At 54.1% G+C, this 50,731-nt stretch carries 53 protein-coding genes; 29 read left to right on the plus strand and 24 right to left on the minus strand.

What is annotated here, in order from left to right; genetic code table 11:
- Positions 1–128: 128 nt before the first annotated feature.
- Both U869_RS0125340 and U869_RS0125345 read right to left on the minus strand, forming a co-directional pair.
- Entirely contained in the window at positions 129–815 is a 687-nt protein-coding gene (locus U869_RS0125340; protein WP_025119709.1) for a response regulator, read from the minus strand.
- 17 nt (positions 816–832) lie between these two features.
- Positions 833–2,425, minus strand: a complete 1,593-nt coding sequence (locus tag U869_RS0125345; protein ID WP_025119708.1) for a sensor histidine kinase — start codon at positions 2,423–2,425, stop codon at positions 833–835.
- A 343-nt stretch (positions 2,426–2,768) separates the two neighbouring features.
- Here U869_RS0125345 and U869_RS0125350 point away from each other — a divergent pair, with 343 nt between their 5' ends.
- Complete coding sequence (locus U869_RS0125350; RefSeq protein ID WP_025119707.1) at positions 2,769–4,121, plus strand: 2-hydroxycarboxylate transporter family protein; 1,353 nt, start codon at positions 2,769–2,771, stop codon at positions 4,119–4,121.
- Positions 4,122–4,163: 42 nt separating this feature from the next.
- Here the strand turns inward: U869_RS0125350 and U869_RS0125355 are convergent, their stop codons facing one another.
- Positions 4,164–5,060 (minus strand): LysR family transcriptional regulator, encoded by an 897-nt coding sequence (locus tag U869_RS0125355; RefSeq protein ID WP_025119706.1) that lies wholly within the window; start codon positions 5,058–5,060, stop codon positions 4,164–4,166.
- Between the two features lie 111 nt (positions 5,061–5,171).
- Between U869_RS0125355 and U869_RS0125360 the strand changes: the two genes are divergently transcribed.
- Positions 5,172–5,912, plus strand: coding sequence for an SDR family oxidoreductase (locus U869_RS0125360; protein ID WP_025119705.1), 741 nt, complete (start codon positions 5,172–5,174; stop codon positions 5,910–5,912).
- A gap of 45 nt (positions 5,913–5,957) precedes the next feature.
- Here the strand turns inward: U869_RS0125360 and nrdF are convergent, their stop codons facing one another.
- The 5 genes from nrdF to U869_RS0125385 form a co-directional block, all read right to left on the minus strand.
- On the minus strand, positions 5,958–6,917 hold the full coding sequence (gene nrdF / locus U869_RS0125365; RefSeq protein ID WP_025119704.1) for a class 1b ribonucleoside-diphosphate reductase subunit beta: 960 nt from the start codon (positions 6,915–6,917) through the stop codon (positions 5,958–5,960).
- A 7-nt stretch (positions 6,918–6,924) separates the two neighbouring features.
- On the minus strand, positions 6,925–9,069 hold the full coding sequence (gene nrdE / locus U869_RS0125370) for a class 1b ribonucleoside-diphosphate reductase subunit alpha (RefSeq protein WP_025119703.1): 2,145 nt from the start codon (positions 9,067–9,069) through the stop codon (positions 6,925–6,927).
- Complete coding sequence (gene nrdI / locus U869_RS0125375; RefSeq protein ID WP_025119702.1) at positions 9,051–9,452, minus strand: class Ib ribonucleoside-diphosphate reductase assembly flavoprotein NrdI; 402 nt, start codon at positions 9,450–9,452, stop codon at positions 9,051–9,053. Before nrdI ends, nrdE begins: the two co-directional genes overlap by 19 nt.
- A gap of 8 nt (positions 9,453–9,460) precedes the next feature.
- The gene (gene nrdH / locus U869_RS0125380; RefSeq protein WP_025119701.1) at positions 9,461–9,697 is read right to left on the minus strand and encodes a glutaredoxin-like protein NrdH; all 237 of its coding nucleotides are present in this window, start codon (positions 9,695–9,697) and stop codon (positions 9,461–9,463) included.
- A 268-nt stretch (positions 9,698–9,965) separates the two neighbouring features.
- A complete protein-coding gene (locus U869_RS0125385) occupies positions 9,966–10,397 on the minus strand; it encodes a carboxymuconolactone decarboxylase family protein (protein ID WP_025119700.1) in 432 nt (143 codons plus the stop codon).
- A gap of 280 nt (positions 10,398–10,677) precedes the next feature.
- Here U869_RS0125385 and U869_RS0125390 point away from each other — a divergent pair, with 280 nt between their 5' ends.
- Positions 10,678–12,120 carry a PLP-dependent aminotransferase family protein gene (locus tag U869_RS0125390; RefSeq protein ID WP_025119699.1) on the plus strand — a complete coding sequence of 481 codons (1,443 nt, stop codon included), beginning with the start codon at positions 10,678–10,680 and terminating at the stop codon, positions 12,118–12,120.
- Between the two features lie 64 nt (positions 12,121–12,184).
- Here the strand turns inward: U869_RS0125390 and U869_RS0125395 are convergent, their stop codons facing one another.
- Both U869_RS0125395 and U869_RS0125400 read right to left on the minus strand, forming a co-directional pair.
- A complete protein-coding gene (locus U869_RS0125395) occupies positions 12,185–12,493 on the minus strand; it encodes a YqjD family protein (protein ID WP_025119698.1) in 309 nt (102 codons plus the stop codon).
- Positions 12,494–12,575: 82 nt separating this feature from the next.
- Complete coding sequence (locus U869_RS0125400) at positions 12,576–13,565, minus strand: nickel/cobalt transporter (RefSeq protein WP_025119697.1); 990 nt, start codon at positions 13,563–13,565, stop codon at positions 12,576–12,578.
- A 191-nt stretch (positions 13,566–13,756) separates the two neighbouring features.
- On the opposite strand from U869_RS0125400, the gene asr reads away from it, so the two are divergent.
- Positions 13,757–14,278 carry an acid resistance repetitive basic protein Asr gene (gene asr, locus U869_RS0125405; protein ID WP_025119696.1) on the plus strand — a complete coding sequence of 174 codons (522 nt, stop codon included), beginning with the start codon at positions 13,757–13,759 and terminating at the stop codon, positions 14,276–14,278.
- A 191-nt stretch (positions 14,279–14,469) separates the two neighbouring features.
- On the opposite strand, the gene U869_RS0125415 is transcribed toward asr, so the two are convergent.
- Together U869_RS0125415 and U869_RS0125420 are read right to left on the minus strand one after the other, a co-directional pair.
- Positions 14,470–14,850, minus strand: coding sequence for a hypothetical protein (locus U869_RS0125415; RefSeq protein WP_025119695.1), 381 nt, complete (start codon positions 14,848–14,850; stop codon positions 14,470–14,472).
- Complete coding sequence (locus U869_RS0125420; protein ID WP_025119694.1) at positions 14,847–16,229, minus strand: MFS transporter; 1,383 nt, start codon at positions 16,227–16,229, stop codon at positions 14,847–14,849. The genes U869_RS0125415 and U869_RS0125420 overlap by 4 nt, the downstream gene beginning before the upstream one ends.
- A 106-nt stretch (positions 16,230–16,335) precedes the next feature.
- Between U869_RS0125420 and U869_RS0125425 the strand changes: the two genes are divergently transcribed.
- Entirely contained in the window at positions 16,336–17,232 is an 897-nt protein-coding gene (locus U869_RS0125425) for a LysR family transcriptional regulator (protein ID WP_025119693.1), read from the plus strand.
- Here U869_RS0125425 and U869_RS0125430 read toward each other — a convergent pair.
- Positions 17,192–18,220, minus strand: a complete 1,029-nt coding sequence (locus U869_RS0125430; protein ID WP_025119692.1) for a dienelactone hydrolase — start codon at positions 18,218–18,220, stop codon at positions 17,192–17,194. The two genes, U869_RS0125425 and U869_RS0125430, sit on opposite strands and share 41 nt — an antisense overlap.
- Positions 18,221–18,363: 143 nt before the next feature.
- On the opposite strand from U869_RS0125430, the gene U869_RS0125435 reads away from it, so the two are divergent.
- Together U869_RS0125435 and U869_RS0125440 are read left to right on the plus strand one after the other, a co-directional pair.
- The gene (locus U869_RS0125435; protein ID WP_025119691.1) at positions 18,364–19,368 is read left to right on the plus strand and encodes an AraC family transcriptional regulator; all 1,005 of its coding nucleotides are present in this window, start codon (positions 18,364–18,366) and stop codon (positions 19,366–19,368) included.
- A gap of 103 nt (positions 19,369–19,471) precedes the next feature.
- Positions 19,472–19,810 (plus strand): DUF2002 family protein, encoded by a 339-nt coding sequence (locus U869_RS0125440; protein ID WP_025119690.1) that lies wholly within the window; start codon positions 19,472–19,474, stop codon positions 19,808–19,810.
- Positions 19,811–19,837: 27 nt separating this feature from the next.
- Here U869_RS0125440 and U869_RS0125445 read toward each other — a convergent pair whose 3' ends face one another.
- A complete protein-coding gene (locus tag U869_RS0125445) occupies positions 19,838–20,284 on the minus strand; it encodes a DUF1198 family protein (protein ID WP_025119689.1) in 447 nt (148 codons plus the stop codon).
- 46 nt (positions 20,285–20,330) lie between these two features.
- Positions 20,331–20,669 (minus strand): MbeD/MobD family mobilization/exclusion protein, encoded by a 339-nt coding sequence (locus tag U869_RS0125450; protein WP_025119688.1) that lies wholly within the window; start codon positions 20,667–20,669, stop codon positions 20,331–20,333.
- Positions 20,670–20,844: 175 nt separating this feature from the next.
- Here U869_RS0125450 and smrA point away from each other — a divergent pair, with 175 nt between their 5' ends.
- The gene (smrA, locus tag U869_RS0125455) at positions 20,845–21,417 is read left to right on the plus strand and encodes a DNA endonuclease SmrA (RefSeq protein ID WP_025119687.1); all 573 of its coding nucleotides are present in this window, start codon (positions 20,845–20,847) and stop codon (positions 21,415–21,417) included.
- Here the strand turns inward: smrA and U869_RS0125460 are convergent.
- The gene (locus U869_RS0125460) at positions 21,414–22,337 is read right to left on the minus strand and encodes a LysR family transcriptional regulator (RefSeq protein ID WP_025119686.1); all 924 of its coding nucleotides are present in this window, start codon (positions 22,335–22,337) and stop codon (positions 21,414–21,416) included. The two genes, smrA and U869_RS0125460, sit on opposite strands and share 4 nt — an antisense overlap.
- 137 nt (positions 22,338–22,474) lie before the next feature.
- Here U869_RS0125460 and U869_RS0125465 point away from each other — a divergent pair, with 137 nt between their 5' ends.
- The 5 genes from U869_RS0125465 to U869_RS0125485 all read left to right on the plus strand — a co-directional run bounded on the left by U869_RS0125465 (position 22,475) and on the right by U869_RS0125485 (position 27,549).
- Positions 22,475–23,824, plus strand: coding sequence for an aromatic acid/H+ symport family MFS transporter (locus tag U869_RS0125465; RefSeq protein WP_025119685.1), 1,350 nt, complete (start codon positions 22,475–22,477; stop codon positions 23,822–23,824).
- 27 nt (positions 23,825–23,851) lie between these two features.
- The gene (gene gtdA, locus U869_RS0125470; protein WP_025119684.1) at positions 23,852–24,889 is read left to right on the plus strand and encodes a gentisate 1,2-dioxygenase; all 1,038 of its coding nucleotides are present in this window, start codon (positions 23,852–23,854) and stop codon (positions 24,887–24,889) included.
- Between the two features lie 30 nt (positions 24,890–24,919).
- The gene (locus tag U869_RS0125475; RefSeq protein WP_025119683.1) at positions 24,920–25,621 is read left to right on the plus strand and encodes a fumarylacetoacetate hydrolase family protein; all 702 of its coding nucleotides are present in this window, start codon (positions 24,920–24,922) and stop codon (positions 25,619–25,621) included.
- A gap of 12 nt (positions 25,622–25,633) precedes the next feature.
- Positions 25,634–26,278 (plus strand): maleylacetoacetate isomerase, encoded by a 645-nt coding sequence (gene maiA, locus U869_RS0125480; RefSeq protein ID WP_025119682.1) that lies wholly within the window; start codon positions 25,634–25,636, stop codon positions 26,276–26,278.
- Between the two features lie 77 nt (positions 26,279–26,355).
- Positions 26,356–27,549, plus strand: coding sequence for a 3-hydroxybenzoate 6-monooxygenase (locus tag U869_RS0125485; protein WP_025119681.1), 1,194 nt, complete (start codon positions 26,356–26,358; stop codon positions 27,547–27,549).
- A 46-nt stretch (positions 27,550–27,595) separates the two neighbouring features.
- On the opposite strand, the gene U869_RS0125490 is transcribed toward U869_RS0125485, so the two are convergent.
- The 3 genes from U869_RS0125490 to U869_RS0125500 all read right to left on the minus strand — a co-directional run bounded on the left by U869_RS0125490 (position 27,596) and on the right by U869_RS0125500 (position 29,309).
- A complete protein-coding gene (locus U869_RS0125490; RefSeq protein ID WP_025119680.1) occupies positions 27,596–28,009 on the minus strand; it encodes a DoxX family protein in 414 nt (137 codons plus the stop codon).
- A 163-nt stretch (positions 28,010–28,172) separates the two neighbouring features.
- Entirely contained in the window at positions 28,173–28,298 is a 126-nt protein-coding gene (locus U869_RS31125) for a DUF2158 domain-containing protein (RefSeq protein WP_071998290.1), read from the minus strand.
- A gap of 69 nt (positions 28,299–28,367) precedes the next feature.
- Complete coding sequence (locus tag U869_RS0125500; protein ID WP_081795967.1) at positions 28,368–29,309, minus strand: LysR family transcriptional regulator; 942 nt, start codon at positions 29,307–29,309, stop codon at positions 28,368–28,370.
- Positions 29,310–29,395: 86 nt separating this feature from the next.
- Here U869_RS0125500 and U869_RS0125505 point away from each other — a divergent pair, with 86 nt between their 5' ends.
- The 13 genes from U869_RS0125505 to U869_RS32445 all read left to right on the plus strand — a co-directional run bounded on the left by U869_RS0125505 (position 29,396) and on the right by U869_RS32445 (position 44,985).
- A complete protein-coding gene (locus U869_RS0125505; protein ID WP_025119678.1) occupies positions 29,396–29,875 on the plus strand; it encodes a GNAT family N-acetyltransferase in 480 nt (159 codons plus the stop codon).
- 226 nt (positions 29,876–30,101) lie between these two features.
- Positions 30,102–30,467, plus strand: a complete 366-nt coding sequence (locus tag U869_RS0125510; RefSeq protein ID WP_025119677.1) for an antiterminator Q family protein — start codon at positions 30,102–30,104, stop codon at positions 30,465–30,467.
- Between the two features lie 284 nt (positions 30,468–30,751).
- Positions 30,752–31,156: a phage tail terminator-like protein gene (locus U869_RS0125515; RefSeq protein WP_025119676.1), complete on the plus strand. Its 405-nt coding sequence runs from the start codon at positions 30,752–30,754 to the stop codon at positions 31,154–31,156.
- 101 nt (positions 31,157–31,257) lie between these two features.
- Positions 31,258–31,920 carry a phage tail protein gene (locus U869_RS0125520; protein WP_025119675.1) on the plus strand — a complete coding sequence of 221 codons (663 nt, stop codon included), beginning with the start codon at positions 31,258–31,260 and terminating at the stop codon, positions 31,918–31,920.
- Between the two features lie 78 nt (positions 31,921–31,998).
- Positions 31,999–32,349, plus strand: a complete 351-nt coding sequence (locus U869_RS0125525) for a phage tail assembly chaperone (protein ID WP_037408281.1) — start codon at positions 31,999–32,001, stop codon at positions 32,347–32,349.
- A 62-nt stretch (positions 32,350–32,411) separates the two neighbouring features.
- Positions 32,412–32,651, plus strand: a complete 240-nt coding sequence (locus tag U869_RS0125530) for a DUF1799 domain-containing protein (RefSeq protein WP_071998291.1) — start codon at positions 32,412–32,414, stop codon at positions 32,649–32,651.
- Between the two features lie 36 nt (positions 32,652–32,687).
- Positions 32,688–34,148 carry a phage tail tape measure protein gene (locus U869_RS32795; protein ID WP_081795968.1) on the plus strand — a complete coding sequence of 487 codons (1,461 nt, stop codon included), beginning with the start codon at positions 32,688–32,690 and terminating at the stop codon, positions 34,146–34,148.
- 223 nt (positions 34,149–34,371) lie between these two features.
- Positions 34,372–34,713 carry a phage tail protein gene (locus U869_RS0125540; RefSeq protein ID WP_025119671.1) on the plus strand — a complete coding sequence of 114 codons (342 nt, stop codon included), beginning with the start codon at positions 34,372–34,374 and terminating at the stop codon, positions 34,711–34,713.
- A gap of 8 nt (positions 34,714–34,721) precedes the next feature.
- On the plus strand, positions 34,722–35,474 hold the full coding sequence (locus tag U869_RS0125545; RefSeq protein WP_025119670.1) for a phage minor tail protein L: 753 nt from the start codon (positions 34,722–34,724) through the stop codon (positions 35,472–35,474).
- A gap of 2 nt (positions 35,475–35,476) precedes the next feature.
- On the plus strand, positions 35,477–36,187 hold the full coding sequence (locus tag U869_RS0125550) for a C40 family peptidase (RefSeq protein ID WP_025119669.1): 711 nt from the start codon (positions 35,477–35,479) through the stop codon (positions 36,185–36,187).
- Positions 36,184–36,807: a tail assembly protein gene (locus tag U869_RS0125555; RefSeq protein WP_025119668.1), complete on the plus strand. Its 624-nt coding sequence runs from the start codon at positions 36,184–36,186 to the stop codon at positions 36,805–36,807. The genes U869_RS0125550 and U869_RS0125555 overlap by 4 nt, the downstream gene beginning before the upstream one ends.
- Before the next feature lie 58 nt (positions 36,808–36,865).
- A complete protein-coding gene (locus U869_RS30215; RefSeq protein ID WP_025119667.1) occupies positions 36,866–42,685 on the plus strand; it encodes a DUF1983 domain-containing protein in 5,820 nt (1,939 codons plus the stop codon).
- Between the two features lie 80 nt (positions 42,686–42,765).
- The gene (locus tag U869_RS32445) at positions 42,766–44,985 is read left to right on the plus strand and encodes a hypothetical protein (RefSeq protein WP_025119666.1); all 2,220 of its coding nucleotides are present in this window, start codon (positions 42,766–42,768) and stop codon (positions 44,983–44,985) included.
- A 137-nt stretch (positions 44,986–45,122) separates the two neighbouring features.
- Here the strand turns inward: U869_RS32445 and U869_RS0125570 are convergent, their stop codons facing one another.
- Positions 45,123–45,860, minus strand: coding sequence for a bifunctional 2-polyprenyl-6-hydroxyphenol methylase/3-demethylubiquinol 3-O-methyltransferase UbiG (locus tag U869_RS0125570; protein WP_025119665.1), 738 nt, complete (start codon positions 45,858–45,860; stop codon positions 45,123–45,125).
- Between the two features lie 124 nt (positions 45,861–45,984).
- Here U869_RS0125570 and U869_RS0125575 point away from each other — a divergent pair, with 124 nt between their 5' ends.
- Entirely contained in the window at positions 45,985–46,440 is a 456-nt protein-coding gene (locus tag U869_RS0125575) for a GNAT family N-acetyltransferase (protein WP_025119664.1), read from the plus strand.
- A 37-nt stretch (positions 46,441–46,477) separates the two neighbouring features.
- Here the strand turns inward: U869_RS0125575 and U869_RS0125580 are convergent, their stop codons facing one another.
- The 3 genes from U869_RS0125580 to U869_RS0125590 all read right to left on the minus strand — a co-directional run bounded on the left by U869_RS0125580 (position 46,478) and on the right by U869_RS0125590 (position 48,071).
- The gene (locus U869_RS0125580; protein WP_025119663.1) at positions 46,478–47,005 is read right to left on the minus strand and encodes a rhodanese family protein; all 528 of its coding nucleotides are present in this window, start codon (positions 47,003–47,005) and stop codon (positions 46,478–46,480) included.
- 7 nt (positions 47,006–47,012) lie between these two features.
- A complete protein-coding gene (locus U869_RS0125585) occupies positions 47,013–47,315 on the minus strand; it encodes a helix-turn-helix transcriptional regulator (RefSeq protein WP_025119662.1) in 303 nt (100 codons plus the stop codon).
- 117 nt (positions 47,316–47,432) lie between these two features.
- Entirely contained in the window at positions 47,433–48,071 is a 639-nt protein-coding gene (locus tag U869_RS0125590; protein WP_025119661.1) for a LysE family transporter, read from the minus strand.
- 136 nt (positions 48,072–48,207) lie between these two features.
- Between U869_RS0125590 and U869_RS0125595 the strand changes: the two genes are divergently transcribed.
- Both U869_RS0125595 and U869_RS0125600 read left to right on the plus strand, forming a co-directional pair.
- Positions 48,208–49,176, plus strand: coding sequence for a TIGR04222 domain-containing membrane protein (locus tag U869_RS0125595; protein WP_025119660.1), 969 nt, complete (start codon positions 48,208–48,210; stop codon positions 49,174–49,176).
- Positions 49,169–50,239, plus strand: coding sequence for a radical SAM protein (locus U869_RS0125600; protein WP_198530671.1), 1,071 nt, complete (start codon positions 49,169–49,171; stop codon positions 50,237–50,239). Before U869_RS0125595 ends, U869_RS0125600 begins: the two co-directional genes overlap by 8 nt.
- A gap of 8 nt (positions 50,240–50,247) precedes the next feature.
- On the opposite strand, the gene U869_RS0125605 is transcribed toward U869_RS0125600, so the two are convergent.
- A partial coding sequence (locus tag U869_RS0125605) for a LuxR C-terminal-related transcriptional regulator (RefSeq protein WP_029987248.1) occupies positions 50,248–50,731 on the minus strand: 484 nt, incomplete at its 5' end.

The raw sequence follows: 50,731 nt of genomic DNA on the forward strand, positions 1-50,731 counted from the left end.
GGTGACCATCTCATTAACCCGGTCAATGATTGGCCGGGTAAAAAGAGCAGAATGTAACACTGATATGGATATCGAGGGGGATATCTCTGTTCCAGCCTATCCCGGCAATGTGTCAAAAAGATGACAACCTAAGCCTTACGATACAAACGGCGGGGATGGCCGATATTGCCATAGCGCATTTCGACGCGCACAAACTGGCTTGCCACGCAGTATTCCAGATATCGGCGGGCGGTGGTTTTACTGATGCCAGCCTGCGCCACCACGTCCTCTACCGCATGGGCCACATCCGGCTGATCGATAAATAACGATTGAACCAGCTCCAGGGTAATGGTTTCAATCCCCTTGGCGCTGGGTTCGTTAGAAAACTGCTTGGACTGTAAGTTATACAGCGCATCGACGCTGCTCTGGTCAATGACCTTGAAGGTGCGCTGGGTCTGTACAAACTGCATAAAGCGTTCCAGCGAGTTGCGTAGTCGCTTGTAGGATACCGGTTTGATGATGTAGTCGAAGGCCCCGTTACGGATGGCTTGACTACAGGTATTCATATCGCTGGCCGCAGTGATGAAAATCACCGAACAACCCGGCTTTTTCACCGCCGCTTCTTCCATCAGCGCGATCCCCTGGCCGTCTGGCAGAAAGTTATCGAGCAGGATCAGCCGGGGTTGGTGAGCATTAACTTTTGCTCTGGCCTCCGCCAGGGTCGCGGCATAGGCCACCACCCGCAGATTGAAGTTTTTCTCAATAAATTCGGCGTGCAGCGTAGCCAGTTGCGGCTCGTCTTCCACGATCAGAACGTCCAGCGTCTCAGGTTGCATAGGTGGGTTCCGGGTACTTAAGCTTTGGGAATAAACAGCGAGAAAATGGTGCCGTGCGGATCGTTGTCCGACACTTCGATGCTGCCATGTGCCTGTGCAACATGGCTGGCTACCAGGTGCAGGCCAATACCGTGGTCGCCCTTGTCTTTGGTCGTCACGCCTTGTTCAAATAGCGTATCACGAACCTGCGGCGCAATCCCGGTGCCGTGGTCGGCCACTTCGATCACCAGCTCGTTGCTGCTGTCATTGATATAGAGTTCGACCGCTTCGTGTGGTGCTGCGCAACGCAGCGTGGCATCGAATGCGTTATCCAACAGGTTGCCGATAATCGACATCAGTTCGGTTTCGTTCAGCGCGGCGGGAATTTGGCGCAGCTGACAGGCGGGATCAAAGCGGAGTTCGATCCCCTTTTCCCGTGCACTGGAGTATTTGCCCAACAGCAGACCACACAGCGCGGCGGAGCTGAAGCGTTGGGAAATAAAATCGAGGATCTCCTGTGCGCCTTCCGACTGGGCCTCTACATAGCGGATGGCTTCGTCATAACGTTGCATATGCAGCAACCCGGCGAGCGTGGCCGTCCAGTTGAGCTGTTCGTGGCGCATGATGCGTAGATTGTCGGCATAGCGTTTCACTTGGCTAAGCTGGCTGCTGAGCGTGTTGATGTCGTTCTTGTCGCGGAAGCTGATCACCCAGCCCTGGAGTTCATCCTCCTGCATAATCCGTACCCGGCTGGCGATCACCAGCACATGGTTGAAGCGGCACACCTCATCGTGGGTGTCGTGCCCCAACTGTTCAGCGGCAAAGAAATCAGGCTGTGACTGGATGATCTCAGCGATATGCTGTCCCATCAGATTATTGGCCGGTTGACGCAGATCCAGCAGGTCACGGGCGGCGTGGTTAATGGTGATGATGCGCAACTGTGGATCTATGGCTATCACCCCTTCATAAATGGCTTCAAGCAGGGCTTTTTGCTGGCGTACCAGCAGCGCGATCTCTTTGGGCTCCAATGAAAACATCTGGCGTTTCAGGTTCTTTGATAACAGCCAGGAAAAGATAAACAGCGCCATCAACAGCAACACGATCGAAGCGACGATCTGGGTCAGCGTACGGGCATTTAAACTGTCGATATGGGATTTCAGGTAGCCAACGGAAACAATACCGATCACCTGGTTATTGTCATCCACAATCGGTGCCTTGCTACGCAATGAAATACCGATACCGCCTTTACGGATGGAGATAATACTTTTGCCTGCCAGCACCTCTTTATTATCACCACCGACCATGGGTTTCCCCAGTTGCTCGGGATGCTCGGAGTGGTAAAGGTGCATGGTCCGGTTATCGCCGATCACAATATAGCTGGCATCGCTGCTGGCGCGGATTTTTTTCATCAGCGTGGCGATGTATTGCGTGTCGTTATTTTCAACGGCGGTCACCAGGGAGGGGATCAGTGCAATCTCACGTGCCTGCACCTGAGCACGGGCACCCAGATCCCGGTGCAACTGAGCATCCAGTTGGTAGTAGGTGTAAACACCGATCAACGTCAATAGCACACAGGAAAAGGCGACCAGGCACAGGAACAGTTTGATATGAAAAGAGAGCTTGATGCGCATGGTTTGCCGTGGGTCCAGGGTGTCTGTCGGGATGACTACCCTATCATGAGAAGGTATCAGAGTAATATTGCTCAGGATCAAGTTGTGAGCATCGCCACGGCTTTATGGTAGAGGGAATATTGCATCGCAGCGTGGTGAACGGCAAGCGTGCGAAAAAAGCAGTAAAACTTAAAATAAGCCTATTATTAACGCCATTAACTCCACGCACTATTTTACATAAGGCTTATTAACACCATAGAAACCATAACCCCCATTAAAAACCCTTTTTTATTTTGAACACAATCACAGCGGTGGCTCCAAGCGTTTCTCTATGATGGCCGGACAAACAATAAGAGGCCATATTATGAGCACAACCGATGATTCCTACCTGGTAGCCAAAGATAAAACCGCCGATATTCCGCTACGTGAAAAGTGGTGGCATATACTGGATAATTACAAGATAGGAATTATTCCACTGCCCTTATTTATGCTGGCCGGGGGGCTGATCCTGCTCGATTGCCTGGCGGGGAAATTGCCCAGCGACATCGTCGTGATGGTAGCGACGCTGGCGTTCTTTGGTTTTGCCTGCGGTGAGTTTGGCAAACGCCTGCCGCTGGTGGGCAAAATGGGGGCGGCTGCCATTTGTGCCACCTTTATTCCTTCCGCGCTGGTGCATTATGGCCTGCTGCCGGACGTGGTGGTTGATGCTACCACCAAATTCTACAAGTCGACCAATATTCTCTATCTCTACATCTGCTGCATCATCGTCGGCAGCATTATGAGCATGAACCGCCAGGTGCTGATCCAGGGCTTCCTGCGTATCTTTGTGCCAATGCTGTGTGGTGAAGTGGCCGGTATGCTGGTCGGAATGGCGGTGGGGATGGCGTTGGGGCTGGATCCGTTCCAGATCTTCTTCTTCCTGATCCTGCCGATCATGGCCGGTGGCGTGGGAGAAGGCGCGATCCCATTGTCGATGGGTTATGCCGCCATTTTGCATATGGAACAGGGTGTGGCGTTGGGGCGTATTCTGCCGATTGTGATGCTGGGTAGCCTGACGGCGATCGTCATTGCCGGCCTGTTGAATCAACTGGGGAAACGTTATCCGCATCTGACCGGTGAAGGCAGCCTGATGCCGAGCAAACAGGGCGACAGTGAGATGGCCGCGACGGAGAAATTGAGCGGTAATGTGGATGTCGCCACGATCGCCAGCGGTGCGCTGCTGGCCATCCTGCTGTATATGGTGGGTATGCTGTTACACCGAATGATCGGCTTACCAGCCCCGGTAGGTATGCTGTTTGCTGCGGTGGCGGTGAAGCTGGCACACGGTGTTTCACCACGTATTCAGCAAGGATCGCAGGTGGTATATAAATTCTTCCGCACCGCCGTGACCTACCCAATCCTGTTTGCCGTGGGCGTGGCTATCACGCCGTGGCAAGAGCTGGTGAATGCCTTTACCGTGCAAAACCTGATCGTCATCGTAGCCACGGTAAGTACGCTGGTGGCAACTGGTTTCCTGGTGGGCAAGAAGATCGGTATGCACCCGATCGATGTGGCCATCGTTTCCTGCTGCCAAAGTGGGCAGGGCGGAACCGGTGATGTGGCCATTCTGACGGCGGGCAACCGGATGTCGCTGATGCCTTTTGCCCAGATCGCTACGCGCATTGGCGGGGCTATCAACGTTTCGCTGTCGCTGCTGGTGTTAGCGCATTTCTTCTGATTAGTGTGTTGCCGACTTGCCCCGCCAGGATGCGGGGCTTTTTTATGCTTGATTGCGCCGCGTGAACTCCTGGCTAAACCAGTCAATAAACACCCGTACTCGAGGGGATAGCTGACGATTGCGCGGGTAAAGGAGCGATACCGGTAAAGGAGGGGAAGGGAACTGGGGCAAGATAGGAACCAGAGTGCCGTTAGCCAAATCGGTGCGCAGATGGTAGCGAGGCACCTGGATAATCCCTAGCCCACGACGTGCCGCTTCAACCAGGCTTTCTGCACCGCTGACCATCACGCTGGCGGGTAATGTCAGCTGCTGTACCTCGCCCTCCACCGCGAATTCCAATGGGAGCAGTGTGCCGGTTTGTGAGGAGCGAAAGCCGACCATACGATGGCCAGCTAGCTGCTGGATCGAATCAGGCGTACCTAAGCGTTGCAGGTAACCAGGAGCGGCACAGGTGACCTCAGCCAACTCTCCCAATCTGCGCGCGACCATATCGCTGTCCCTGAGTTTGCCCACCCGTACCACGCAGTCGATGCCTTCGCGCACCGGATCCACCAGCCGATCCCCTTCGCTCATATGGAATTCAATGTCGGGATACAGCGCCAAAAAATCGCTCAGCCCCGGCAGCAGAAAGTGGCGGGCTAATGTGCCGTGCGCGTCGACGCGTAACATCCCCTGTGGTTTTGCCCCGGCAAAGGCCATTTCGGCGTCTTCAATCTCCGCCAGAATGGTCAGGCAGCGCTGGTAATAAGCCTCTCCGTCCAGCGTTGGGCTGACGTGTCGCGTTGTGCGTTGTAATAGGCGCACATTGAGGCGGGATTCCAACTGCTTGATGGCATCGGTCACCGTGGAGCGGGGCAAACCCTGCGCCTGGGCTGCCTGAGTGAAGCTGCGCTGTTCCACCACGCGGGTGAACAGCCGCATCGCATCGATTCTGTCCATCTTATTGTTCGCATTTTTCGGATAGTGATGCTGAAGAATAGGGGATTATTCGCGTTGGCGACAGGTGCATGATGTCAGCACTGAGTTTAGCTGCCCGATAAGGATCGAAAAATGACTGACAACACACAACAAGTAGCCCTGGTAACTGGAGCATCGCGCGGTATTGGGGCTGCCATTGCCGAGCGCCTGGCCGCCGACGGCTTTACCGTGATTATCAACTACGCGGGCAACCAGCAATTGGCGGATGAACTGGTGCGTAACATCGAACAGCGCGGAGGGCGAGCGTTGAGTGCCAAAGCCGATGTCAGCGATCCGCAGGCGGTACGCCAACTGTTTGACCGCGTTGAACAGGCGTTTGGCGGTGTTGATGTGCTGGTGAACAACGCTGGCGTTATCGAGTTGGCTCCGGTGGCGGAGATGAGTGATGCCCAGGTCGATCACCTGATCGACATCAACCTGAAAGGTACCTTCAATACCCTGCGAGAGGCGGCCAAGCGGCTGCGTGATAATGGCCGCATCATCAACTTTTCCTCCAGTGTGGTAGGGCTGTTGCAGCCGGGCTACGGCATGTATGCCGCTAGCAAAGCGGCAGTAGAGGCCTTGACCAGCGTGTTGGCAAAGGAGCTGCGTGGCCGTGCCATTACTGTGAACGCCATCGCCCCGGGGCCAACGGCCACCGATCTGTTCCTCAATGGCAAATCTCCCGAACTGATCGAACGGCTGGCGAAAATGGCCCCGCTGGAACGCTTGGGGCAGCCGGTGGATATTGCCGCGACGGTGTCTTTCCTGGCTGGTGCCGACGGTGCCTGGATCAATGGCCAAACCCTGCGCGCCAATGGTGGAATTATTTAACAGACCCTCTTTGGTAAGGGCGCAGCATGCTGCGCCCGATTAGTTTTAAAATTCCCAGTCTTCATCCTCGGTATTTACCGCTTTGCCCATCACGTAGGAAGAGCCGGAGCCGGAGAAGAAGTCGTGGTTCTCATCGGCATTGGGCGACAGCGCCGACAGAATTGCCGGATCGACCTGTGCCATTGAAGGTGGGAACAGCGCCTCGTAGCCCAGATTCATCAGCGCCTTGTTGGCGTTATAGTGCAGGAAGGTTTTGACTTCTTCCGTCCAGCCCACGCCGTCGTAAAGCTCCTCGGTATAACGCACTTCGTTGTCATACAGATCCTGGAGCAAATCGAAGGCAAAATTCTTCACTTGCTGACGGCGGGCCGGACTGGCCTGTTCCAGGCCTTTCTGGAACTTGTAGCCGATGTAGTAGCCATGTACCGCTTCATCGCGAATGATCAGGCGGATCAGATCGGCGGTGTTGGTCAATTTGGCCCGGCTCGACCAATACATCGGCAGATAAAAACCGGAATAGAACAGGAACGACTCCAGAAACACGCTGGCGACCTTCTTCATCAGCGGATCGTCGCTGCGGTAATGCGCCAGAATGATGCTGGCCTTTTTCTGTAGCGTGCTGTTTTCCTCGCTCCAGCGGTAAGCCTCATCGACATCCCGCGTCTGACACAGGGTAGAAAATATCGAACTGTAGGAACGGGCGTGTACCGCTTCCATAAAGCTGATGTTGGAATACACCGCCTCTTCGTGTGGCGTGATGGCGTCTTCGATCAGCGCCGGAGCGCCGACGGTATTCTGGATGGTATCCAGCAGCGTCAGCCCGGTAAAAACGCGGATGGTAAGCTGTTGTTCCTTGTCGGTCAGCGTAGCCCAGGACGGAATATCATTCGACAGCGGCACCTTTTCCGGCAGCCAGAAGTTGCTGGTCAGGCGGTTCCACACCTCCAGATCCTTATCGTCATCAATCTTGTTCCAGTTGATGGCCTGCACTCGTTGCATTGTCATAATTTCCTCACAGCGCACAGGACACGCAGCCCTGCACCTCGGTACCTTCTAACGCCATCTGGCGCAGGCGGATGTAATAGATGGTCTTGATGCCTTTACGCCAGGCATAGATTTGCGCGCGGTTAATATCGCGGGTGGTGGCGGTATCGCGGAAGAACAGCGTCAACGACAGCCCTTGATCCACGTGCTGCGTGGCGGCGGCATAGGTATCGATAATCTTTTCCGGACCAATTTCGTACGCATCCTGGTAATACTCCAGGTTGTCGTTGGTCATGTAGGGAGCAGGGTAGTAAACCCGGCCAATCTTGCCCTCTTTGCGGATCTCGATGCGTGAGACGATCGGATGGATGCTGGAGGTAGAATTGTTGATATAGGAAATCGAACCGGTAGGCGGCACCGCCTGTAGGTTCTGGTTATACAGCCCGTGCATCATCACCGAAGCCCGCAGTGCCAGCCACTCCTCACGCCCTGGAAGGGGGATATTGGCGTTGGCAAACAGTTCACGCACTCGCTCGGTTTTAGGTTGCCACTCCTGCTCGATGTATTTAGCGAAATACTCCCCGCTGGCGTAGGTGGAGTTTTCAAAGCCACCGAAGCTGCTACCGCGGGCTATCGCCAACTGGTTAGAGGCGCGCAGCGCGTGGTAGGTCACGGTGTAGAAATAGATATTGGTGAAATCGATTCCTTCGTCCGAGCCGTAGAAGATACGTTCGCGTGCCAGATAGCCGTGCAGGTTCATCTGACCGAGGCCGATGGCGTGCGAAGCCTGATTACCGGCGGCGATAGACGGCACCGAGCCGATATCGCTCATCTCCGCTACCGCCGTCAGCCCGTAGATCGCGGTTTCCACCGCCTTGCCGAAATCGGGGGCATCCATGACTTTGGCAATGTTCAGCGAGCCGAGGTTGCAGGAGATATCTTTGCCGATCTCGGCATAGCTCAAATCCTGGTGGTAACGGCTGGGGCTGTTGACCTGCAGGATCTCCGAGCATAGGTTGCTCATATTGATGCGCCCGGCGATCGGGTTGCTGCGGTTGACCGTATCTTCAAACATCATGTACGGATAGCCGGACTCGAACTGGATCTCCGCCAACACCTGGAAAAACTCGCGCGCGTTGATACGGGATTTGCGGATGCGCTTGTCGTCGACCATCTCACGGTATTTTTCGCTGACGCTAATCTCTGAGAGCGGCACGCCGTACACCTGCTGCACATCGTAAGGCGAGAACAGGTACATCTCTTCGTTGTTCTTGGCCAGCTCGAAGGTGATATCCGGTATCACCACCCCCAGCGACAGGGTTTTGATGCGGATCTTTTCGTCGGCGTTTTCCCGCTTGGTATCCAGGAAGCGCAGAATATCGGGGTGATGGGCGTGCAGATACACCGCCCCGGCCCCTTGGCGTGCACCCAGTTGGTTGGCATAGGAGAAAGCATCTTCCAGCATTTTCATTATCGGGATCACGCCGGAAGACTGATTTTCAATGCGCTTGATTGGCGCACCCACCTCGCGGATATTGCTTAACAGAAAGGCCACGCCGCCGCCGCGTTTGGAGAGTTGCAGCGCTGAATTCACCGCGCGGCCAATCGACTCCATATTGTCTTCGATCCGCAGCAGGAAGCAGGAAACCAGCTCGCCACGCTGCTGTTTACCGCAGTTGAGGAAGGTGGGGGTAGCGGGTTGGAAGCGCCCGGAGATGATCTCCTCCACCAGATCCTGTGCCAAAGCGGTATCGCCAGCCGCCAGTCGCAGCGCCACCATGCAGACCCGATCTTCATAGCGTTCCAGATAGCGTTTGCCATCGAAGGTTTTCAGCGTGTAGCTGGTGTAATACTTGAAAGCGCCGAGGAAGGTTTCGAAGCGGAATTTCCTGGCATAGGCCTGCTGGAACAGTTGCTTGATAAAGGCGAACTCATACTGTGCCAGCACCGCGGCCTCGTAATACCCCTCATCCACCAGATAGCGTAATTTCTCCTCCAGGTTATGGAAGAACACGGTGTTCTGGTTCACGTGTTGCAAAAAGTATTGCCTGGCCGCCAGCCGATCTTTATCGAACTGGATACGTCCTTCAGCGTCGTAAAGGTTGAGCATCGCGTTGAGCGAATGGTAATCCAGCGTGCCGCTGGCGGGCCTGGTCAGTTCTGTCGTTGCCAAAATGCGGTGACTCCCTGTTGAACGGTGGCGACGTCTTGTGTGGTGCCGAGCAGCTCAAAACGATAAAGCACCGGTACCTGGCATTTTTTGGCGATGATGTCACCGGCGATGCCATACGCTGCGCCGAAATTGGTGTTACCTGCGGCAATCACTCCGCGCAGGTAAGCGCGATTCTGCGGAATGTTGAGAAAACGGATCACCTGGATCGGTACGGCACCAACGCTGCTGCCGCCGCCGTAGCTGGGGACGATCAGGATATACGGGTGCTCCATCAGCACTTTTTTACTGCCAGCGATCGGGATGCGTATCGCTGGCAGGGCCAATTTCTCAACGAATCTGTGGGTGTTCTCCGAACTGCTGGAGAAGTAAACCAGCGGATCCATGGCACACCTCAGGAGGTTAGGGCGTTGGCTAACGCGCCAATCTTGTCCGGACGGAAACCAGACCAGTGATCGTCACCCGTGATAATCACCGGAACCTGCTGATAACCCAGAGACTTAACGTGATCCAGCGCCTGCTGATCCTGGGTGAGATCGACCACGCGATAGTCGATCCCCTGTCTATCCAGTGCACGATAGGTGGCATTGCACTGGACACAATCTGGTTTAGTGTAAATAATAATACTCATGATTCGCATTTGCCTTTTGTCTGACAGGAAAGGCGGATAGGTCAGAGAACGGCGCATTACATGGGCGTTTCTGACGGTGTCACCAGCCCGGGCGTTTTCCCCTGCGGCGATGAATGAATACTATATGTGGATATTTATTTTATCAACATCACTATATGTGGTGTTTTTAGGTTTTTGATGCGCAGGCCGCGCCGAGGCTGGAAAAGCGGTGGGGAAATTTTTTTTTGCGGTGAGAGTTGAGCAGGCCGGGTTACCCCGGCCAGTAAAATTACTGCCGCATGCTGACGGCCAGGCGGTTAAAGGCGTTCATAATGCTGATGGCAAAGGTCAGATCGCTGATTTCGGCGTCGCTGAAATGGGCTTTCAGGGCGTCAAAGGCACTGTCCGGTGCGCCGGTCGCCGCAATCAGGGTGACCGCTTCGGCCCATTCCAACGCAGCGCGTTCCGCTTCGCTAAATTCGTGGCTGACACGCCAGCCCGCCAGCGTATCCAGCTTGGCGTGACTTGCTCCCCCTGCTCGCAGCGCTTTACCGTGCATATCCAGGCAGAAGGCGCAGCCGTTGATCTGTGAAACGCGCATAAACATCAGCTCGATGAGCGTCTTGCCCAGCGGGCCTTTTTCCAATCCGCCCAAAGCGCTCAGCATGGCTTTATAAGGGGCCGGTGACAGTTCGGCGTACTGCAAACGTTGCTTGATCATGTTCTACCTCGGTGTTGCGACATCGCAAATGTATGGCGCTACTTTAACGGCGATATGGTCTATGCTATAGAGCCATAAAATGATTATTTAACCAGGCCATGATGCGTAGTGCTTTGCCCAGATCCCCCTCACCCCAACCCTCTCCCAATGTAAGGATCGAGTTACTTCATGAACACTGGCTTGGGGAGAGGGAGTTAGCCCGGAGCCACCATTGGGTGCAGGTGCTCAGTTGTGGCACGGTCAGTCCCCTCGTCCTTTGGGAGAGGGGGGACATCAGGTCATGACACGTCATTTTCTTGCTTCCCTACGGCTGGATCCCCAACAGGCCGAGCCGCTATACCGGCAGATCTATCTGCGGATCAAAGACGCTATTGTGCAGGGCACCCTGGTGGCTAACAGCCGTTTACCTTCGGTGCGGGGCCTGGCAAGCGATCTCGGCGTCGCGCGTGCGACGGTTGAAAATGCCTACGGTGCCTTGATGGCCGAAGGTTTGCTGCAAAGCCGGGGTCAGGCGGGAACCTATGTTTCTGCCCAGTTGCTGAAAGTGTCTGAGCGCCGCGAGCCGTCGGCGGCCCCCACTTTGTCGACTCCGGCACCTTCCGCATTCCAGTCTCATCCCGCAGGGCCGACTCAGCCTTTCCAGCTTGGCCTGCCCGCGTTGGATGTCTTCCCACGGGCGGTATGGCAGCGCATCGTTGCCCGGCAACTGCGTGGTACTACGATGGCCGCACTGGCACATCCGCCACCCAACGGTCTGCTGGAACTGCGAGAGGCAATCGTACACTACCTGCACCTTTCCCGTGGCATCGTCTGCCAGCCGGGGCAGGTGTTTATCTGCGCGGGTTATCAGGCCCTGTTGGAACTGGTGATCAACGCATTGCTGCAACCAGGAGAGGCGGTTTGGCTGGAGGATCCTGGCTATCCTGTAACTCAGCCGATGTTTAACGCCGCCGGGATGAAAATTGTCCCGGTGCCGGTGGATGAAGAAGGGATGAACATCAACGCCGGAATTAGCGCCCGGCCGGATGCCCGCATGGCGGTGTTGACGCCAACTCACCAAAGCCCGTTAGGGGTTACCCTCAGCCTGACCCGGCGAATGGTGTTGCTGGATTGGGCTGCCCGTCACAGGGCATGGATCATCGAAGACGATTACGACAGCGAATGTCGCTACTACGGCAAACCCTTACCGCCGTTGAAAAGCCTCGATCGCCAGGGCCGTGTGCTATACGCCGGAACCTTCAGCAAAACTCTGTTCCCGGCGCTACGCATGGCCTATCTGGTGGTGCCCGCCGAGCAGGTGGCGGATTTTGAACGTTGTAGCCAGCTACGCGGCTGCGGTTGCCCCCCATTACTGCAAGCCGGGGTAGCCGATTTTATCAACGGCGGGCATTTCTACCGCCATCTGAAGCGGATGCGATTGTTGTATCGCCAGCGGCGCGCGTGGCTGGCGCAGGCCCTGACAGAGCGGCTTGCAGACTATTTGACGGTGGCACCACAGGCTGGCGGTATCCAGATGCTGGTTCATCTGAAAGCAGGGTTCAATGATAACGAGCTGGCGAAGAAAGCCTGGCAGCAGGGGTTGTCGATACAGGCGTTGTCGGATTGGCAGATGTCATCGTCTGGCGATAACGGCTTATTGCTGGGCTTTGCCAACTTCACCAGTTACAGCGAGGCAGAACGCGCAGTCGCCCGGCTGGCGAAGGTTATTGAGAATGGAAAATAAAGCGGCCCACGGAAAACCGTGGGCCAGACGCACATCTGTTGTTATGGGCACTGCGACTACATGGTTAACGCCGGGCCAGCAAGACGCCGATCACGATGCCCACTGCGGCACCGATGCCAACGCCTTGCCAAGGTTTGTCTCGCACATAGCTATCGGCATTGTCAGCTACGTCGCGCGCATGTTGTGTCAGGCTGCTGGAACCACTGAAACGTGCACGGGCATCGCGTAGTATGCCTTTTGCCTTGCTGTGCAGTTCATGCAGTTCTTCTTTGGTTTTGCTGCTGGAATCACGTAATACTTCATCCAGCGTATCGGCCAGCAGGTTCACGTCCTGATCGATGTCTCGTTCTACTTTATCGGTCTTCTTAAACATTCGACTCTCCGTTGTGACACATGTCTATTAAGTGTAGACCACATTTGGGAAGTGTGCAGACGATCACGTAAATATCAAGCGATCAACAACCTGCGGCAATAAAATCGCCGTTGGCACTCACTGGGATCACCGCGCTAAATAACACCAACGCAAACAGGATCAGTATGACTCCCCCCAGCATCATGGCAATGCGTGCCGCTTGTGGCAGATAAACGCCCATCAGCGGACCGCCGGTGTGAATAAATCGTTCACGTAAATGGTGCACCAGCGTTGCCAGGATCATGATTGACAGCGCCGTTCCCAGCGCCATGCTCAGCGCGGAGATCACTCCCCAGGTAAACATGCCGATGGCGTTGGCAAAGACCAGGATCAGGATCGCGCCACTGCAAGGGCGGATACCGATCGCGGCAATCACCCATAATGCATTACGCCAGCCACCGTTCAGATCGCTGGCGTCAGGCGAGTGCTTGTGGCCGCAGCCGCAATGTGGATCGTGTTGGGTTATCAAGGGAGTCGCCGGGATGGCCTTCATCATGGATGGCCGTAGGACGAGGGATTTACGCAAGCGCAGCCCACCAGCGCGCCAGATCAGCATCAGCCCAAAACAGGCAATAAACACGGCGCTGCCTTTTTCCACCCAATAGCGGCTGAGGCTAAGATCGCCCATCGAAAGATTGAGCGCCACCGCCAGGATCAGCACAAACAAAATAGCGACCACCCCCTGCATCAGGCTGCCGCACAGGGTAATCAAGCGGCTGATAGCCAACTGTTGGCGATTGGTCGCCAGGTAGGTGGTGATCACAAATTTGCCGTGCCCAGGCCCGACAGAGTGCAGGAAGCCATAAATAAAGCTACCGAACACCAACATCATACCGCCACGGTACTGATGATTTTGCTGTTGCAGCAGATACATCACCAAATAGCGGTGCATGTAAATCTGGAAGTTGATGCAGTACTGCACGAACTGCGCCCAATGGCGGGTAAACAGCGCCAGCAGTGCGATCAATAACAACGCGGCAATGCCCAGGCTGACCTGATTGAGCGGGGTGATCCTCTGCGATAGTGTTCTCATGGCAGCGCCTGCGGGGATGACGATCGGAAGCGATCTGCTTAAAGCATAACCTGATGTACGAGGTTCACAAGCTCTGTACATTTGGTTACTCAGCGAAACCAATCACTCACGGAAGCGGGTGATTGATTCCTCTATTATCTCCTCAACGGCCCAACCGGGCTTACCGAAAAACACAATCCGAGGATTTAAAGATGAAAAAAGTATTAGCGCTGATCGTTGCTGCCACCATGGGCCTGTCTTCTGTTGCTTTCGCTGCTGATACTGCGGCTGCACCGGCACCAACTGCGGCTCCTACTACTGCGGCTCCTGCGGCTGAGAAAGCGCCAGCTAAAGCGACTCACCACAAGAAAGAACATAAGAAAGCCACCAAAAAAGCTACCGAGCAGAAAGCTCAGGCCGCTAAAAAACACGCCAAAAAAGCGCCAGTAGCGCAAAAAGCTCAGGCAGCGAAAAAGCATCACAAAGCCGCCGCCAAACCAGCTCAAAAAGCCCAGGCAGCGAAAAAGCACCACAAAGCCGCAGCCAAACCAGCTCAAAAAGCTCAGGCCGCTAAAAAGCACCACAAAGCTGCCGCTACCAAAGCTCCAGTAGCTCAGAAAGCTCAGGCTGCTAAAAAGCATCACAAAGCCGCAGCCAAACCAGCTCAGAAAGCCCAGGCTGCTAAAAAACACCACAAATCAAGCAAAAAAGCCGCTGCTCCAGCTGCAAAATAAGTGAAGATTGCGGAGCCGTCAGGGTTCCGCATCATCCGCTGAATACTCTGACACCCGGTCTTCCGGGTGTCTTTTTTTTGGGGGGTTATATCATGATCAATCGCTACCTGTTTGAAGTGATCTTCAGTGCCGTTACGTTATGTGGTCTGGTTGTTGCTTGGGAATTGTTCCTTGCCAGCAGCTTCCTGTAATTATTGCGCGATAGGCGTTTCGTGCAGGTGTAGCCAGCGAGATCCTGCGGCAGTCTGGGTAAACACCACGGTAGAATAACGCAGGGTTGCCGGTTGGCCTGGCAGCGTTTGCTTCTCGCGATAGTTGACTACGGCACCCGTTGCCCATTCTGCGACCAGCGTCATTTCCTCGATCACAATCTCCAACCCCGGCTTTGCTGCCCGATGTGCCTGGAAAAATGCCCCCAGTTCTTTGCACCCCAACTTGCTGCCGTTTAGGGCAATCATGCAAAAATCATCCTGAAAGCGCGTTAACAGCGCCGGATGTTCGCCGGTTCCTTTTCCCAGCCAGTTGGCAATAGCGACATGGGCATCATGCACTTCGGTAAAATAACGATTCATCGGGCTTCCTGTTTGGCGTTGAGATGGCGCACGATGGCGCGGTTGGCAATACGCAGGCAGAGCAGCATCGGGATCAGCGTACTGGCTGCGGCGAGATAAAAACAGTAACGATAGGCCGAGAGGGGATCGTTATGGCTGAGCAGCAGGTTGAGCAATAGGCTGAGCAAGGTCACCCCAAAGCAAAAGCTCAGTTGGCGGTTGATATTCCATAAGGCGCTGGCATCGGCCAAGCTGGTGTCGGCAACGGTGAGAAAGGCACAGCTCTGTGCCGTGCTGCTACACAGACTGCCACCCAATCCCATCAGGGCAAAAGCGAAGATTTGCCAGCTATGCTGCCCAGCATCACCGATCTGCGATAACGCCAGCATCCCCAGTCCTTGCAAAGCGCAACCGACAATAAACAGCGGGCGCGGGCCACAGCGATTGAAAACCTTGCCGGTCAGGGTGATGGCGGCAAAAGAAGCCAATGACCAGGGAACCATCAATCCACCAACCTGAGTGGCCGACATACCCAGCTGGTTTTGCAGATACAGCATGGCGACCAGACTGACGCCGATGAACAAACCAGGGATGCATTGGTAGACGATCATGGCGATGCGTAATTGCGCATCCTGCACCAGCCGCAGATCCAGCAGCGGGTGCGGATGACGCAGGCTGTGACGCAGGTAGTAAGTAAACACCAACAATCCGCCGAGCAGCAAGGTTGCTCCCTGCAACAGTGAATGGGGTTCGCTCAAACGGGTCAGGCCCAGCAGGATCAGGGTGAGTGCCAGACAGGCGCTGAACAGCCCGACAACGTCCAGCGGTTTAATTTCGCTAGTTGAAGGTTCGTTACGTAACCAACAAATAGCCAGCAGCAGGGCCAGCGCCGCCAGCGGCAGATTACTGAAAAACACCCAGCGCCAGTTGAAGTGATCGACGATCAAGCCGCCCAGTGCCGGGGATAATGCCGGAGCCAGCAGCCCCACCAGCATGATAGCGGCAGACAACCCGGCGCGTTCATGGCTGCGAAACAACTGATAGGTGAGCGTTTGGCCGATGGGGATCAGTAACCCTCCACCCATGCCTTGCACTACTCGCCAGCCGATCAGTGCTTCGATGGATCCGGCGCTGCCTGCCGCCGTGGTTGCCAGCATAAACAGCACCAGCGACAGCAGAAACACTTGCCGCCCGCCAATGCGCTGTGCCAGCCAGGCACTGAGCGGGATCACCAGCGTCAGGCCAAGTAGATAACCATTGCTGACCCAGGCCAGTTGGCTGATGTTGGCCTGCAAGGCGTGGCCGATCGCCGGATAGGCCACGTTGGCGATAAACATGTTGATCAGGTCGACAAAGAAGCCGAGCAGATAGACGATTGCCACTTTAGTACGATAAGCCATGAAGCCTCCGGTTGAAGGCGTGCAGTGTAGCGGGCAGCAAAAGGCGGATAAATCGGCGCAGGGCGATTACACTGTCAAAAATATTTTGACAGTTGGCGAGTGGGTAATGCTGAATTTAGCTAGATTGACGATGTTTATCGCGGTGGTTGATAGCGGCAGCTTCACCGCCGCGGCAGAGGCGCTAGGGCACACCAAAGCGGTGGTCAGCTTTAACATCAAGCAGTTGGAAAATGAGTTAGGTGTTTCGCTGCTGGTGCGCAGTACGCGGCGGTTGTCACTCACCGATGCCGGAGAACGTTTTTACCCACGCTGCCAGCGTTTGTTGCAAGATGCGGAATACCTGCTCGACGACGTGCGCCGCGATCATCATGGCTTGAGCGGCGTTCTGCGTATCACCAGCACGCCGGAATATGGCACTCAGATGGTGGTGCCAGCCTTGGCTGCTTTTGCGCAGTTGCACCCGCGCTTACGCATTCAGCATGTTTCTTCCTCCTATCATGCAGATCTGATTTCCGAGCGATTTGACGTGGCTATCCGCCTGGGTCATCTGGCGGACTCCAACCATCATGCGGCGCTGATCGACAACTTCAATATTGTGCCAGTGGCGGCTCCTGCCTATCTGGCTGGCCAGCCGATCGCGTCATTACCTCAACTGGCTCAGGCCAGCTGGTTGGCTCATAGCCGTCTCGCTTCGCCGCTGAGTTGGCAAGTGCTTACCCCTGAACGGCAGGCAGTATTGTTCAAGGTAGAAGGAGACGCCAGGCTGATGGCCGATAGCGCTACAGCGCTGCTGACTTTCGCGTTACAGGGAGCCGGTGTGGCCCTGTTGCCGGAATGGCTGGTACGGCCCGTTATTGCTAACGGGCAATTGTGTCACCTACTGCCAGATCATCAGTTCCCGGCCCAGAGCATCTATGCGCTTTATCCCAATACACACCATGTGCCGGAGAAGGTACGGGGGTTTATTGATTTCCTGCGGGCGCGGGTAGCCAGGGCTGAATAAAGGCCAGCACGGCCACGATGGCCTGCTGGTGGGCGCGTTCACGCTCGGCGGGTGCAGATCCACAGATAAAGGCTTCCCCTTCCTCCGCTAATATCTCTGTGGCGGCGGGGGTACAAAGTTGTAAGAAATCGAAGTGATTACTGCCCGGCAAGACGATGGCCTTGATCGGCTGCTGCCCACTATAGGTTGCCAGCGATTCTGCCCCCAGGCTTGCGGGATCGTTGCCCGGCATAAAGCGCTGTGCGGCGATGATCAGCAACGGAGCACTGATTTTCCGCAGGCTGGCCGGTTGCAGATAAGGCACCATACCTGGGTCCAGGGCGATGGCAAAGCGGATGCGGGCATCGGTGTAATTGGCATCAAACGCCGAGGCAGAGAGAGTCTCTTTGTTCACACCGTTATAAAACAGGCAGTTAGGAGAGCGGGGTTGGCGTTGGCAACCGGCGATGAAATCCTTTAACGCTACCTGACCGCCAATCGCGGAGATGGCGCTGTAGCCACCTTTGGAATGACCCGCCACGCCAATGGCCTGTGGGTTGATGCGCGGCTGCCAGGTAGTGTCCTTGAGCATCGCATCGATCAGCGCCGAAATATCGCGCGTTTGTTGCCACAGTTCGAGCGATTTTGCCGGGATGGAATCACCGCTGGTACTGCCCGGATGGTTGGCTGCGATCACGATCATCCCTTGCTGCGCTAATGCGCTCGCCAGCCAGGCTTGGCTGCTGTTGTTGCCTCCGCTGCCGTGGCTGATAATCAGCAGTGGAAAATGCCCGTTGGCGGGAGGGGCGTCTGGCAGCGCTGAGATACCTGCAAACACCGGCCTGCCAACGACCTGTTGCGGCTGGCCTTGGGCGCTGGTCGGATAATAGATGCGGCTGACCAAGGGGCGATCGCCGTTATAAAACGTTTGCAGGCGGCTGGCAACCTGCCAGGGGGCCGCCGTGGCGACACTGCTAAACAACAGACACAGGATCCAAAACTTTTTCATCATTGCTCCTTAAAAGGGAAAACCAGACCATCGCATCGGTGCCCCTCCTGTGCGACCTCGATCGCGATCTAGGTCGTTAAGCAATTGTTTTAGTTGACAATGGTCTCTACACTGGGTCGTTGCCGAATAATCACAGAGGTATCATGCCGCTTATCCCGCTGTCTTTTCTGTTCAGTCTGTTGTGCCTGGCGTTGATTGTACGTCTTGGTTGGCCGCAGCCTCGCCGTTGGTTGTTACAGCTGTTGCTGTTGATCTGCGCCTGGCAAAGCCTGCTGGTAGGGATCCGCTTTGGCTATCAGCAACCTTGGGTTGCCCCGCTGCAACCTTTGGGCGCCGCCCTGATCCCACCATTGTGTTATCTGGTGTTGATGCTGCACGCACGTGGGCCGATGGGGTGGCGCGTCGTTGGGCATTTGGCGTTTCCGCTATTGGTGCTCTTGGCGCAGTGGCAAGCGTTGGTGGCATTGGATGGGCTGATCATTATCGGCTATTTAGGCTACGGCGCGGCTATCTTGCTGTACCTGCGGCGCGGAGAGAATGCCTTACAGCAGGTGCCGTTGGCGGAGAGTTGGTTGAGCTATCGCTTATGGTGTGGCTTAGGTGGCCTGTTGATCGTCTGCGGTTTTACCGAACTGGCGATTGATCTGGACTACGCGCTGTTTGCCGGGAGCCATGCGGGTGCACTGGCGGCCTTTGGCAATGTGATGGTAGTCGTGGGCGTCGGATTGGTACTTGGCCGTGAACGCCAGCAGCCCGAATCTGAGGAGGTGCCCCAGCCAGCCACGGATGCAGAAGCCGTAACAGAGGATGACGAACGCTGCTTTGAGCGGATTAACCAACGGCTGCGGCAAGACGATCTCTATCTGGAACCGGCGCTGAATCTGGCCCGGTTGGCGCGTAAGGTGGGCATACCCGCCCGCAAAGTTTCTCAGGCGATCAACCAACAGGCGGGGATGAACGTATCCCAATACGTCAATCAGTTACGCATTCAGCAAGCGGCCCTGATGCTGAGCAACAGCGATCGCCCGGTGACCGAAATTATGCTGGAGGCCGGTTTCAGCACCAAGTCCAACTTTAACCGTGAGTTTTTGCGAGTGCAGGGGATGAGCCCCAGTGAATGGCGTAAACGGCAGTTGGAGGACCTATAGCCACAGATTATTCCTAAACCAGAATACATACCGATAAATTAATTGTTTCATCTCCTGATTGCGGTAAGGTCGCTTGGCTATCCAGAACTGAGAGGAGAAATCGATGTATTTACGGCCGGATGAAGTGGCTAAGGTGTTAGAGAGTACCGGTTTTGAGCGTGATTATGTCACCGATCAGGCCTACGGCTTTCGCAAGGGCGAGCATTATGTCTATGTGAATCGCGAAGCGCGGATGGGCAGAATGGCGTTGGTGATCCACCCGGCGCTGAAAGAGAAGAGTATCCATTTTGCCACCCCCACCGCGGCGGTGCGTACCAGCGAACAATATCTTGAGTTCCCGCTGGATTTAAGCGGCGATATGCCCAACGCACGTTATGGCATTCCCCACGGTTTCAGCTCCCGCGATGCGCTCTCGCGCTATCTCTACAGCATGTTCCTGTAAACTCTCCCCCGTTGCCGGGGGAAAGCTTCACCAGTTGGGCAGTGCTTCCCGGTTATAGCGTTCGTTGTAGGCACGGCGGAACTGCGCCAGCTCAAACGCATCCAGATCCAACTCAGCAAAGTAAAACAGTGCCGCTTCGGTGTGCTCGGCATGTAACTCCGGCGAAAGCCCGGCGCGTATCAGCGTTTCCCGCCACAGGCCAATCTGCTCATCATCCGCCTGCTTGATAAACGTCAGGTAGATAAACAGCAGATAGGCGGCCTGATGCATTTCTTCGGTGTAGCCGTTGTTCAACATGCGGATAAAGCTTTGGCTATGGCGGTTGCCCATCTCTTGCAGCATGGACTCAACCAGCATCGGCTTTATTTTCAGCAAATGCGCCAGTGAATCTATCGCCTTGCGGGTGTCGGAAGTCAGGACACGATAACCAATAATGAAAACTACGATCAGGGCGGCGATGATGATCCACGTCATGTATGATTTTTACCGTCTTGGTGCGCAACATACGCGCCCGAAATTGTCAGTGTTGCTCGCCGCTGAAATTGTCTGCGGCCCGTGGTTGGTTATGGACATGGCGATTAAAGGTAGCGGCATCTTTTGCCAGCGCATCCAGGTGCGCGCCCAGCATCTTGATCTGCTTGACCAGGGCATGCTGTTCCGGCACCGAACTGGCGGTACTCAGTTTGTTTACCAGCTGTTCATTCTGCATACGCAACTTGGTTTCACGCCGTTGCGCTTCGGCCAACTGCTGTTGCAGAGCCTGGTAGTCCTGTTGCCATTCCCGGTGCTGCTTTTCGAAGCTGGCTTGTAACTCATTCATTGCATTCTGAAACTGGGTTTCCAGCTCGCGCATATTCATGGGTTGGATCCTTTGCGGCACTCAATAATGGTCTGCAGTATAGCGAAAACCGCTCATAAGCTCACCCGTTGCCGTTAATTCCTTACTTGCAACCAAGGTAAAGCGTCTTACAATCATTCCATTCTCCGCACTAGAAGATCCCCCTGTTAGAGCAATCTCCCGAGAGTGATGCGTAATGAGCAACGAAGAGAAAGGTTTTTTTGAACAGGCGATGGCCGATGTGACACCGTTATCCGAGGGGCAACAAACGCTGTATCTCAAGCCGCAGGATGCCGTCGATAAACGGGCGCGCCGAGAGGCTCAGGCGTTGCAATTGGAGAACTTCCTCAGCACCGGCTTTCTCGACATCATTCCCTGCGATACGCCGTTGGAATTCAAGGGTGAAGGCATTCAGCAGGGCGTGCTGGACAAACTGCGTCACGGTCACTATCCGCCACAACTCAGCCTGAATCTGCTGCGCCAACCGGTGGAGAACTGCCGTCAGGCGCTGTTCCGCTTTATCATCCAGGCGGAGAAAGACAGCCTGCGCTCATTGCTGATCGTGCATGGCCGCGGGCGCACGGATCAAAGCCATCCGAATATCATCCGCAGCTACCTGGCGAAATGGCTGGGGCAGTTTGAACAGGTGCAAGCATTTTGCCGGGCATTGCCGCGCGACGGTGGGGAAGGGGCGTGCTACGTGACGTTGCGTAAGTCTGCCGCGGCCAAGGCCGATAACTTCGAGCGCCACGCCAAACATAGCCGTTAAGCGACATCTCCGGCAGCATCGCTGATCAAATGATTGAGGAAACGTTGCAGAACGTCGGAAGGAAAGTCGTTCTTGCGCCAGAACACTCCGACGCTGCCTTTCTGTTCTAGACGGGGGAGCGGCAAAATAGTGAGCTGGCCCTGAGCAGCATAGCGAGCAGCCAGCCGCCATGACAGAATGGAAATCATCTCGCTGTTCTGAGTCATGCCCAACGTCACACTCATTGATGCCGACTCAATATGATCGCTGGGCAGCATCACGCCTTGTTCCACCAGCGCGTTGTCGATACTGACGCGGATCGGCGTGCCGCTTGGCCAGACGATCCAGCGATAGGCCATCAGTTCTTCCCAGGCAATGCTGCTGCGGCTGGCCAGCGGGTGCTGCGTGCGCGCGACGAAACACACCGGTTCGGTATACAGCACGCGGTAGTTGAGCGGCAGTTGCAGGGCATGGCCACCAATACGGCCAACCACCACATCGATCTTGCCCGCCAGCAGGTTTTGCAGCAGTGGCGTCATCACGTTTTCTACTATTTGCAGGTGCACGTTAGGGTAATCATCAACCACTGCCAGAATTGCTTGTGTCACGCAGTCGGTCGCTACCGGAGAGCAACCGATCAACAGACTGCCCTGACCCCCTTGTTTGAAACGAATGATATCTTCACGTGAGCGATCGAGATCGTTAAGGATACGCCGCGCGTGCTCCAGCAGCAGTTTCCCACCCTCAGAGGGGCGTAGCCCCTTGCTGTGACGCTCAAACAAACTGATACCGACATCCTCCTCCAAAGCTGACAGCCACTTAGACAGCGCAGGCTGCGTGATATTCATCATCTTGGCCACCTGAGTCAGGTTGCCTTGCTCACCGAGACACATCAACAGGCGCAGGTGGTGGATTTTAAGGCGCTGAGTCCAGTCTGCCATTTGTCATAACCTCCAGGTTATCGCTAGGGCGGAAATGCCATTATCTTTTCACATTAGCCTCCTACATAGTATTAACAACTTAGCAACGCGCATCACAAAAATAACAAAAGACCCTATATCCAATGAGGCAATCAGTCATGAATCCTTCTCGTCGGCTTAATATCCAGGATGTAATTGATGCAGCTCCAGTCTCGGCGTTTCAGTGGCGTGTGCTGGCATGTTGCTTTTTAGTGGTCACCATCGACGGCTTTGATACCGCCGCCATCGGTTTCATCGCTCCTGCTATCCGCCAGCAGTGGCTGTTGGATGCGGTTCATCTGGCCCCGCTGTTCGGCGCCGGTTTATTCGGCCTGACGCTCGGTGCGCTGCTATTTGGTCCGCTGGCCGATCGTTTTGGCCGTAAACAGGTCATGCAGTTTTGCGTTGCGTTCTTTGGCTTGATGAGCCTGCTGTCCGCCTTTTCACCCGACATGAATACGCTGACATGGCTGCGTTTCCTGACCGGTTTGGGGTTGGGCGGCGCGATGCCGAACACCATTACCCTGACCTCGGAGTTTTTGCCCAAACGGCGGCGGGCGGGGTTGGTGACGCTGATGTTCTGCGGTTTTACCCTCGGTTCGGCATTGGGTGGGGTGGTGAGTGCGCAACTGGTCCCCTTGATTGGCTGGGAAGGCATCCTGGTGATTGGTGGTGTGTTGCCGCTGGCCTTGCTGGTGGTGCTGTGTTTCGCACTACCAGAATCTCCTCGCTATCTGGTGCTGCGCAATCGTCGGCCGGATAGGGTCGCAGCCTTGCTGCACAGGATCACTGGGCAGGATTACCGCCATGTCACGTTCTACCTACCAGAACAACCGGCTACGAAAAGTTCGGTATCGGCTTTGTTCCAACGCGGTGTACTACCCGTCACGCTATTGCTGTGGTGCGTGTTTTTTATGAGCCTGATGATCGTCTACCTGCTGTCTAGTTGGCTGCCAACGTTGCTCAATAACAGCGGTATCGATTTGCAGCACGCTTCATGGATCACCGCCATGTTCCAGGTCGGCGGCACGATTGGTGCCATCGCCATCGGCCAACTGATGGATCGCCGCAATCCTTATTGGGTACTGGCGATCAGCTACGCCATCGGCGCGTTGTTTATCGTACTGATCAGCATTTCGGAAGGAGCGCTATGGGGGATGGCTTTTGCGGTGCTGGGGACGGGCATTGGGATCAGCGGTTCACAGGTGGGGCTGAATGCACTGTCCGCTTCCCTGTATCCAACCTTATGCCGCGCCACCGGGGTCAGTTGGGCCAACGCCGTTGGCCGCTGCGGGGCGATTTTCGGCTCGCTCGGCGGTGGGGTGATGCTGTCGTTTAACCTCTCGTTTTCCACCATTTTCATGTTTATCGCCATCCCGGCATTGTTAGCCGCCATCGCTCTGGCCTTGCTGTTCAGCCAGGTGCGCAGTGTCCGCCTGATTGCCAAAGCGCAGATCGCCCGTAGATGAAGTATTGATAATCCAAAGGAGCATGTGATGTCTGAATTAACACCGGCAGTAATGCAGCAACGAGCCGATTTTTATCAGCAAATCGACGCGATGGATCTCACGCCGCTGTGGGAGTCTCTGCACAATCTGGTTACCACAGTACCTAACGCGGGGTGCGTAGCCGCACTATGGAAATATCAGCAAATTCGGCCTTTCCTGCTGCGCAGCGGGGAGCTGATTGGCGCCAAAGAGGCGATCCGTCGGGTTCTGGTGCTGGAAAATCCGGCGCTGCGGGGCAGATCTTCCATTACACAATCGCTGTATGCCGGTTTGCAATTGATCATGCCCGGCGAGGTCGCTCCCAGCCACCGGCATACCCAATCGGCACTACGGTTTATTGTTGAAGGCGAGGGGGCATTTACCGCCGTTGATGGTGAGCGTACCACCATGCACCCAGGGGATTTTATCCTGACTCCACAGTGGCAATGGCACGATCACGGCAACCCGGGCGAGCAGCCGGTGGTGTGGTTGGATGGACTGGATTTGCCGTTGGTAAACTATCTCGGCTGTGCGTTCGCCGAAGGCTTCCCACAAGAGCAACAGCCGGTGACTCGCCCGGAGAATGACTACCAGCCGCGCTATGCGGCCAATATGTTGCCCATGCGCCATCAGGTTGGCAACTCGTCGCCGATCTTCAACTATCGCTATGACCGCAGCCGTGAAGCCTTGGACCAACTGCTGCGCAATGGCCCGCTAGATGAGTGTGAAGGCATCAAACTGCGTTATGTCAATCCAGCCACCGGCGGTTCGCCGATGCCAACCATTGCGGCCTTCCTGCAACTGCTGCCCAAAGGGTTCAGTAGCGCGAAGATCCGTACTACGGACAGTACGATTTACCATGTGGTGGAAGGGGAAGGCTCCGTCACCATCGGTAGCCAGACATTTACCTATTCCGCCAAAGATATCTTCATCGTTCCTTCCTGGCAGCCGCTCAGCTTTGTTACCCGCAGCGAAAGCGTGCTGTTCAGCTTCTCCGATCGGCCTGTTCAGCAAGCGCTCGGGCTGCTGCGTGAAGCACGGGGTTAATTTGCACGACATCATTAAAGGAAAATCACTATGAGCCAATATCTGTTTACTCCCCCAGCCATCACCGCCGTTCCCGTCGTCGGTAGCAACAGCCTGTTCCCGGTACACCGCGTGTATTGCGTCGGCCGTAACTATGCGGCACATGCGCGTGAGATGGGCTTTGATCCCGACCGTGAGCCGCCATTCTTCTTCTGCAAACCCGCGGATGCGGTTGTGCCGGTAGCCGTTGGGGAAAACCTGACGCTGACGTATCCGACGCAAACCGACAACTATCACTACGAAATCGAATTGGTAGTGGCTATCGGCAAGCGTGGTAGCGATATCCCGGTTGAAAAGGCGCTGGATTATGTTTTCGGCTATGCCACTGGGTTGGACATGACCCGCCGCGATCGGCAGATGGAAATGCGCAAGATGGGGCGCCCGTGGGAGATTGGCAAAGCTTTCGATTATTCTGCCCCGATCGCTGCCATCCATCCGGCAGACAGTGTGAAAGATATCGATCAGGCAGAGATTTGGTTGACGGTAAACGGCGAGGATCATCAGCGCAGTGGGATCGGTAATCTGATCTGGTCGGTGGCGGAAACCATCAGCTATCTGTCCGGTTTCTTTGAACTGCAACCGGGCGATCTGATTTATACCGGCACTCCGGAAGGCGTTGGCCCGGTGGTTAGGGGGGATCGGATCGACGGCGCAGTTGCAGGGTTGACGCCAATCCAGGTCACTATTGCCTGACAGGGGGCCAGTATGAAGCTCTACAGCTTTTTTAACAGTTCGGCCTCCTATCGGGTACGTATTGCCCTGGCTTTAAAGGGGCTGGATTACCAGAGTGAGGCGGTCAATATCCGCGTAGGTGAGCAGTTGAACCCGGCCTATCGACAACTGAACCCCATCGGGTTGGTTCCTGCGCTGGTGGATGAGCACGGGCTGGCGTTGGGTCAGTCACTGGCGATTATTGATTATCTCGATCGCCGTTACCCACAACGGCCGTTATTGCCGCAGGAGGAACGATCGCGAGCTACGGTGCTGGAGATCGCCCTGGCGATTTGCTGCGATATTCATCCGGTCAACAATTTGCGCGTGTTGCGCTATCTGACCGATGAACTGGGGATTTCGGAGGTCCAGAAGAAAGCTTGGTATGCCCATTGGGTTGAGCAGGGGCTGGCTGCCGTCGAAAAGCTGCTGGAGAAAGCCAACTCCGGCGACTATTGCGTAGGCCACGCTCCAACCTTGGCGGATTGTTGTCTGATCCCGCAGTGGGCCAATGCGTTACGTATGGGATGTGATTTGTCGGCTTATCCTCGCTGCGCCAGGGTTTATCTTGCCTGCAATGCGCTTGCGGCATTTATTGCTGCTGCGCCCGAGCAGCAGCAGGACGTTATCCCGGCTTAAAACAATAATCAGACCTGACAAATTTTCTGCTGCTGATGGCGGCTTGAAATGCGTAGGGCAAACATTGGGGAAATATCATGAGCAAACAGGCAACGGCAATTGTGGTGGGCGGTGGGATTGGTGGCGCAGCTACGGCGCTGTCTTTGGCGAAACAGGGGATCAAGGTGTTGCTGCTGGAGCGCGCCCATGAGATCGGCGAAATTGGGGCAGGTATTCAGCTTGGTCCTAACGCCTTTTCGGCACTTGATAGCCTGGGGGCTGGGCAAGTCGCCCGTCAGCGGGCGGTGTTTACCGATCATATCTCGATGATGGATGCGGTCGATGGTCATGAAGTGGTGCGTATTGATACCGGACAGGCATTCCGCGAGCATTTTGGTGGCCCTTATGCGGTGATCCATCGCGTCGATATTCACGATGCTGTCTGGCAGGCGGCACTGGCGAATCCGTTGGTGAGTTATAAAACCTCGACCCAGGTGGTGGATATCCGTATTAATCCGCACGATGTGGAGGTTTTTGACAGTGAGGGCAACCGTTATCAGGCCGATATCTTGCTGGGATGCGACGGTGTGAAATCAGTAGTGCGCGCCTCGCTGTTGAATGATAGCCCACGAGTGACCGGACATGTGGTTTATCGCGCGGTGATAGACGCGGCGGATATGCCTGAAGATTTGCAGATAAACGCGCCGGTGCTGTGGGCTGGGCCGCATTGCCACCTGGTGCATTATCCACTGCGCGGTGGAGCGCAATATAATCTGGTGGTGACCTTCCACAGCCGTCAGGCGGAAGAGTGGGGTGTTACCGATGGCAGTAAAGAGGAGGTGCTGTCCTATTTTGCCGGTATCCACCCGCGTCCACGCCAGATGTTGGATAAGCCAACCTCCTGGCGGCGATGGGCGACTGCCGATCGTGAGCCGGTGAGCCAATGGGGTAACCAACGCGTGACATTGATCGGTGATGCTGCGCATCCGGTGGCGCAATATATGGCGCAAGGGGCCTGCATGGCGCTGGAGGATGCCGTGACGCTGGGGGAAGCCATCGCGCATTGCAACGGAGATTTTGCGGCAGCTTTTGCGCTGTACGAGTCGGTTCGTATTCCGCGCACGGCACGTATTGTCTGGTCTACCCGTGAAATGGGGCGCTTATATCACGCCAAAGGCGTCGAGCGCTCGGTGCGTAATCTGCTGTGGCAGGGCAAATCGCAGGAAGAATTCTACCGTGCGTTGGAATGGCTCTATGGCTGGAAAGAAGAGAACTGCCTGCAACCCCGGTAGGAGGCTAAGAAATGGCGGCGTATTGCGACGCCGCCATAGAGGGATGTTAGCGTTTAAACCACTTATAATCCAGCGAGTAACGGCCAGCACCGGTGACGGCAAGCAGCAGCAGGCCGGCGATAATGCTGATGTTTTTAAAGAAGTTGATTTCATTGCCGATCATTTCTGCCCCAGTCATGCGCCAGAACTGATGGCCGATAAAGGCCGTGCCCAGCACGTACAGCGCATAAATGATGGCTATCGGCCGGGTGAAGGCCCCCAGCACAATGAAGATACCAAAAATAAACTCCACGACCACGGCGATCACGGCGGCCAGGTATGGCATCGGCGTACCATAACCTTCCATTGCCGTGACCGTGGCACCAAAGTTGGTGAGCTTCATCCAACCGAAAATTAGAAACAGGATCATCAGCAGAATTCTGGACAACAGAATGGTGCCGTCTTTTACACTTTCGCTCATTGTTAACCCCTTTGCCACTACCCAAAAATAGGTTGCTGTACCTGGTAAATAGTAGATCAACTTCACATTTTATCTAGGGAGGCCGGGTAAGGGAGTTAACGGGATTTCAACAGACGCCGAAGTCATCGTCTTCGTGATACAGGTTCACTTCATTGGCCTGTACTTAGGTGCGCTGTTCTACCCCCAGCTCGACCCAACTACAGATCAACGCTTCTCCGTCCTCGTCGATAACGGTCATCTTTGGCCCACCGGTTTTACGCTGTACAAAATCACCTACGGTAAATGACATTTCTCTGCTCCTGATCTGCTGGGGGAAACACTGAGTATAGGAGGTCGCTGGCATTCCTCAATCGGCTCGTTACACAGGGGCGCTGGAACCTGTTGCCAGCTCGGCCAGTTGCTGTTTCAGCCAATTGCAGGCGGCGGGACGACCATTTTTACGGTGCAGGTAGATTTTGATTTTATAGGCTGGAACCGGGAACGGCAGTGGATGGATTTGTAGAGGGGTTGCCTGCTGTAACCGTTTTGCTGCGAAGTGCGGGATGCTCATCAATAGATCGCTGGCCGCAATGATAAAGGGTGCGCCAAGTAAAGAAGGGGTCTTCAGCGCGATATCCCGCTGCAACCCTTGTTGCTCCAGTTGGTAATCGATTACGCCTCTTTCCTCATTCCAGGGGGTGACGACAACGTGCCGAGCCTGTAAATAACGCTCCTGCGTCAGTTCGCCATATTTCTGTGTAAAACCGGGGGCGCAGATCGCCACATACTCATCTTCCAGCCAGTCTATCTCTTCAATTTCTGGATAGACTTGGTCAGTGGTTTCGGTAAAGCCCAGAGCAAAATCAATCTTGCCTGCCAACAGATCGTTTAACGCCACTTTGCGTTCCGAATAGCAAAGCTGAAATGAAATGTGGGGAGCCTTATGCTGCATATGTGCCATCAGGGCAGGAAACACCGCAAAGGCGGTGTAATCGGTGATAGCAAAGGTAAAGGTTTCGCGGCTGGTTGCCGGCACGAATCGTGGGCGTGGGTTTAATCCTTTGGTCAACAGAGCCAGACTTTCGCCGATTGCCGGGGCCAGGCTTTCGGCAAATACCGTTGGCAGCATATCGTTACCTACCCGGTAAAACAGCTCATCGGAGAGACTCTTGCGTAGCCTGCTCAGAGCATGACTGAGCGCAGAGGTACTCAGCGCCAACTCTGAAGCGGCGCGGGTGACGGAGCGCAGGCGATAGACCGCTTCAAACACCAGCAACAGGTTAAGATCGATACGTCGTAAATCCAGATGCATAATATTCATTATCTGTTGATGAAAATGCAGTTCATACAATATTGGCTGGGTATTATGCTGGCAAGCAGGTTAGTCCATTCTTTTTAGGAAACATGATGACGATTGAAATCCGCCCGGCGGTAAAGGCCGATGCCAAATTGATTTTGGATATGATCATTGAGCTGGCCGTGTATGAAAAAGCCCGCGATGAAGTGCGCACCAACCAGGCAGAGATCGAGGAAAGCCTGTTTGGCCCCAACGCCTGCGCAGAGGCGCTGATCTGTAGTGTAAACGGCGAACCGGCAGGCTATGCGGTGTTCTTTATGAGCTATTCAACCTGGCTGGGCAAGAACGGCATCTACCTGGAGGATTTATACATCACACCCAAGTTCCGTGGTGCGGGAACGGGGAAAGCCTTGCTGCGCCATATCGCCCAGCTTGCCTGCGAGCGCCGTTGCGGACGTCTGGAGTGGAGCGTGCTGGACTGGAACCAGCCCGCGATTGATTTTTACCTCAGCATTGGTGCAGCCCCGCAGGAAGAATGGGTACGCTATCGTATGGAAGGTAAGGTGCTTGAGCAGTTCGCCATGTCTTGATCTGACCCAACCAGCTCACACGTAGGGGCGCCGCATGCTGTGCCCGTCTATGTAATCAATGAGTTAGATAGATTATAATATTTATACCCCAACAAATTCAGCCACTTTTTCGTCAATCTTTCCTCTTCTATATTGCCTCTTGTCCTGTGAGGTTCCCTACAACGGCCTTCGATGGGCTGTGTTACCTCATCTGGTTACACTAGAGCCAATAAAAAAAGGGGGGACTATGCGGGACATACAACAAGTTTTGGGGCGTTGGGGCGTGTGGGCACGGGAAAGCTCTTCTCTGGGATATTCACATATCGCCGCCGGTTTTAAAGGGCTGCTGCCGGGTAGCACTAAACAGCAGGCTTCTTGCTGTGACGAGGACGGCTTGGTGGTGGATCGCGCGGTGGCTCACCTGCAAGCCATACGCCAGCCGGAGGAGTTGGAGCTGATCTTGCGTTATTACGTTTATGGTCAGTCCAAATCCGCTATTGCTCGCGGCTGGAAATGTTCGGAAGGCCGGGTCAGGCAGCAGATGCAGGTGGCAGAAAGTTTTATCGAGGGTTGTCTGGTCAGCCAGAATATTCGTTTGGAAATGGATAGATAAATATTTAACGATAATAAAAAATCGATATTTAAAATTGTATTAATTACCACCCCGCAATGCGGGGTGGTTTTGTTATTTAAAATTAATGGCGAAAAATAATTTAATAAAAATGTATTCGCTACGAGTTTTATCTAGTAAATTGATAGCGTGGTTATTGCGTTTCGCAGTTGATAAAAATATTTCTTAAATAAACTTATCGCTACGAATTATATCAGCTAGAGTGCTATTACTGGTTTAACCCAAGGTGATGCACTCTTATCAATAGGGTTAAATCTGGAGGCGCTATGAGCACCTTGCGTATCAATGAGTTATTTGAATCCAGGTTAATAGCCTGGGCAGATGAGAATAATATTAAATACACCTTGGCTAATGTGAACTTTACGGAGCAAGACGACCTGCATCTGGAACCGTTTATTGCTCCCGAGCCTGCGGTGGCGTTAGGTATTTCCCAAGAGGTACAGACCTACAGCGGGAATTACCAGGTTAATATTGTGATCAAAAAAGGCGCTGGCGCGAAAACGGGCTACCAACTGGCGGAGGATATTATCACATTATTCCCCAGAGGATTGGTACTGGCGGACGAGGCGTTTAACTGTTACGTCAATGCTGGCGGGAATATCCTGCCGGCGATTGCCAAAGATGAATTATATACCCTGCCGGTTACCATCGGTTATTGGGCTGGGTATTAATGCCACAATAGAGTAGTCAACATCGCTGGGAAAATGTTTTCCGGCAAATCAACCCCACCGCCATCAGGCGGTTTTTTTATATCTGAAATTGGAGAATTACCATGGGTTTTGCATTACCAAATGGCGCCACCGTATTTGCTGGCGCGGCAACAGCACCGGGCGTAGTCACCCCCGCAGTCAGCAATGCTAACGGCGCCGTATTTACCGTGGCCACCGGCCACACTCTGAAAGTGGGGGATATCGTGCTGGTGCGCTCTGGCTGGGGTCTGATCGACAGCCTGGTGGCCAAGATCACTGCTCAGGTGGATACCAGTGTCACTATTGGCGCGATTAATACCACCGACGTGAGCTTCTTCCCGGCCGGTGGCGGCAAAGGCTCCTTGCAGAAGATCTCCAGCTGGACACAAATTCCTCAGATTACCGAGGTCGCGCAGTCCGGCGGCGATCAGCAATACGTACAGGTGCAGTTCCTGGAAGACGATCGTCAGCGCAACCTGGCTACCTTCAAGGCGGCCAAAACGCAGACCTTTACCTTTGCGCACGATGCTTCTCAGCCGATCTACAGCCTGCTGCAAGATGCCGATCGCAATGGCGTTACGCTGGCGTTCTATATGCATGTGCCGAAAGCCAAGGAGCTGCGCTACTGGTCTGCGGTACCGGCTTTTGATCCGCAGCCAACCACCGCGGTAAACCAGGTTGAAACCGTGCAGGTGGCGCTGGCGGTGCAGTCTTGCGATATGACGTTCTATAAAGTGACTGCTTAAACACGTCTATTTCCCCCTCAGGCTGGGTTGCCCGAGGGGCTAATAGGGATCAGTTAATACCGGTAATACGAGGAAATCATGGTTGAATTTAAATTAAATCCAAACCCGACCTTCAAGGCGGATGTCTCCGTTCCACGCCCTGGAGATGAAGATGGCGTGCTGACTTTTACTTTCAAGCATAAAAAGCGTACCCAGCTAGAACTGTTGGAAAAGTCCTTGCGCGAAACTCTGGATCACCAGAGTGAAACGGGTATTTACAGCAATGAGCCGATGGCGGATTTCTTGTTGGAAATCTGTGCCGGCTGGGCTTTGCCTGACGAATTTAATCGCGAAAACATGCTGGTGTTGTTGGATAACTATCCGCGGGCGTTTGATTCCATTGCCACCCTGTTTACCCGCGAACTGATGGCCGCACGCGGAAAAAACTGATAGCGCTTGCCGAAGCGTTCTATACGCCAGAGCCCGCCATTGAAGATCTCGGAGCCTTTGGCCTGAGCGCTGCCGATTATGATCCGGTGATCGTTGTAGCCTGGCCCGATATCTGGCCTGCGTTTCAGGTTTTTCAGGCTATGGGAACGCAGTGGCGCATAGGCGTGCGAGGCGTCAGCGGGTTGGATTACAACTGCCTGCCCTGGCTGATGACGCTTTATGGCGTGGACGATGAGGCAAGCGCGTTCAGTGATATCCGCGTAATGGAAAGCGCAGCACTTAAGATCATTCACAGTAAATAACTACTTGCACCAGTATTAAGCTGGTTGGAGGGCCATATGGCAAACTCACAGATTATGGTGATACCTCAGAACGTCATAGATAGGCAGCTATACAATAAAGATTTTACTCTTGTTACACGCAACTTGGTTACCGCTACCACCATCATTAATGAAGCGGCCAAAACATTCAGGCTAGGGCCTCGGACCATTAATGAGAACTCCGGAAGTAGGGGGCTGCTATTAATTTCTCAGTTGGGTGAGGTAATTAAATCAGCTAATGGGGAACGGATAAAATACGAGAATATCCGTAAATCATTACGTAGATTGCCTGAGGGTGAACTGAAAAAAGAGCAAAAAAAAGAACCTGGTTTGCTGAGTGACTATATTTCAGATAAACAGGCAGAGGCCGCTAGAAAAAGCTGGCAGAGCTATGTGGAAACCGCGACCGATATTTCTGCTGCGGTGGTGCAGGTGGCGAAAGCCAGCCATGAAGGATTGACTGAAATCCTCACTCGATTGATGACCACCGGCCGATTTAGCTTCCACACCTTTTCCTCTTCTATTTTGCAGATGTCTGCTGGGTTATTCAGCAAGATCATTAGCGGGTTTGCGGTTGATAAGGCGGTGAAATGGATCGACTCAACCTTTTTCCCTGCGGCGGATCCCAATAAAACGGCTACGGAAAATGCTGCCAAAATGCCAGCGAATGGAGCCGATGCTGCTGCTTTGGCTGAGGTTGGGGGCGGAGAAGTCGCAGGCGACGCCACCAAAGAGAAGCTGGATGAAGATAAGAAAACCTGGGAGGAGTATTTCGCAAGCGTCACCGATGGTTATAAAGAGCTCAATAACATTGGCCAAGCGTTCCACAAAGGATTTTCTGACAATTTGACCGAATTGGTGACGACCGGCAAAGCCAACTTTAAGGAGTTTAGCACGTCGATGATCACCATGATTGTCCAGGTTATCAACCAAATGCTGGTGGCTTATGCCATACAAGCAGCGATGGGATGGATTAAGGGGGCGTTTGCTCCTCCAGCATCACTGGTCACAGGGGGAACTGCGGGTGCGGCCAGCTCTGGAGCTACTGGTGCTATGGGTATGAGTACCAGTTGGTCATCATATTTACCGGGCAAATCCAGCGGTGGCTATACCGGTGACGGCGGCAAATACGATCAGGCAGGCGTAGTACACCGTGGTGAATTCGTGATGACCAAAGAAGCGACCCAGCGTATCGGCGTTGGCAATCTCTACGCCATGATGCGTGGTTACGCAGATGGCGGGCTGGTCGGCAACAAAGCCCCAATGTACGGGTTGGCGGCAGAGCAGGGCGGTGGCATTACGGTTAACAGCACCGTGGTTATGAACAATGACGGTTCATCAAATGCGCCCAATAGCTCTTCTGCCGGCGGCGGTATCGGCAAGTTGGTGCAGGGCATCGTCAATCAGGCGATCACCGAACGCCTGGGCAAAGAGCTCAAGCCGGGCGGCCTTATCTGGAACGCCTCAGGGGCTCGCTGAATTCCCTTTTCAATCATCAATAGTAATAACCGCGGTCTGGCACCAACCCTGACTCATTTCCCCTCACCCCAACCCTCTCCCCAAAAAGGAGAGGGAGCTGCTGCGGTGCTGTGGTCAGGTACAGAAGCTCACTTATAGCTCGGTCAGTCCCCTCTCCCTGTGGGAGAGGGTTAGGGTGAGGGGGCCATACGATGACTGGCGGTTATTACTGCTCGGAGTTTTTATGCTTATCGATACTTTCCAATGGCAAACGCAAGCCTCGCCTACCGGCAACTTTGCCCATAACGTCAGAAGTGCGCAGTTTGGCGACGGCTATAAACAGGTCAGCAGCAACGGCCTGAACCAGGCGGTACAGCAGTGGCAACTGGCTTATACCGGCCATCCTGCCGTTACCCAGTCGATGCTGACCTTTTTAAATCAACACGTTTTGGTGGCCTTTTTCTGGACGCCGCCCAACGGCAAGAAAGCGCTATTTCGCGTCAAATCGGATTCCATTTCCATCACACCGATTGCGCGCAATGTGGAGGCGTTGAGTTTTGCCTTTGAACAAGCCTTCGGCGTATAGGTGCAATCATGTCATTTAACAGTGAAGTGCAAAAGCTGGTGCCAGGGGAGGCGATCCAACTGATCGAAATTGATGGCACTGCCTTTGGCGCGGCCATCATGCGTTTCCATGCGCACAATATCCCCCACACGCAGGCCGAGATCGCGGCGGCAGGCAACGATGCCCAGCGGCTGAAACCGAAGTCGATCTGGTGGCAGGGCAACGAGTACGAAGCCTATCCCTACGAGATCACCGGTCTGGCGGCAACCAGCGACGGTTCGCAGCCAACACCGAGACTCAGCGTTGCCAACCTCAGCAATCTGGTGACCTCGCTATGCCTGACCTTCAACGATATGGTGCAGGCGAAAGTGCGGGTGCATGACACCTTTGCCAAATACCTGGATGCGGTCAATTTCCCCGAGGGGAACGCTCTTGCCGATGCTTCGCAGGAGCGGGTGCAGGTGTTCTATATCGACAGCAAAAGTACCGAGACCCACAGCGTGGTGGAGTTCCAGCTCTGCACGCCGTTCGATCTGCAAGGCCAGCAACTGCCATCACGGCAAATTCACGGGCTTTGCACCTGGTGCATCCGCGGTTGGTACCGCAGCGGCAGAGGTTGTGATTACAGCGGCAGCGCCTGCTTTGATAAGGACGACAAACTGATCGACGATCCGGCGTTGGACGTCTGTGGTGGCCGGGTGTCCTCTTGCAAAAAACGCTTTGGTGATGCGCAACCTCTGTCCTTTGGCGGCTTCCCAGGCTCCAACCTGTTAGGGAGGTAATGATGCAGGCTGACATCATGCAGGCCATCCGTGAGCATGCCGCAGCGGAATATCCCAATGAGTCCTGCGGTTTTGTGGTGCAGAACGGACGCAAGGCACGCTATCTACCTTGCCGCAATGTGGCGGAAAACGCGTTGGATAACTTTGTTATTTCGCCACAGGACTACGCGCTGGCGGAAGATCACGGCGAGATCATTCGCATCATCCACAGCCACCCTGATGTGCCCGTGCTGATCCCTTCAGAGATGGATCGCCTACAGTGCGATCATTCGGGCATTGTCTGGGGCATTCTCTCTTGGCCCGAAGGGGATTATACCGAGGTGGTGCCACGTGGTGAGCGACCGTTGGTGGGACGCAGTTGGCTGCTGGGCCATGCCGACTGCTGGTCATTGATCCGCGATTACTATCGCCAGGAACACGGCATCGCGCTGAACGATTACTCGGTGGAACACGAATGGTGGATCGATGGTAAAACCCGCCTGTATGACGATCACTGGTACGACGAAGGGTTCCGGGAGTTTCAGGGGCCCATGCGCGCGGGCGACATGATCATGATGCAGGTTTCGGCCCCGGTCACCAATCACGCGGGCATCTATCTGGGTGACGACATGATGCTGCATCACCTGTTCGGCCAGCTCAGCCAGCGTTATCCCTACAGCGGATATTTTCAGGAGCGGACGGTACGCGTCGTCCGCAGGAAGGAGCTTCTATGATGCAAACAACAAGACTGATCCGGTTGGGTGGTCAACTGGGCAAAAAGTTCGGTAAAACTCATCGGCTGGTGGTGGCGGATACGCGCGAAGCGCTGCGCGCGCTGTGTATCACGTTGCCTGGTTTTGAGAAATTCATGATGAATGCCCATAAGGACGGCGTGCAGTTTGCCTTCTTTAATGGTCCGCAAAATATCGGTCTGGCCGAGTTTGCCACCTCTAAAGGCAGTGCCGATATCCGCATTATGCCGGTGATTGTCGGGAGTAAAAATGCTGGGATGTTCCAAATTGTGATTGGGGTAGCTGCATTGGTGGGGGCATTCTTTACCGCAGGTGGAACGATGGCGCTATGGGGGTCGGCACTTGCAGCTCAAAGTGCAGTAGTAACCAGTTTAACACTGATGGGAGCTTCAATGGTGTTAGGTGGCGTGATGCAACTGATGACACCACAGCCCAACTTCGGCATGTCCTCTTCCCAGTCGGTAGAAAACAAGCCGTCTTATGCCTTCGGTTCACCGGTCAATACCACGGCGCAGGGCTACCCGGTGCCGGTGTTGTACGGCGAACGGGAAATTGGTGGTGCGGTAATTTCTGCCGGTATCTACGCCGAAAATCAGCAATAACTCCCTTTAGGGCAATTATCTACAGGTCGCATTCGCGACCTTTTTTTATGGGCGCAATATGACAAAGACACTTATTCATGGGCGCAAGGGCGGTGGTGGATCGGCGCATACGCCGGTTGAATCCCCCGATGATTTGCAGTCCAACGCTAAAATCAAAATCCTGCTGGCGCTGTCCGAAGGGGAGATTGCCGGTGAGCTGGACGGTACCCGCATCCTGCTCGATGGCACTCCGGTACATAATCCCGACGGCAGTGAAAACTTTACCGGCCTGAAATGGGAGGTACGTAACGGTACCCAGACTCAGGACTATATCCAGGGTATGCCGGATGTGGAGTCTGAGACGCCGGTCAACGTCAAGCTGACTACCACCAACGTCTGGACCAAGACGCTCACCAATACCGATATCGATGCGCTGCGCATTCGCATGGGCTTCCCGGCGCTGTTCCAGCAGGAAGATAACGGGGATATGAACGGCTCGCAGGTGGAATATCTGATCGAGCTTTCCACCGACGGCGGAGCCTATAAAACCGTGGTTACCGGCACGCTAAAGGGCAAAACCACCAGCCTGTACGAGCGCGATCACCGGATTAATTTGCCGAAAGCGACCACTAGCTGGACGCTGCGCATCAAGCGCATTACCCCAGACTCAACCAGCGGCAGGGTGGCGAATGCCACTCAGATCCAAACCTATACCGAGATCGTGGACGCCAAATTCCGCTATCCCAACACCGCCTTGCTGTTTATCGAGTTCGATGCCCAGCAGTTCAGTTCAGTGCCAAAAATTACGCTCAAGCCGAAGGGTAAAATCATCCGCGTACCGGCCAACTACGATCCGCTGGCGCGGACCTATAGCGGCAATTGGGATGGTAGCTTCAAGTGGGCCTGGAGTAACAACCCGGCCTGGGTGTTTTACGATATCGCGCTGGACAAAAACTATGGCTTAGGCAATCGGATCACCGCCGCCGAGATCGACAAATGGGGGCTGTACAGCATCGCGCAGTATTGCGATCAGCAGATTGATGACGGCTTAGGGGGCGGAGGTAAAGAACCGCGCTTTATGTGCGATGTGTATATCCAGTCGCAGCAGGATGCCTACACCGTATTACGCGATATTGCTGCTATCTTCCGCGGCATTACCTACTGGGGTAACGACCAGTTGTTTGCTTATGCAGATATGCCACGCGATGTGGATTTCGTTTATTCGCGGGCTAACGTCATCGGTGGCGAATTTGTCTATGCCTCTGGCTCTTACAAAAATCGCTATACCTCGGCGTTGGTGAAATGGGGGGATCCGGCCAACCATTATGCCGATGCGGTAGAAGCGGCTTACGACAACGAACTGGTGAAGCGCTACGGCGTCAACCAGACCGAAATCACCGCCATTGGTTGCACGCGGCGGACAGAGGCTCACCGCCGTGGACGCTGGGCGATCCTGAGTAACGCCAAAGATCGTACCATCAGCTTTTCCGTTGGTCTGGACGGCAATATTCCGTTGCCAGCCCGGATCATCGGCATTGCGGATGCCATGCTGGCAGGCAAGGCAAACGGTGGGCGCATCCATTCCGCGCAGGATCGCGTGGTGGTGCTGGATCGTGAAGTGACCTTTGGCAAGGGCGATCGCCTGATCGTCAATCTGCCGGACGGCACGGCACAAACTCGCACCATCGCCAGTATTGCCGCGGATAAGCTGACCGTAACGCTGACCGCTCCGTTCCGCCAGCAGCCTGAGGCTGAAGCAGTCTGGAGTATTGATTCCGACAGCCTGGCGATCCAGCAGTTCCGTGTGGTGTCGGTACAGTCCAACGATGACGGCACCTTCGCCATTAACGCCGTTGAGCACGATCCGGATAAATACGAGTTTATCGATAACGGTGTTCGCCTGGATGCGCCGCCGATCACCGTCACGCCACCAGGGGCGATGCCTGCTCCGGCGAACATCGTTATCTCGCGTTACGACTACGTCAGCCAGGGGATTAACGTTGCCTCGATGCGTGTGCAGTGGTGTGCTGTCGCTGGCGCGGTGAACTATGAGGCCCAGTGGCGCAAAGATAATGGCAACTGGGTGAACGTAGGAGCAACGCCTTCGCTGGGGTTCGATGTTAACGGTATTTATGCCGGTAACTACGAGGTGCGGGTGCGAGCGGTAAATGCGGTAGGCGTTTCCTCGCAGTGGGGCCATGCCGAACCGAGCTATCTGGCAGGGAAAGCGGGTTCACCACCCACGATTATCTCGTTGGCGGCAACCCGGGATGTAGTGTTTGGCATCCAGCTTTCCTGGCGATTTGGCCAGAACTCTGCCGACGGCCTGAAAACCACCCTGACGGTAGCCACCCGGCCAGATTTCGCCGACGAACGTTTGCTGGCAGACGTGCCTTATCCACAGCACCGCTATGACATGCAGGGCCTGCGTGCCGGGCAGGTGTTGTACTTCCGCGCGGCATTCACCGACAAAACCGGCAACCACTCTGACTGGAGCGAGTTTGTACGCGGGATGGCCTCGGATAGCGCAGACGTGGTGCTGGCACAAATCGCGCAAAGCATTACCGAAACCGAGTTGGGCAAAGATCTGTTGGAGAAGATCAATAGCCTGCCTTCGGATCAGAACGTCCAGGATCTGGCCGAGAAAATTGCCCAGGCGCAGGCCGATATCGAGGCGAACAGGGATGCGTTGCAAGGGGATGTCGACACTCTGCAAGCGGCGCTGAACAAGGTCAACGCCGAGCTGGCTGGCAGGAATGCCGATCTGAGCAACGCCGTCGAGGTGCTGCAACAGGATTTGACGCAGCTGGGCAAAGCCGCCATCGAAAATAGCCTGACCATCGAGCATAACCGCCAAAAACTCTCGCAGGCCCAAGAGACGCTGAATAGCGACATCAAGGATGCCCGTGGGGAAATTGACAGCACCCGAGCCAACCTGGTGCGAGCGGATGCTGAATTGCAAGCCAAGGTCGATGCCCTTACCGGTGGCACCAACGCGGCTATGGCTGAGGTCGTTTCACAGATCACCCAATTGCAGGATGGCGATCAGCAGTTAGCCAGCAAGCTTGATGCGGTGATTGCCAAGGCTGACGGGAATGCCGCGCAAATCGCGCAGGAGAAAGCGGCGCGTGTTGATGCTGATGGGGCATTGGCCAAAGACATCAGTTCGGTTAAAGCTACGGCAGATAGTCAGCAGGGGTTGATTATCAAGCTGGAGCAGGCGCAGGCCGATGCTGATTCGGCACTGGCTAAAGTGGAGTCCAATGTATCCGCCAATGCCAAGACGATCGGTGCCAACAAGCTTGAGCAGGATAAGGTTAATTCGCAGGTCACGCAGAAAACTGAGGCACTGGCCGATCAGCAGAAAACGCAGGGCCAACAACTCAGCGGACTGACTTCTGAATTTGGCGAGAACCGTGCAGAGGTTACCCAACAGCTGAAAACGCTGGCGGCGACCGATTCGGCGCAGGCTCAGCAGATTTCCGGGTTGCAAGCCAGCGCGGGTAGTAATACTGCGGCTATTCAGGCGGAGGCAAAATCCCGAGCCGATGCCGACGGTGCGTTAAGCCAGCGAGTTGATGTGATCCAGGCTACCGGCCAGGACAACGCTGCTGCCATTACCCGCCTCGGCCTGGCGCAAATCGATGCCGAAAGCAGTACGGCCAGCCTGCAACAGGCTTTGGAGGCTACGGCCAAGGCTAATATCGAACAGGCGCTCAAGCAGGATAATGATGTTCAGCGTCTGGACGAGAACAGTGCCCGGTTGACCACGGCGCAAACCGTTTTCGCCGATCGACAGCAGGCGCAGGCCCAGCAGATCACGCAGTTGGATGCGAACTTTGGTGACGTGTCTGCGCAGTTGCAACAAGAGATCACCACCAGGGCCAGCGAGACGAGTGCGTTATCGCAACGCTTTGACCACCTCAGCGCAGATGTTGGCAGCAATCAGGCCGAGGTGAATCAGCGTTTGCAGGCATTAGCGGACAACGGTAGTGCGCAAGCTTCACTCATCACGGGTCTGGCAGCGGCCAGTGGCGAGAATCAAGCCGCGATTGCCACTGAATCGCAGGCACGGACTACGGCGGATGAAGCGCTTTCCCGGCAATTGAACTCGCTGGATTCCACTGTTGGGCAAAATACGGCAGCCATCAATGACCGGTTACAGACGCTGGCCAATCAAGACTCGGCTATGGCGGAGCAAATTGGTTCATTAACGGCGACCTCCGGTGATAACAGTGCGGCGATCGGTGAACTGAAGCAGGCGCAGAGCGACTCGGCCGGTTCGCAGGCCGTGCTCAGCAGCTCTTTGGAGGCCATCGCCAAGGCGGATATTGAGCAGTCGTTAAAGCAGGCTGAAGACGTTATCAGCAATGATGTCGTCACCGCATCGATCAAGACCCAGCAGAACGTGATGGCGGACGATCAGCGTGCCCAGGCACAGCAGATCACCGAGTTACGGGCGAGCTTTGGTGATGTCGATGCACGCTTGATGACGGAACTGACGGTGCGCGCGGAAGCCGACAAGGCGTTATCTCAGCAGGTGACCGCGCTTGCAGGTACCGTTGGGGACAACAATGCCCAACTCAATCAGCAACTGCAGGTGCTGGTGAATACGGACAGCGCCCAGGCTAAGTTGATTAGCGATCTGACCAGCCGAACCGGGGTGAATGAGGCTTCGCTCACCTCCCTGAATCAAACGCTGGCCGATAGCAATAGCGCGACGGCTCAGCAAATCGGCGCTTTGCAATCCGCTACTGGTGACAATACCTCGGCCATTACCTCGTTATCGAAAACCGTGACCGATAACCAATCGGCAACGGCCAGAGAGCTTGGGTCATTGAATTCTGCGGTGGGTGCTAATGCCTCGGCAATCACTTCGCTGTCGGAAACGGTAACCAGCAACCAGTCGGCCACGGCTATGCAACTAGGCTCGCTAAGTTCTGCGGTTGGTGAAAACAAATCGGCGCTGATAGCGGAATCTCAGGCTCGGGTGGATGCAAATGGTGCGCTTAGTTCTCGTATCGATAACGTGAAGGCGAGTGCGGATAAGAGTACGGCGGCGATCCAACAGGTGAGCCAGGCGCAAGCCACTTTGGACGGTAAGGTATCCGCAACCTGGTCGCTAAAGGTTGAAACCAGCAAGAAGGGGGAAAGCAGTGTTGCCGGCTTGGCATTGGGGGTGGATGACACGGGGAACCGACAATTCCTGGTGCGTGCTGACCGATTTGCTCTGGTAACTAAAGATGAGGGTAATGTCTCTTCTCCATTCGCTGTAGATAATGGGCAGACGTTTATTAAATCTGCGTTTATTGCTGATGGGACGATTACTAGCGCAAAAGTCGGGGATTATATTCAGTCAAACAACTATGACTGGAATAAAAAAACCGGCTGGTCAATTGAGAAAAATGGTAATGCTGTATTTAATAATATTATTGCAAAAGGCCATATTGAAGCAACTTCAGGGACGCTTGAGAATGTTACCATTAAAGGAACTGCAACAATTGAACGTGTTGTTGCCAGTTCGATTGAGGGAGATATAGCAAAAATAGTTCCGGTTAGTGTTGGTAGCTCGGTGACGATCGCACCTCAACCATTTGATAGAACGGTTTTTATACCAATTGTCTCGGTGTCAGCCTATACAACATCATATGAAACAGGTGGTAGCAATAATAACCAAACTATTTATGATTATGGTTCGGCCAGTGCATCCATACTTGCCAATGGTGTTAGCAGATTAACTGTATCAGTAAAATCCACTTACAGTATGCAAGTGGCGACTGATAGCGATTCTTATTCTTTCCCTCTTTATGCAAATAATAGTGTAATGATTCAATATATAGCATCCGCTAAGAATGGTAATTATTTAAAGTCTATCGCTGTATTTGCAGTAAAGTCGTAATTAAATCTTAGGTGTTACTACGGTAACTTAATTTATATTCATGATCCGCTATGCGCGGTTATTTTATTTGGAGTAAAACTATGTGGTACAAAACAGGCACTATCAATTTAACCGCTAATAACGCCACCGTAACTGGTACTGGCACCGCATGGGCCGATGCCAAGTTTGGCGTGATGCCGGGCATGATTTTACTGGCCCCGGACAATAAGCTGTATGAAGTTAAACAGGTTAATAGCAATACTTCTCTGACTCTGAACAGCAACTATGCAGGTTCAACGGCCAACGGGCAGAGTTATGCGATTATTACTACCTACGAGGGTGATATCAGCCAGTTCTCCGCTCGTTTTGCTGCGATGCTGACCTTCTTCCAGGGCAGTCGCAATGATACGGTGAGTTGGTTTACCGGTTCCGGGGATATGACCTTCACTAAAGATGACGGTACAAAACTAACTGTGCCAACGTTGGCGAAGATCCAGACTGATTATGTTTCTAGATCATCGACTCTTGACCAGGGTATTGCGAGCACTGTGTTATTTACTAAGCCGCTTCGGCTTACCTCGACCACAACACCTGAGTTTACACCTACGACTCAGGGGGCGTGGATTGCTTGGAACCGTGCAACAACCGCAACTGGAGGGTTGGCGGCAGCGACAGACTTCATTAACAATAAAGGGAGTGGTGTTGGAGGTTTTAACTGGTGGAACTCTAATAGTACGGATACGACACTATGTGCTTATTTATCACCAGCAGGAAACTTTGTAGCTAAAGGTCAGCTAAGTTCTACGGGCGATATGCTCATGAACGCTTCTTCATCCTCTTCGAATATGTTAATTAGATTCAGAGATACTGGGGGGGTAGAGAAAAGTGCCGTTTACGCTCAGACAGATACTGGATCCATGAATATCCGCTGGAATGGTACGGCATATACTATGGCTTGCCGCACAGATGGCATGGTTTCAGTACCTAAAGGGCATGTTATAACAACAGCAATGTCATCACCTCAAGAAGTTATTGATACAGTTGCCTCTAATAGCGCACCAATAACATTCCGTGGTGCGGACTATGCTGGTTTTGATAAACCCAATAACTACACTGTTGGGACTTGGTATGGATTTGCCGTTGCACCTACAATTGGGAACAGTTTAGGTACTGGGGTTGAACAAGGAAAACCTGTATTTTACGTTAATGCTCGTACAGGGGTTACTTATGCGCTTAATGGGCTATATGTTGGTTCTTCACCAGTTATTACTGCTGGACAATATGGTATTGGTGGCGTAGCTGTGTCACTACCGCTAGATACAGTTTTAGATGATCTTAAAAACAAGCCTACGGGAAAGTATGGAGTAAACGCCAACGGTATAGGAATGCCTCGTGCTGGAGTTGCTTACTGCCTTGACTGGACATTTACGTCTAATGCAAATGGTGGACATGGCACTTTATTGGCTTCAGCGATCATTACAGCGCCTAGCTCGTATGATGAGGTATACCGCAACACACTTAGGAATGGTGTCTGGCAAGGTTGGGTCAAAATGTGGGATGGGAATACCCTTTCAAATCCGATGCAAGTTGGTGATGCAGGAGTCGGTGCATATACCCCTGTTACGGTAGCTGCCCCAGATGGTGTGGGGGCAAACCAGTTCTTCCGCTTCGGTACAAATACTGCTAATGCTCCAACTGCGGGGCCATGGGCGGGAGTTATGGGTGGGTACGATGGAGCATCCCGTTTTCAGATGGCTTGGGCAATGGGGGGAGCTGCTGTAGATTTACGAACAAGGGTTCGCTCTTCAACCGGTGGCCATTCAGCTTGGCAATCGATATGGCATACCGGAAATACTACCATAGACGCCAACGGCTTCCTGAAAAAAGCCTCCCCAATAGCACGCCTCACCAGCAACCCAGAAAAAATGACAGACGAATACCTAGAAGGGTTCACCCTGTCAGGGCTGGCAGCAGTCAATGGCGAAGCCGCAGGTGTTACCGCTGAGCGAGTTTCTGTCGGCGTATACCAAGTGACAGGTTCGCTAGGTTTCGCCCTGGAGGGCTGGAATATCGAAGTCCCGCAGGACGTCAATGGCAACCGCCTGTGCTTTGTCGCGACCGAATCAGCCGAAGACGGCACGATCACGGTCAAGGTCAGCAAACGTCGCTTTGATATTGATACTGCAGCGATTGTCGCTGGCGAGCCGATGGATATTCCGGAAGGGCGCTGGATCGACCTGCGTTTGGAAATGCCGCCGGTTGAGGAGGTTCAGTGCGAGCCAGAACCAGAAAGCAACGACGTTCAAATGACGGCCGAGTAAGTGGCATTGGCGGTGAAACGGTGTTGTTCTGTCGTTGCCCAGAACCGTTTTGCCGTGAACAAGCTTGAACAGTATTGGGGGGAGGCAGCCTCCCCAATATTGGATGTTTTAACGATGTTTAACGCAGTGAACAGCTATTATGCAGCGGGTTTTTGTACCGCCAGGATAAAGATCATCGGACGCTCTTTTTCTTCATCCAGTGCCGGATTATCGGCGATCTGTTGAGCAGATGGACCCCATTCATTTAAGTAATGGATGGTGAATCCTTGCTGTACCAGCAAATTAATATAAGTACCCAGCATACGGTGCTGTTTGATCACTCCTTCCGCTAGCCAGTTGGAAATACGTTTTCCTTCTTGCTGATAACCATTGATCGGCCAGGATTTTTGCCCTGCCTCATCCACTAACCAGCCCTGATGCTTTGGCGCAGTATAAATCGGGTGCTCGGCCGTAAAAATAAACTCCCCACCATGCACCAATGCCTGATAAACGGTAGCGAACAGCTTACCGAGGTCTTCGATATAGTGCAGCGTCAGCGAGCTATAGACCAAATCGAAGCTGGCCGCCGGGAGCTGTAGCGCTTCCAGATCCTGCTGACGGTATTCAATCGCCGGATCCTCAGTCATCTCCTTCGCCTTACCCAACATCTTCTCTGAAAGATCCATTCCCAGTACCCGATCGGCACCTTGCTCACGAGCACTGCGGCAGAACCAACCGTAACCACAGCCAAGATCGACCACCTTTTTGCCCTGCAAATCTGGCAGAATGCTGCGGATGGTTGGCCATTCCGGCGCACCATCCAACCCCTGCACCGAACGGCTGAGCTGTGCATAGCCGTCGAAAAAGGCCTGATTGTCATAGATATTTTGTGACATAACGTCTCCTGTATTAAAAAAGCCGCGCTAATAGCATGGCCCGTTAATGGTATTCGTTCAGCAATTAGACTGCCAACAAAAATAGGGCATAATTAGCGGATAACAGAATAAATCAGGGGATTGGATGAAGATTATTTCAGTGCGTCGGGAGCCAGCCTATCTCGATATGGCTATCGAGTATTTCCAGCGTCAGTGGGCATCGCCAGAAACGATGATGCTCTATCAAGACTCGATAACCCGTTGTTTGGCGGCGGCAAACCCATTGCCACAGTGGTATTTATTGCTGGATGGCGAAACCATCGTGGGTTGCGTGGGGCTTATCACCAATGACTTTATCAGCCGCATGGAGCTGTATCCGTGGCTGTGTGCGCTGTATGTTGATGAACATTATCGTGGGCAGGGCTGCGGCGCATTGCTGGTCAATCACGTAGCCAAGGTCACTGGCGAACTGGGATTTCACAGTTTGCATCTGTGCACTGACCATGTTGGTTACTACGAAAGATTGGGTTTCAATTTTGACGGACTTGGTTATCACCCATGGGGCGAGTCATCGCGAGTTTATTCGTTGGATCTTGTTTGATCATGCCCAACTTTGCAGACAAAGTTGGGCTAGCGGGTTACTTTGACTGATTCCACGGCATCTTGGCCAGCAGCGTTGCCATTCCGCAAAACCCGCTGATCCCGGCAAAAAGCAACCCGGCACCCACAAAGCCGGGCAGCAGGAAGAACAGGGGAGAAGTGGCATAGCCTAGTACTGTCCCTGCCAGAATTAAGGAACCCGCAGCAATCTGCACCTGCCGCATAATGGGCAGCGACTGGTTCTTACCCTTCACGACATCCATTCCCTGTTGTTTCCAGCCATTGATGCCACCTTCCAGCAGATAAACCTTTGCTGGTGCCGCGGCCCCTGCCAATAACGCTGCATTTTGTGCCGTACGGCGGCCAGACTGGCAGTGAAAAATCACTACATCCTGTTCGCTAAGCGCCTGCGGTTTCCCACCTTTCTCAATATCGGGCAACGAGAGCAAGCTGGCCTGGGCAATATGCTCGTGGGTATATTCATCCACCCCGCGTATATCCAATAGCCGTGCTCCCTGCATGATTAATTTCTGCGCTTGCTGTGATGTGATGGTTTCTACGTTCATGGCGTCCTCAGGGGCAATAGATGGCTTTTAACGTGCTGATGACCTGCTGCACGGCGCTATTTTTAATCGAGTAGTTGATGCGTTGCCGGTCTCGGGTACTTTCAATCAACCCTTCGTCGCGCATCTTGGCCAGATGCTGTGAAGTGGCGGAAGGGCTAAGCCCGGTCGCTAACGCCAACTCACCGGCGCTGGTACCTGGAGCATCCACCAGCATGCAAAGGATCAGCAAGCGGCGGGGGTTGCTCATGGCTTTGAGTAGGGTGGCTGCGGCATCGGCGCTGGCAAGCAGCGAGGCGTTTTCGTCGTTCATGAGTTACTTTAGTTTTTTATAAATTTAGTAAATGCTAAATTAATTGATGAGAAAATGCACGTACTTTTTTGATGGCGTGCCAAGCATATGGCTTCGATGATCAAAGAGGTGAACCCGTTACAGAGATCTGCGAGTCAAGCCTTCGTAAATCAGCTTAACGGCGAATGCTCCAATCACTACGCCGATGACCCTGCTGGCGACCAGTTGCATATTGGCATAAGAGCGCCGTACCGCTGGCAGAGAGAATGCCTGGCTGAGGAAAACGCGCCAAATTACCGAACTGAGCACGATCCCCAACCAGGCGCTCAGTTTGGCCCAGGTAGGTGTTTCGGTGCTTAGGGTAACGGAGAAAATGCTGATAAAGAACAGCACCGTCTGTGGGTTGGAGAGATCGGTAATCAGGCCCCGACGAAAGAAGACATGCCAAGGCGCACTGAGTGGTTGTTGCAGCGCAGGGGAATGTGGCGCGTTTTGCTTACTCATACTTTTATAGGCAAACCACAGTAGATATAGCCCACCAACCACCTTGATGACCGAGAATATCCCCTCGCATTGGGTGATCAGCGTAGCCATGCCAAACAGGCCCAGCCCGGAATACAGCGCATCGCCAAGTGCCACTCCCAGCCCGGTCAACATGCCTGCCCGGCTGCCGGAGGCCAGGCTGGTTTGCACCACGACAAACAGGTTGGCGCCGGGGTTGAAAAAGGTTAATACAAACAGGCCGATTGTTAGGGTTATTGCATGCAGCGGATCCATCTCGGCTATCCTTGAATTGCGCTCAGACGCCAATGATATGGCTAGTCCTGCTCAAGAGATGCGAATCGCATCACATCCACAGCTGAGTTATGATATCCACATCGTAACGAGTCAGGTTTAAACGGAATTAACCCTAATGACATGGACAGTCTACAGTAATCCCATTGCCGATATGTACGGCCCCTGGTTTCTGGTGTTTTATCTGACGTATTGCATCTTGTTGATGTGGTTGATATCACGGGCCAGGCGTCGCTACCTCCGTTCATTCATTTCCTCTGGTTCACCCTCGATCTCGTTGCCGCCAAAAGTCGATCCTTACTACATTGCCTGGCTAAAGGGCGGTATTGATCACGTGCTCAAATTGGCCATGATGCGCCTTTCCTATGAAGGGTTATTAACTGCCGGACGGCAGCAGGGAAAAACCTTCACCCGACAGCGCCCCAATAATCCGGAAAAAGCCGACCAGCGAGAGCAAAAGCTTAATCGGTTGGAGCGTTCGGTGCTGCTGTGTTTTGAGTCAGGGGCGGAACAAAAGAAGGCCGGAGCGTTTTCTTCCCTGCGCCCACTCTATCGGGAGTTCGATGCTCAGGCCCAGCGGGAAGGTTATACCTACCCCGCCAGCTACCAGCGAACCAGCCGTGGGATCCTGTGGGCCGGTTTGGTGCTCATGCTTGGTATGGGGGGATATAAGCTGAGCGTGGCTTGGTTGAAGGGCCATCACAACGTCGGGTTCCTGATGGTGCTAATGCTGTTTTTCGGGTGGATCTATTATCTGATTTTCCTACGCAACCGAGCGGGTAAGGCCCAACTGACCCCCAAAGGGGAAAAGCTGCTCAGCCAGTTGTCGGCCACTTTGCCTAAGGATAAAAAGTCCCTCAAACAGTTGGATATTGCCATGGTTGCCGTCGCGCTTGATGACGACAGGGAGGTCTACGCTAACTGTGCTTTTGGGCGACAGGCCTATGCGCTCTTTCTAATACCCGTAGTCGGTAGTGCTGCGGGGGGAGATAGTTCCACGTCATCAAGCAGTTCCGATTCTGGTAGCAGCAGCGATTCAAGCAGTTCAAGCGGATGTTCAGGCTGCGGTGGGTGCGGCGGTGACTGATGAGCAACGCATTCCCTGCCGCCAGCTAGATTCGGTTAATCCCGTCAGGCTTAGCCGGTTAACGGTGCAGTGGCACATTACCGATCGGTGCAATCTACGCTGTCAGCACTGCTATCAGGAAAGCTATCGTCACCACGGCCCTGAATTCTCAGAGATGAAGCAGATTGCACAACAGATTTTTGCGTTACACCGCCAGGTCGAGGGTGACAACCCGATACCGCTGCAACTGACGCTTACCGGCGGGGAACCCTGTTCACATCCAGATTTTCCGGCCCTGCTCGATTATTTGGCATCCCAGCCAAGTGCGCCATCGTTAGCTATTTTGAGTAATGGTTCGTCTATCGACGAACAATGGGCTGCACGTTTCGCCAGACTCAAAGTGAAGTTTGTTCAGCTTAGTGTGGAAGGTACAGAACAGACCCATGACGAGATCCGTGGTCGCGGGCATTTTCAGCAGGTGCTGAAAGCTACCAAGCATCTGACCGATGCCGGAGTTCGAGTGCTTTGGTCCTTTACCGCCCACGGCCAGAACAGCCAGGAGTTTATGCAGGTTGCTGAATTGGCCAGCAGAGCGAAAGTAAACCGCTTGTGGTCCGATCGCATGATCCCCACCGATCACCGTGATATGCCGTTAACCCTGAATGCGCAGCAAAGTTCAGACTACTTCCGGCAAATGGCGCTGGCCAGCGAACGGCTTCAGGCCAAAGCGGGTAACCAGACCGAGATTGCCATGATCCGTGCCTTGCAGTTTCAGGAGGCTGGGAGTCCGCCTTATCGGTGCAGCGCAGGCGCAGAACTGATCACCATTATGCCGGACGGCAGCGTACTGCCTTGCCGCCGAATGCCGATCAACGTTGGCAATCTTTGGCAGCGTCCGCTGACGGAGATCTATCATCAAGCCCCGCAGTTGCGTCAGCTTAGGGGATTCACTGCGCCGCCAGAGTGCCAGGCCTGCCTCTATCGTACCAACTGCCGGGGCGGGCTCCGTTGTCTGGCTTATGCCATGCACAACGATCCGTTCCGCGCGGATCCGGCTTGCCGCTATCAGCAGGGTGATGTCTGAGACAGCCGTCAGAATGCAGATAACCCACGACATATCTTGCCGAAAATTAACACCGAGCGGGCATTAAGATGATTTAGCCCTAATTTCTTAAGCGCGTTGACTTTATGGGAGCAGATGGTTTTTATCGATAAATTAAACTCTTTTGCCAGACTGTGTGGCGTTTTTCCAGTAGTTAATGCCCGCATTTTCTTTTCCTCTTGCCTAGTCAGGAATAGCAGGTCTTGCAGATGAGTCGCGTTGGCCTCTAAAAGAGGGAAAAGGGCATCAAGCGGCATTTTCTTAGATAGCACGCTTTGAATGCTGGTGGTTTCTCTATCTGATACATTGTCCAATACCCACCACACCTTAGTACCATGTCTGCGCGCAGTGGTCATCAGATCGATAATGATATCTGCCTGCTCGATAGCTATCAGCAATATATCTTCGCTAGTAAAAAATATTTTACCTGGTGCTTCTTTTGTTATATCAAGGTATACCCAATAAACCTCAAGA

Source organism: Serratia sp. H1w (assembly GCF_000633355.1).
Classification (GTDB): domain Bacteria; phylum Pseudomonadota; class Gammaproteobacteria; order Enterobacterales; family Enterobacteriaceae; genus Chania.

What these genes read in the sequence shown, in the direction of transcription:
- U869_RS0125400 (WP_025119697.1), bottom strand. Translation starts at nt 13,565, where the DNA reads ATGAGAACACTATCGCAGAGGATCACCCCGCTCAATCAGGTCAGCCTG.
- U869_RS32445 (WP_025119666.1), top strand. Translation starts at nt 42,766, where the DNA reads ATGTGGTACAAAACAGGCACTATCAATTTAACCGCTAATAACGCCACC.
- U869_RS0125550 (WP_025119669.1), top strand. Translation starts at nt 35,477, where the DNA reads ATGCAGGCTGACATCATGCAGGCCATCCGTGAGCATGCCGCAGCGGAA.
- U869_RS0125475 (WP_025119683.1), top strand. Translation starts at nt 24,920, where the DNA reads ATGAGCCAATATCTGTTTACTCCCCCAGCCATCACCGCCGTTCCCGTC.
- U869_RS0125525 (WP_037408281.1), top strand. Translation starts at nt 31,999, where the DNA reads ATGGTTGAATTTAAATTAAATCCAAACCCGACCTTCAAGGCGGATGTC.
- U869_RS32795 (WP_081795968.1), top strand. Translation starts at nt 32,688, where the DNA reads ATGGCAAACTCACAGATTATGGTGATACCTCAGAACGTCATAGATAGG.
- U869_RS0125350 (WP_025119707.1), top strand. Translation starts at nt 2,769, where the DNA reads ATGAGCACAACCGATGATTCCTACCTGGTAGCCAAAGATAAAACCGCC.
- U869_RS0125435 (WP_025119691.1), top strand. Translation starts at nt 18,364, where the DNA reads ATGCCGCTTATCCCGCTGTCTTTTCTGTTCAGTCTGTTGTGCCTGGCG.
- U869_RS0125505 (WP_025119678.1), top strand. Translation starts at nt 29,396, where the DNA reads ATGACGATTGAAATCCGCCCGGCGGTAAAGGCCGATGCCAAATTGATT.
- U869_RS30215 (WP_025119667.1), top strand. Translation starts at nt 36,866, where the DNA reads ATGACAAAGACACTTATTCATGGGCGCAAGGGCGGTGGTGGATCGGCG.
- nrdF (WP_025119704.1), bottom strand. Translation starts at nt 6,917, where the DNA reads ATGACAATGCAACGAGTGCAGGCCATCAACTGGAACAAGATTGATGAC.
- U869_RS0125545 (WP_025119670.1), top strand. Translation starts at nt 34,722, where the DNA reads ATGTCATTTAACAGTGAAGTGCAAAAGCTGGTGCCAGGGGAGGCGATC.
- U869_RS31125 (WP_071998290.1), bottom strand. Translation starts at nt 28,298, where the DNA reads ATGTCATTTACCGTAGGTGATTTTGTACAGCGTAAAACCGGTGGGCCA.
- U869_RS0125590 (WP_025119661.1), bottom strand. Translation starts at nt 48,071, where the DNA reads ATGGATCCGCTGCATGCAATAACCCTAACAATCGGCCTGTTTGTATTA.
- U869_RS0125345 (WP_025119708.1), bottom strand. Translation starts at nt 2,425, where the DNA reads ATGCGCATCAAGCTCTCTTTTCATATCAAACTGTTCCTGTGCCTGGTC.
- U869_RS0125340 (WP_025119709.1), bottom strand. Translation starts at nt 815, where the DNA reads ATGCAACCTGAGACGCTGGACGTTCTGATCGTGGAAGACGAGCCGCAA.
- U869_RS0125360 (WP_025119705.1), top strand. Translation starts at nt 5,172, where the DNA reads ATGACTGACAACACACAACAAGTAGCCCTGGTAACTGGAGCATCGCGC.
- maiA (WP_025119682.1), top strand. Translation starts at nt 25,634, where the DNA reads ATGAAGCTCTACAGCTTTTTTAACAGTTCGGCCTCCTATCGGGTACGT.
- U869_RS0125465 (WP_025119685.1), top strand. Translation starts at nt 22,475, where the DNA reads ATGAATCCTTCTCGTCGGCTTAATATCCAGGATGTAATTGATGCAGCT.
- nrdI (WP_025119702.1), bottom strand. Translation starts at nt 9,452, where the DNA reads ATGGATCCGCTGGTTTACTTCTCCAGCAGTTCGGAGAACACCCACAGA.
- U869_RS0125510 (WP_025119677.1), top strand. Translation starts at nt 30,102, where the DNA reads ATGCGGGACATACAACAAGTTTTGGGGCGTTGGGGCGTGTGGGCACGG.
- U869_RS0125490 (WP_025119680.1), bottom strand. Translation starts at nt 28,009, where the DNA reads ATGAGCGAAAGTGTAAAAGACGGCACCATTCTGTTGTCCAGAATTCTG.
- U869_RS0125595 (WP_025119660.1), top strand. Translation starts at nt 48,208, where the DNA reads ATGACATGGACAGTCTACAGTAATCCCATTGCCGATATGTACGGCCCC.
- U869_RS0125520 (WP_025119675.1), top strand. Translation starts at nt 31,258, where the DNA reads ATGGGTTTTGCATTACCAAATGGCGCCACCGTATTTGCTGGCGCGGCA.
- U869_RS0125540 (WP_025119671.1), top strand. Translation starts at nt 34,372, where the DNA reads ATGCTTATCGATACTTTCCAATGGCAAACGCAAGCCTCGCCTACCGGC.
- U869_RS0125415 (WP_025119695.1), bottom strand. Translation starts at nt 14,850, where the DNA reads ATGAATCGTTATTTTACCGAAGTGCATGATGCCCATGTCGCTATTGCC.
- U869_RS0125355 (WP_025119706.1), bottom strand. Translation starts at nt 5,060, where the DNA reads ATGGACAGAATCGATGCGATGCGGCTGTTCACCCGCGTGGTGGAACAG.
- U869_RS0125585 (WP_025119662.1), bottom strand. Translation starts at nt 47,315, where the DNA reads ATGAACGACGAAAACGCCTCGCTGCTTGCCAGCGCCGATGCCGCAGCC.
- U869_RS0125450 (WP_025119688.1), bottom strand. Translation starts at nt 20,669, where the DNA reads ATGAATATGCGCGAGCTGGAAACCCAGTTTCAGAATGCAATGAATGAG.
- gtdA (WP_025119684.1), top strand. Translation starts at nt 23,852, where the DNA reads ATGTCTGAATTAACACCGGCAGTAATGCAGCAACGAGCCGATTTTTAT.
- nrdH (WP_025119701.1), bottom strand. Translation starts at nt 9,697, where the DNA reads ATGAGTATTATTATTTACACTAAACCAGATTGTGTCCAGTGCAATGCC.
- U869_RS0125485 (WP_025119681.1), top strand. Translation starts at nt 26,356, where the DNA reads ATGAGCAAACAGGCAACGGCAATTGTGGTGGGCGGTGGGATTGGTGGC.
- U869_RS0125500 (WP_081795967.1), bottom strand. Translation starts at nt 29,309, where the DNA reads ATGAATATTATGCATCTGGATTTACGACGTATCGATCTTAACCTGTTG.
- U869_RS0125575 (WP_025119664.1), top strand. Translation starts at nt 45,985, where the DNA reads ATGAAGATTATTTCAGTGCGTCGGGAGCCAGCCTATCTCGATATGGCT.
- U869_RS0125445 (WP_025119689.1), bottom strand. Translation starts at nt 20,284, where the DNA reads ATGACGTGGATCATCATCGCCGCCCTGATCGTAGTTTTCATTATTGGT.
- U869_RS0125390 (WP_025119699.1), top strand. Translation starts at nt 10,678, where the DNA reads ATGACACGTCATTTTCTTGCTTCCCTACGGCTGGATCCCCAACAGGCC.
- U869_RS0125570 (WP_025119665.1), bottom strand. Translation starts at nt 45,860, where the DNA reads ATGTCACAAAATATCTATGACAATCAGGCCTTTTTCGACGGCTATGCA.
- U869_RS0125425 (WP_025119693.1), top strand. Translation starts at nt 16,336, where the DNA reads ATGCTGAATTTAGCTAGATTGACGATGTTTATCGCGGTGGTTGATAGC.
- asr (WP_025119696.1), top strand. Translation starts at nt 13,757, where the DNA reads ATGAAAAAAGTATTAGCGCTGATCGTTGCTGCCACCATGGGCCTGTCT.
- smrA (WP_025119687.1), top strand. Translation starts at nt 20,845, where the DNA reads ATGAGCAACGAAGAGAAAGGTTTTTTTGAACAGGCGATGGCCGATGTG.
- U869_RS0125440 (WP_025119690.1), top strand. Translation starts at nt 19,472, where the DNA reads ATGTATTTACGGCCGGATGAAGTGGCTAAGGTGTTAGAGAGTACCGGT.
- U869_RS0125420 (WP_025119694.1), bottom strand. Translation starts at nt 16,229, where the DNA reads ATGGCTTATCGTACTAAAGTGGCAATCGTCTATCTGCTCGGCTTCTTT.
- U869_RS0125515 (WP_025119676.1), top strand. Translation starts at nt 30,752, where the DNA reads ATGAGCACCTTGCGTATCAATGAGTTATTTGAATCCAGGTTAATAGCC.
- U869_RS0125395 (WP_025119698.1), bottom strand. Translation starts at nt 12,493, where the DNA reads ATGTTTAAGAAGACCGATAAAGTAGAACGAGACATCGATCAGGACGTG.
- U869_RS0125460 (WP_025119686.1), bottom strand. Translation starts at nt 22,337, where the DNA reads ATGGCAGACTGGACTCAGCGCCTTAAAATCCACCACCTGCGCCTGTTG.
- U869_RS0125580 (WP_025119663.1), bottom strand. Translation starts at nt 47,005, where the DNA reads ATGAACGTAGAAACCATCACATCACAGCAAGCGCAGAAATTAATCATG.
- U869_RS0125385 (WP_025119700.1), bottom strand. Translation starts at nt 10,397, where the DNA reads ATGATCAAGCAACGTTTGCAGTACGCCGAACTGTCACCGGCCCCTTAT.
- U869_RS0125430 (WP_025119692.1), bottom strand. Translation starts at nt 18,220, where the DNA reads ATGAAAAAGTTTTGGATCCTGTGTCTGTTGTTTAGCAGTGTCGCCACG.
- U869_RS0125555 (WP_025119668.1), top strand. Translation starts at nt 36,184, where the DNA reads ATGATGCAAACAACAAGACTGATCCGGTTGGGTGGTCAACTGGGCAAA.